The sequence below is a fragment of the Streptomyces sp. NBC_01384 genome, assembly GCF_045040035.1.
Classification (GTDB): Bacteria; Actinomycetota; Actinomycetes; order Streptomycetales; family Streptomycetaceae; genus Streptomyces.
The window spans coordinates 8,648,450-8,704,469 of sequence record NZ_CP109559.1 but is presented as its reverse complement, the minus strand read 5'-3'; the positions used below and the strand labels follow the sequence as shown (position 1 = coordinate 8,704,469).

The 56,020-nt window shown below is 70.6% G+C and carries 50 protein-coding genes, 3 tRNA genes and 6 pseudogenes (2 of these 59 cut by a window edge); 32 read left to right on the top strand and 27 right to left on the bottom strand.

Going from position 1 to position 56,020, the window contains the following annotated elements; all coding sequences use genetic code 11:
- Both OG747_RS40000 and OG747_RS39995 read left to right on the top strand, forming a co-directional pair.
- Positions 1 to 80, top strand: the final stretch of a protein-coding gene (locus tag OG747_RS40000; protein WP_405884234.1) for a hypothetical protein. The gene continues 193 nt to the left of window position 1, outside the view; only the last 80 of its 273 coding nucleotides appear in the window; the start codon falls outside the window, past its left edge; the stop codon is at positions 78 to 80.
- Positions 81 to 355: 275 nt separating this feature from the next.
- A complete protein-coding gene (locus OG747_RS39995) occupies positions 356 to 1,099 on the top strand; it encodes a MerR family transcriptional regulator (RefSeq protein ID WP_405884233.1) in 744 nt (247 codons plus the stop codon).
- A gap of 31 nt (positions 1,100 to 1,130) precedes the next feature.
- Here the strand turns inward: OG747_RS39995 and OG747_RS39990 are convergent, their stop codons facing one another.
- The 5 genes from OG747_RS39990 to OG747_RS39970 are packed head-to-tail and all read right to left on the bottom strand — an operon-like array spanning position 1,131 to position 7,963.
- Positions 1,131 to 3,323: a 3-hydroxyacyl-CoA dehydrogenase NAD-binding domain-containing protein gene (locus tag OG747_RS39990; protein ID WP_405884232.1), complete on the bottom strand. Its 2,193-nt coding sequence runs from the start codon at positions 3,321 to 3,323 to the stop codon at positions 1,131 to 1,133.
- A 58-nt stretch (positions 3,324 to 3,381) separates the two neighbouring features.
- Positions 3,382 to 4,596: an acetyl-CoA C-acetyltransferase gene (locus OG747_RS39985; protein ID WP_405884231.1), complete on the bottom strand. Its 1,215-nt coding sequence runs from the start codon at positions 4,594 to 4,596 to the stop codon at positions 3,382 to 3,384.
- Positions 4,597 to 4,626: 30 nt separating this feature from the next.
- Positions 4,627 to 5,769, bottom strand: coding sequence for an acyl-CoA dehydrogenase family protein (locus tag OG747_RS39980; RefSeq protein WP_405884230.1), 1,143 nt, complete (start codon positions 5,767 to 5,769; stop codon positions 4,627 to 4,629).
- Between the two features lie 14 nt (positions 5,770 to 5,783).
- The gene (locus OG747_RS39975; protein WP_405884229.1) at positions 5,784 to 6,797 is read right to left on the bottom strand and encodes an LLM class F420-dependent oxidoreductase; all 1,014 of its coding nucleotides are present in this window, start codon (positions 6,795 to 6,797) and stop codon (positions 5,784 to 5,786) included.
- Positions 6,797 to 7,963, bottom strand: a complete 1,167-nt coding sequence (locus tag OG747_RS39970; RefSeq protein WP_405884228.1) for a CaiB/BaiF CoA transferase family protein — start codon at positions 7,961 to 7,963, stop codon at positions 6,797 to 6,799. The genes OG747_RS39975 and OG747_RS39970 overlap by 1 nt, the downstream gene beginning before the upstream one ends.
- Positions 7,964 to 8,309: 346 nt before the next feature.
- Between OG747_RS39970 and OG747_RS39965 the strand changes: the two genes are divergently transcribed.
- Positions 8,310 to 9,482: a saccharopine dehydrogenase family protein gene (locus OG747_RS39965; protein ID WP_405884227.1), complete on the top strand. Its 1,173-nt coding sequence runs from the start codon at positions 8,310 to 8,312 to the stop codon at positions 9,480 to 9,482.
- Between the two features lie 18 nt (positions 9,483 to 9,500).
- Here the strand turns inward: OG747_RS39965 and mmpA are convergent, their stop codons facing one another.
- The 4 genes and pseudogenes from mmpA to OG747_RS39945 all read right to left on the bottom strand — a co-directional run bounded on the left by mmpA (position 9,501) and on the right by OG747_RS39945 (position 11,828).
- Positions 9,501 to 9,647, bottom strand: a complete 147-nt coding sequence (gene mmpA / locus OG747_RS39960) for a morphogenic membrane protein MmpA (protein WP_405884226.1) — start codon at positions 9,645 to 9,647, stop codon at positions 9,501 to 9,503.
- A 62-nt stretch (positions 9,648 to 9,709) separates the two neighbouring features.
- A complete protein-coding gene (locus OG747_RS39955) occupies positions 9,710 to 10,444 on the bottom strand; it encodes an endonuclease V (protein WP_405884225.1) in 735 nt (244 codons plus the stop codon).
- Between the two features lie 126 nt (positions 10,445 to 10,570).
- Positions 10,571 to 10,759: pseudogene (locus OG747_RS39950) on the bottom strand (plasmid stabilization protein); the annotation flags it as partial.
- Between the two features lie 7 nt (positions 10,760 to 10,766).
- A complete protein-coding gene (locus OG747_RS39945) occupies positions 10,767 to 11,828 on the bottom strand; it encodes a WD40/YVTN/BNR-like repeat-containing protein (RefSeq protein WP_405884224.1) in 1,062 nt (353 codons plus the stop codon).
- Between the two features lie 285 nt (positions 11,829 to 12,113).
- On the opposite strand from OG747_RS39945, the gene OG747_RS39940 reads away from it, so the two are divergent.
- From OG747_RS39940 to OG747_RS39925, 4 genes and pseudogenes are all read left to right on the top strand, one after another.
- Complete coding sequence (locus tag OG747_RS39940; protein ID WP_405884223.1) at positions 12,114 to 12,530, top strand: SsgA family sporulation/cell division regulator; 417 nt, start codon at positions 12,114 to 12,116, stop codon at positions 12,528 to 12,530.
- A gap of 67 nt (positions 12,531 to 12,597) precedes the next feature.
- Positions 12,598 to 14,211, top strand: a pseudogene (locus OG747_RS39935) (ABC-F family ATP-binding cassette domain-containing protein); the annotation flags it as partial.
- Between the two features lie 196 nt (positions 14,212 to 14,407).
- Positions 14,408 to 15,184: a dimethylargininase gene (gene ddaH / locus OG747_RS39930; RefSeq protein ID WP_405884222.1), complete on the top strand. Its 777-nt coding sequence runs from the start codon at positions 14,408 to 14,410 to the stop codon at positions 15,182 to 15,184.
- 306 nt (positions 15,185 to 15,490) lie between these two features.
- Entirely contained in the window at positions 15,491 to 16,468 is a 978-nt protein-coding gene (locus OG747_RS39925) for an acyl-ACP desaturase (protein ID WP_405884221.1), read from the top strand.
- A 21-nt stretch (positions 16,469 to 16,489) separates the two neighbouring features.
- On the opposite strand, the gene OG747_RS39920 is transcribed toward OG747_RS39925, so the two are convergent.
- Positions 16,490 to 16,684: a hypothetical protein gene (locus OG747_RS39920; RefSeq protein ID WP_405884220.1), complete on the bottom strand. Its 195-nt coding sequence runs from the start codon at positions 16,682 to 16,684 to the stop codon at positions 16,490 to 16,492.
- A gap of 412 nt (positions 16,685 to 17,096) precedes the next feature.
- Between OG747_RS39920 and OG747_RS39915 the strand changes: the two genes are divergently transcribed.
- A complete protein-coding gene (locus OG747_RS39915) occupies positions 17,097 to 17,942 on the top strand; it encodes a hypothetical protein (protein WP_405884219.1) in 846 nt (281 codons plus the stop codon).
- Between the two features lie 19 nt (positions 17,943 to 17,961).
- Here the strand turns inward: OG747_RS39915 and OG747_RS39910 are convergent.
- A tRNA-Gly gene (locus tag OG747_RS39910) sits at positions 17,962 to 18,036 on the bottom strand.
- A 102-nt stretch (positions 18,037 to 18,138) separates the two neighbouring features.
- Between OG747_RS39910 and OG747_RS39905 the strand changes: the two genes are divergently transcribed.
- A complete protein-coding gene (locus OG747_RS39905; protein WP_405884218.1) occupies positions 18,139 to 19,536 on the top strand; it encodes a DUF2201 family putative metallopeptidase in 1,398 nt (465 codons plus the stop codon).
- A gap of 137 nt (positions 19,537 to 19,673) precedes the next feature.
- The gene (locus OG747_RS39900; protein WP_405884217.1) at positions 19,674 to 21,479 is read left to right on the top strand and encodes an AAA family ATPase; all 1,806 of its coding nucleotides are present in this window, start codon (positions 19,674 to 19,676) and stop codon (positions 21,477 to 21,479) included.
- On the opposite strand, the gene OG747_RS39895 is transcribed toward OG747_RS39900, so the two are convergent.
- The 5 genes from OG747_RS39895 to OG747_RS39875 form a co-directional block, all read right to left on the bottom strand.
- Positions 21,480 to 22,697, bottom strand: coding sequence for a ribonuclease inhibitor (locus tag OG747_RS39895; RefSeq protein ID WP_405884216.1), 1,218 nt, complete (start codon positions 22,695 to 22,697; stop codon positions 21,480 to 21,482).
- On the bottom strand, positions 22,691 to 24,028 hold the full coding sequence (locus tag OG747_RS39890; protein WP_405884214.1) for an SDR family NAD(P)-dependent oxidoreductase: 1,338 nt from the start codon (positions 24,026 to 24,028) through the stop codon (positions 22,691 to 22,693). The genes OG747_RS39895 and OG747_RS39890 overlap by 7 nt, the downstream gene beginning before the upstream one ends.
- 28 nt (positions 24,029 to 24,056) lie before the next feature.
- A tRNA-Ala gene (locus OG747_RS39885) sits at positions 24,057 to 24,128 on the bottom strand.
- Between the two features lie 50 nt (positions 24,129 to 24,178).
- Positions 24,179 to 24,250 (bottom strand) — tRNA-Glu (locus OG747_RS39880).
- A gap of 117 nt (positions 24,251 to 24,367) precedes the next feature.
- Entirely contained in the window at positions 24,368 to 24,616 is a 249-nt protein-coding gene (locus OG747_RS39875) for a WhiB family transcriptional regulator (RefSeq protein ID WP_405885953.1), read from the bottom strand.
- 234 nt (positions 24,617 to 24,850) lie between these two features.
- Here OG747_RS39875 and OG747_RS39870 point away from each other — a divergent pair, with 234 nt between their 5' ends.
- Positions 24,851 to 25,642: a VOC family protein gene (locus OG747_RS39870; protein ID WP_405884213.1), complete on the top strand. Its 792-nt coding sequence runs from the start codon at positions 24,851 to 24,853 to the stop codon at positions 25,640 to 25,642.
- A 241-nt stretch (positions 25,643 to 25,883) separates the two neighbouring features.
- Positions 25,884 to 26,207, top strand: a pseudogene (locus OG747_RS39865) (TetR/AcrR family transcriptional regulator); the annotation flags it as partial.
- 55 nt (positions 26,208 to 26,262) lie between these two features.
- On the opposite strand, the gene OG747_RS39860 reads toward OG747_RS39865, so the two are convergent.
- Positions 26,263 to 27,309 carry a LacI family DNA-binding transcriptional regulator gene (locus OG747_RS39860; RefSeq protein ID WP_405884212.1) on the bottom strand — a complete coding sequence of 349 codons (1,047 nt, stop codon included), beginning with the start codon at positions 27,307 to 27,309 and terminating at the stop codon, positions 26,263 to 26,265.
- 267 nt (positions 27,310 to 27,576) lie between these two features.
- Positions 27,577 to 28,593, bottom strand: a complete 1,017-nt coding sequence (ligD, locus tag OG747_RS39855) for a non-homologous end-joining DNA ligase (RefSeq protein ID WP_405884211.1) — start codon at positions 28,591 to 28,593, stop codon at positions 27,577 to 27,579.
- Between the two features lie 66 nt (positions 28,594 to 28,659).
- Here ligD and OG747_RS39850 point away from each other — a divergent pair, with 66 nt between their 5' ends.
- Together OG747_RS39850 and OG747_RS39845 are read left to right on the top strand one after the other, a co-directional pair.
- Entirely contained in the window at positions 28,660 to 29,103 is a 444-nt protein-coding gene (locus tag OG747_RS39850; protein ID WP_405884210.1) for a hypothetical protein, read from the top strand.
- Positions 29,104 to 29,163: 60 nt separating this feature from the next.
- Positions 29,164 to 29,571 (top strand): class IV adenylate cyclase, encoded by a 408-nt coding sequence (locus OG747_RS39845; RefSeq protein WP_405885952.1) that lies wholly within the window; start codon positions 29,164 to 29,166, stop codon positions 29,569 to 29,571.
- A 63-nt stretch (positions 29,572 to 29,634) separates the two neighbouring features.
- Here the strand turns inward: OG747_RS39845 and OG747_RS39840 are convergent, their stop codons facing one another.
- On the bottom strand, positions 29,635 to 29,829 hold the full coding sequence (locus OG747_RS39840; RefSeq protein WP_405884209.1) for a hypothetical protein: 195 nt from the start codon (positions 29,827 to 29,829) through the stop codon (positions 29,635 to 29,637).
- Between the two features lie 71 nt (positions 29,830 to 29,900).
- Between OG747_RS39840 and OG747_RS39835 the strand changes: the two genes are divergently transcribed.
- On the top strand, positions 29,901 to 30,218 hold the full coding sequence (locus OG747_RS39835) for a hypothetical protein (protein ID WP_405884208.1): 318 nt from the start codon (positions 29,901 to 29,903) through the stop codon (positions 30,216 to 30,218).
- A gap of 228 nt (positions 30,219 to 30,446) precedes the next feature.
- Here OG747_RS39835 and OG747_RS39830 read toward each other — a convergent pair whose 3' ends face one another.
- Entirely contained in the window at positions 30,447 to 30,626 is a 180-nt protein-coding gene (locus tag OG747_RS39830) for a hypothetical protein (RefSeq protein WP_405884207.1), read from the bottom strand.
- 209 nt (positions 30,627 to 30,835) lie between these two features.
- Between OG747_RS39830 and OG747_RS39825 the strand changes: the two genes are divergently transcribed.
- The 3 genes from OG747_RS39825 (at position 30,836) to OG747_RS39815 (ending at position 33,832) form a co-directional block, all read left to right on the top strand.
- Positions 30,836 to 31,048, top strand: a complete 213-nt coding sequence (locus OG747_RS39825; RefSeq protein WP_405884205.1) for a hypothetical protein — start codon at positions 30,836 to 30,838, stop codon at positions 31,046 to 31,048.
- 132 nt (positions 31,049 to 31,180) lie between these two features.
- Positions 31,181 to 32,248, top strand: coding sequence for an ATP-dependent DNA ligase (locus tag OG747_RS39820; protein ID WP_405884204.1), 1,068 nt, complete (start codon positions 31,181 to 31,183; stop codon positions 32,246 to 32,248).
- Between the two features lie 861 nt (positions 32,249 to 33,109).
- Positions 33,110 to 33,832, top strand: a complete 723-nt coding sequence (locus OG747_RS39815) for a dienelactone hydrolase family protein (RefSeq protein WP_405884203.1) — start codon at positions 33,110 to 33,112, stop codon at positions 33,830 to 33,832.
- A gap of 481 nt (positions 33,833 to 34,313) precedes the next feature.
- Here OG747_RS39815 and OG747_RS39810 read toward each other — a convergent pair whose 3' ends face one another.
- The 3 genes and pseudogenes from OG747_RS39810 to OG747_RS39800 form a co-directional block, all read right to left on the bottom strand.
- On the bottom strand, positions 34,314 to 35,084 hold the full coding sequence (locus tag OG747_RS39810) for a phytanoyl-CoA dioxygenase family protein (protein WP_405884202.1): 771 nt from the start codon (positions 35,082 to 35,084) through the stop codon (positions 34,314 to 34,316).
- A gap of 217 nt (positions 35,085 to 35,301) precedes the next feature.
- Positions 35,302 to 35,583, bottom strand: a pseudogene (locus OG747_RS39805) (hypothetical protein); the annotation flags it as partial.
- Positions 35,580 to 36,625 (bottom strand): annotated as a pseudogene (locus OG747_RS39800) (integrase); the annotation flags it as partial. The pseudogenes OG747_RS39800 and OG747_RS39805, both read right to left, overlap by 4 nt.
- A gap of 475 nt (positions 36,626 to 37,100) precedes the next feature.
- Here OG747_RS39800 and OG747_RS39795 point away from each other — a divergent pair.
- A complete protein-coding gene (locus OG747_RS39795; RefSeq protein WP_405884200.1) occupies positions 37,101 to 37,802 on the top strand; it encodes a DUF4097 family beta strand repeat-containing protein in 702 nt (233 codons plus the stop codon).
- 32 nt (positions 37,803 to 37,834) lie between these two features.
- Here OG747_RS39795 and OG747_RS39790 read toward each other — a convergent pair whose 3' ends face one another.
- Positions 37,835 to 38,506 (bottom strand): hypothetical protein, encoded by a 672-nt coding sequence (locus tag OG747_RS39790; RefSeq protein ID WP_405884199.1) that lies wholly within the window; start codon positions 38,504 to 38,506, stop codon positions 37,835 to 37,837.
- Positions 38,507 to 39,197: 691 nt separating this feature from the next.
- Between OG747_RS39790 and OG747_RS39785 the strand changes: the two genes are divergently transcribed.
- Positions 39,198 to 40,205 (top strand): DUF3048 domain-containing protein, encoded by a 1,008-nt coding sequence (locus tag OG747_RS39785; protein WP_405885950.1) that lies wholly within the window; start codon positions 39,198 to 39,200, stop codon positions 40,203 to 40,205.
- A 341-nt stretch (positions 40,206 to 40,546) separates the two neighbouring features.
- On the opposite strand, the gene OG747_RS39780 is transcribed toward OG747_RS39785, so the two are convergent.
- Positions 40,547 to 41,014, bottom strand: a complete 468-nt coding sequence (locus OG747_RS39780) for a MarR family winged helix-turn-helix transcriptional regulator (RefSeq protein ID WP_405884198.1) — start codon at positions 41,012 to 41,014, stop codon at positions 40,547 to 40,549.
- 266 nt (positions 41,015 to 41,280) lie between these two features.
- On the opposite strand from OG747_RS39780, the gene OG747_RS39775 reads away from it, so the two are divergent.
- The 7 genes from OG747_RS39775 to pcaD are packed head-to-tail and all read left to right on the top strand — an operon-like array spanning position 41,281 to position 47,741.
- Positions 41,281 to 42,063, top strand: a complete 783-nt coding sequence (locus tag OG747_RS39775; protein ID WP_405884197.1) for a CoA transferase subunit A — start codon at positions 41,281 to 41,283, stop codon at positions 42,061 to 42,063.
- Positions 42,063 to 42,710 carry a CoA transferase subunit B gene (locus tag OG747_RS39770; RefSeq protein WP_405884196.1) on the top strand — a complete coding sequence of 216 codons (648 nt, stop codon included), beginning with the start codon at positions 42,063 to 42,065 and terminating at the stop codon, positions 42,708 to 42,710. Before OG747_RS39775 ends, OG747_RS39770 begins: the two co-directional genes overlap by 1 nt.
- The gene (locus OG747_RS39765) at positions 42,707 to 43,915 is read left to right on the top strand and encodes a thiolase family protein (protein WP_405884194.1); all 1,209 of its coding nucleotides are present in this window, start codon (positions 42,707 to 42,709) and stop codon (positions 43,913 to 43,915) included. The genes OG747_RS39770 and OG747_RS39765 overlap by 4 nt, the downstream gene beginning before the upstream one ends.
- 10 nt (positions 43,916 to 43,925) lie before the next feature.
- Positions 43,926 to 44,696 (top strand): protocatechuate 3,4-dioxygenase subunit beta, encoded by a 771-nt coding sequence (pcaH, locus tag OG747_RS39760; protein WP_405884193.1) that lies wholly within the window; start codon positions 43,926 to 43,928, stop codon positions 44,694 to 44,696.
- Complete coding sequence (gene pcaG, locus OG747_RS39755) at positions 44,675 to 45,262, top strand: protocatechuate 3,4-dioxygenase subunit alpha (protein WP_405885949.1); 588 nt, start codon at positions 44,675 to 44,677, stop codon at positions 45,260 to 45,262. The genes pcaH and pcaG overlap by 22 nt, the downstream gene beginning before the upstream one ends.
- Positions 45,259 to 46,608 (top strand): 3-carboxy-cis,cis-muconate cycloisomerase, encoded by a 1,350-nt coding sequence (pcaB, locus tag OG747_RS39750; RefSeq protein ID WP_405884192.1) that lies wholly within the window; start codon positions 45,259 to 45,261, stop codon positions 46,606 to 46,608. The genes pcaG and pcaB overlap by 4 nt, the downstream gene beginning before the upstream one ends.
- Positions 46,605 to 47,741 (top strand): 3-oxoadipate enol-lactonase, encoded by a 1,137-nt coding sequence (pcaD, locus tag OG747_RS39745; RefSeq protein ID WP_405884191.1) that lies wholly within the window; start codon positions 46,605 to 46,607, stop codon positions 47,739 to 47,741. Before pcaB ends, pcaD begins: the two co-directional genes overlap by 4 nt.
- A 191-nt stretch (positions 47,742 to 47,932) precedes the next feature.
- Here the strand turns inward: pcaD and OG747_RS39740 are convergent, their stop codons facing one another.
- On the bottom strand, positions 47,933 to 50,614 hold the full coding sequence (locus OG747_RS39740) for an ATP-binding protein (protein WP_405884190.1): 2,682 nt from the start codon (positions 50,612 to 50,614) through the stop codon (positions 47,933 to 47,935).
- A 278-nt stretch (positions 50,615 to 50,892) separates the two neighbouring features.
- Between OG747_RS39740 and OG747_RS39735 the strand changes: the two are divergent.
- From OG747_RS39735 to OG747_RS39725, 3 genes and pseudogenes are all read left to right on the top strand, one after another.
- Positions 50,893 to 51,234, top strand: a pseudogene (locus OG747_RS39735) (metabolite-proton symporter); the annotation flags it as partial.
- Positions 51,235 to 51,238: 4 nt separating this feature from the next.
- Complete coding sequence (locus tag OG747_RS39730; RefSeq protein WP_405884189.1) at positions 51,239 to 52,393, top strand: anhydro-N-acetylmuramic acid kinase; 1,155 nt, start codon at positions 51,239 to 51,241, stop codon at positions 52,391 to 52,393.
- Between the two features lie 58 nt (positions 52,394 to 52,451).
- On the top strand, positions 52,452 to 53,468 hold the full coding sequence (locus OG747_RS39725) for a DUF2510 domain-containing protein (protein WP_405884188.1): 1,017 nt from the start codon (positions 52,452 to 52,454) through the stop codon (positions 53,466 to 53,468).
- A 167-nt stretch (positions 53,469 to 53,635) separates the two neighbouring features.
- Here OG747_RS39725 and OG747_RS39720 read toward each other — a convergent pair whose 3' ends face one another.
- On the bottom strand, positions 53,636 to 54,250 hold the full coding sequence (locus OG747_RS39720) for a TetR/AcrR family transcriptional regulator (RefSeq protein WP_405884187.1): 615 nt from the start codon (positions 54,248 to 54,250) through the stop codon (positions 53,636 to 53,638).
- Positions 54,251 to 54,504: 254 nt separating this feature from the next.
- Between OG747_RS39720 and OG747_RS39715 the strand changes: the two genes are divergently transcribed.
- Positions 54,505 to 55,407, top strand: coding sequence for a phosphatase PAP2 family protein (locus OG747_RS39715; protein WP_405884186.1), 903 nt, complete (start codon positions 54,505 to 54,507; stop codon positions 55,405 to 55,407).
- Positions 55,404 to 56,020 carry the 5' portion of a DMT family transporter gene (locus OG747_RS39710; protein ID WP_405884185.1) on the top strand. It continues 337 nt past the right edge of the window, so only the first 617 of its 954 coding nucleotides appear in the window; the start codon lies at positions 55,404 to 55,406; its stop codon lies beyond the right edge, outside the window. Before OG747_RS39715 ends, OG747_RS39710 begins: the two co-directional genes overlap by 4 nt.

Here is a 56,020-nt window from a genome sequence, read left to right as displayed (position 1 = left end):
AGGGCGGCGCCCTGTTCAAGACCCTTCGGCTGAGCCCGAAGGCCGACAAGGCAGCGTGGACCGGCCGTCCCGTCTGCTGACGTGGCGGGCCTTGAGGTCCTTGCTGTAACCGGCGTCGCCCGCGTACGCGGGTGTTCCGGATGTGCCTCGGTCCGCACCACCCCTGACACGGCACGGACCAAGGAGCCACGTTCCCCCGGAGATCCCCCGGATGCGGTGGCACACCTCACATCGCGGCGCATCTCACATGGTGATCAAGGGGTGTACAACTCGTCGACGGCGCTTTCACAAGACCGGTGAGACAGCAATACTGTTGCACCTGAGCGCTGCACCATCGAAGAGGCGAGGACCTGCCATGACGACGGACACCGAGGAGCCGACGCTCACGGTCGACGAGCTGGCCGCGCGCGCGGGCGTCACGGTCCGTACGGTCCGCTTCTACAGCTCCAAGGGTCTGCTGCCGCCGCCCGTGATCGGTCCCCGCCGGGTGGGTCGCTACAGCCAGGAGCACCTGGCCCGGCTCGCGCTCATCGAGGAGTTGCAGCGCCAGGGCATGACGCTCGCCGCGATCGAGCGCCATCTGCAGCAGCTGCCGCCCGACGTGAGCGCCGAGGACCTCGCGATCCACCGTGCCGTGGTCGCCTCCTGGGCACCGGACGCGGCGGAGGACGTGACGCACGAGGAGTTGGAGCGGCGGGCCGGCCGCCCCCTGGGAGAGCGGGATCTGGAGCGGCTGGTCGCGATGAACGTCATCGAGCGGACCGAGGACTCCTCGGACGCCCTGGACGCCACGGCCTCCTTGGCCTCGTCGGTCTCCTTCCGCGTGGACCCGGCGTTGCTGGCGCTCGGCGTCCGGCTCCTCGACGTACCGCTCGCGCAGGAGTCGATCCTCGCCGCGCGGAGCGTCCTGCTGGAGCACTCACGCGCGGCGGCACGCGAGCTGTCCGCGCTGCTGCGCGAGGCGGTGGGCGAGCACGAGTCAGTGGCTGCGGTGAAGTCCCTGTCGGCGCACATGCAGCCCCTGGTGGTGCAGGCGCTGCTGACCACGTTCCAGCGCTCCCTGAAGGAGGAGCTGCGGGAGTGGCTCAAGGAGTCCTGAGCCACTCCCTCCGCTCACTGACGTGCCGGCGCTACTTGTCGCTGAACTTCTCGTCCTTCTCCGCCTTCTCGACGAGCAGCGTGGGCGGGGCGAACCGCTCCCCGTAGCGCTCGGCGAGTTCACGCGCGCGTGCCACGAATCCGGGCAGACCTGCACCTGCCCCGGCGTAGCCGTCGTATCCGTTGATGTACTGGAGCACGCCGCCTGTCCAGCCCGGGAAGCCGATCCCGAAGACGGACCCGATGTTGGCGTCGGCGACGGAGGTCAGGACGCCCTCTTCCAGGAGCCGGACGGTGTCCAGCGCCTCGGAGAAGAGCATCCGCTCCTGCATGTCCTTGAAGGGGATCTCGTAGCCGGGCTTGGTGTAGTGCTCGCGCAGTCCGGGCCACAGCTTGCCGCGCTTGCCGTCCTTGCCGTACTCGTAGAAGCCCGCGCCGCCGCTGCGCCCGGTGCGGCCGAACTCGTCGACCATGCGGTCGATGACCGCCTCCGCGGGGTGGGTCGCCCAGGTGCCACCCGCCTCCTCGACGGCCTGCTTGGACTCCTTGCGGATCTTGCGCGGCAGGGTGAGCGTCAGCTCGTCCATCAGGGACAGGACCTTGGCCGGGTAGCCCGCCTGGGCCGCCGCCTGCTCGACGGAGGCGGGCTCGATGCCCTCGCCGACCATCGCGACGCCCTCGTTGATGAAGTGGCCGATGACACGGGAGGTGAAGAAGCCGCGCGAGTCGTTGACGACGATCGGGGTCTTCTTGATCTGCCGTACGAGGTCGAAGGCGCGTGCCAGTGCCTCGTCGCCGGTCCGCTCGCCCTTGATGATCTCGACGAGCGGCATCTTGTCGACGGGCGAGAAGAAGTGCAGTCCGATGAAGTCGTCCTGGCGCTCCACGCCCTCGGCGAGCACGGTGATCGGCAGGGTCGAGGTGTTGGAGCACAGCAGCGCGTCGGGCTCGACGACGTTCTGGATCTCCTGGAACACCTTGTGCTTGAGGGCCGTGTCCTCGAAGACGGCCTCGATCACGGCGTCGCAGCCGGCCAGGTCGTTCGGGTCGGCGCTGGGCGTGATGCGGGCGAGGAGTTCGTCGGCCTTCGCCTGGGTCGTACGGCCCCGGGAGACGGCTTTGGCGCACAGCTTCTCGGAGTAGGCCTTGCCCTTGGCGGCCGCTTCGGCCGACACGTCCTTCAGGACGACGTCGATGCCGGCGCGGGCGCACGAGTAGGCGATGCCCGCGCCCATCATCCCGGCGCCGAGGACGGCGACCTTGCTGACCTTGCGCGGCTCGATGCCCTGGGGGCGGTTGGCGCCCGAGTTGACGGCCTGGAGGTCGAAGAAGAACGCCTGGATCATGTTCTTCGAGGTCTGCCCGGTGACCAGCTCGGTGAAGTAGCGGGCCTCGATGGTCTGCGCGGTCTCGAAGTCGACCTGGGAGCCCTCGACTGCGGCCGCCATGATGTTGCGCGGGGCCGGGTAGGGGGCGCCGTTCAGCTGCTTCCTCAGGTTGGCGGGGAAGGCGGGCAGGTTGGCGGCGAACTTCGGGTTCGACGGTGTACCGCCCGGGATCTTGTAGCCGGGCCGGTCCCAGGGCTGCTGCGACTCGGGGTTCGCGTCGATGAAGGCGCGCGCCTTGGCGAGCATCTCTTCGGGGGTCGCCGCCACTTCGTGAACGAGTCCGTTCTCCAGGGCCCGCTGCGGGGAGTACTGGGTGCCCTGGAGCAGCACCTTCAGCAGGGCGTCGGTGATGCCCATGAGGCGGACTGTACGGGTGACGCCGCCGGCCGCGGGCAGCAGGCCGAGGGTGACCTCGGGCAGGCCGATCTTGGAGCCGGGGGCGTCGAGGGCGATGCGGTGGTGGGAGGCGAGGGCGATCTCGTAGCCGCCGCCGAGGGCCGCGCCGTTGACGGCGGCGACGACGGGCTTGCCCAGGGTCTCGATGCGGCGCAGGGAAGACTTGATGGCCATGCCGGTGTCGAAGGCGTCCTGGGCGTTCTCCGGACCTGCCTTGATCATGTCCTTGAGGTCGCCGCCCGCGAAGAAGGTCTTCTTGGCGGAGGTGTAGATGATCCCCCGGATGGTGTCCTTCTCGGCCTCGGCGCGTTCTGCGATCGCCGCGATCGAGTCCTTGAAGGCCTGGTTCATGGTGTTGGCGGACTGGTTGGGGTCGTCGAGGACGAGGGTGACGACACCGGTCTCGTCCTGTTCCCAGCGGATGGTGGTGCTCTCGGTCATGAGGAGGGTCTCCGTAGAAGCCGTTTAAGCCGTGGAAGTCTGGGGGTCCGCCGGGGAGTTACAGACGCTCGACGATGGTCGCGATGCCCATGCCGCCGCCCACGCACAGCGTGGCGAGGCCGTAGCGCTTGTCCTGGCGCTCCAGTTCGTCGACGAGGCTGCCGAGGATCATCGCGCCGGTGGCACCGAGCGGGTGGCCGAGCGCGATCGCGCCGCCGTTGACGTTGACCTTGTCGAGGGACAGGCCCATGTCCCGCGCGAAGCGCAGGACGACGGCGGCGAAGGCCTCATTGATCTCGACGAGGTCGATGTCGTCGATGGTCAGCCCGGCCTTGGCGAGCGCCTTGCGGGTGGCAGGCGCGGGGCCGGTCAGCATGATGGTCGGCTCGGAGCCGGAGACGGCCGCGGAGACGATCCGCGCGCGCGGGGTGAGGCCGTAGCGCTCGCCGACCTCCTTGGAGCCGATGGCGACCAGGGAGGCGCCGTCGACGATGCCGGAGGAGTTGCCCGCGTGGTGGACGTGGTCGATCTCCTCGACCCAGTGGTACTTCTGCAGCGCGACGGCGTCGAAGCCGCCCAGCTCGCCGATGTCCGCGAACGACGGCTTCAGCTTGCCGAGCGAGTCGGCGGTGGTGCCGGGGCGCAGGTGCTCGTCGTGGTCGAGGACGACAAGCCCGCTGCGGTCCTTCACAGGGACGACGGACCGGTCGAAGCGCCCGTCCTTCCAGGCGGCGGCCGCACGCTCCTGGGAGAGCGCCGCGTACTCGTCGACATCGCGGCGCGTAAAGCCCTCGATGGTGGCGATGAGGTCGGCGCCGATGCCCTGCGGCACGAAGTTGGTGGCGATGTTGGTCATCGGGTCGGCGAACCAGGCGCCGCCGTCGGAGGCCATGGGCACGCGGGACATCGACTCGACGCCGCCCGCGAGCACCAGGTCCTCCCAGCCGGAGCGGACCTTCATCGCGGCCAGGTTGACGGCTTCCAGGCCCGAGGCACAGAAGCGGTTCTCCTGGACACCGGCGACCGTGTCGGGCAGCCCGGCGGCGATCGCGGCGATGCGGGCGATGTCGGAGCCCTGGTCTCCGACCGGGCCCACCACGCCGAGCACGATGTCGTCGATGGCGGCCGGGTCGAGGCCCGGGAAGCGGCGCTGGATCTCGTGGATGAGCCCGACGACCAGGTCGATGGGCTTGGTGCCGTGCAGGGCGCCGTTCGCCTTGCCGCGGCCGCGCGGGGTGCGGATCGCGTCGTACACATACGCTTCGGTGCTCACTGATAAGCCTTTCGGGGAGGGTGCGGAGGATCAGCCGAGCAGGGAGCGGCCGATGATCTCCTTCATGATCTCTGTGGTCCCGCCGTAGATGGTCTGGATGCGGCCGTCGGTGAAGGCCCTGGCGACGCGGTATTCCGTCATATAGCCGTAGCCGCCGTGCAGCTGGAGGCAGCGGTCCGCGACGCGCTTCTGCAGTTCGGTGGCCCACCACTTGGCCATCGAGGCGTGCACGGCGTCGAGTTCCCCGTTCGCGTGGTCGACGATGCAGCGGTCGAGGAACGTACGGGTGACGGCGCACTCGGTCGCCATCTCGGCTATCTCGAAGCGGATGTGCTGAAGCTTGGACAGCGGCCGTCCGAAGGCCTCGCGTTCCTTGACGTACTGGGTGGTGATCTCCAGCAGGTACTCGGCGGCGGCGATCCCGGCGACGGCGATGTTCATGCGCTCCTGCGCGAGGTTCGTCATCAGGTGCACGAAGGCGCCGTTGAGCTCGCCCAGCAGGTTCTCCTTGGGGACACGTACGTCGTGGAAGAACAGCTCGGCGGTGTCCTGGGACTTCTGGCCGATCTTGTCGAGGTTGCGGCCACGCTCGAAGCCTGGCATGCCGCGCTCGACAACGAGCAGAGACAGACCGTGAGCGCCGCCCTCGGGGGTCGTCTTCGCGACGACGATCACGAGGTCGGCGAGGATGCCGTTCGAGATGAAGGTCTTGGAGCCGTTGAGCAGCCAGTGGTCACCCTGGTCCTCGGCGTGCGTCTTGATGCCCTGGAGGTCGGATCCGGTGCCGGGTTCGGTCATGGCGATCGCCGTGATCAGCGAGCCGTCGCAGAAGCCGGGCAGCCAGCGCCGCTTCTGCTCCTCGGTGGCCAGGTCCGTCAGATACGGCCCGATGATGTCGTTGTGCAGCCCGAGGGCGAGCCCGGCGGCTCCCGCGCGCGTGAACTCCTCGGCGAGTACGGCGCTGTAGCGGAAGTCGGCGTTGCCACCGCCCCCGTACTCCTCCGGTACGGCGAGGCCGAGCAGCCCCTGCTTCCCGGCCGCCCGCCAGGCCTCGCGCGAGACGATGCCGTCCTTCTCCCATTGCTCGTAGAAGGGCACCACCTCCTTGGCGAGGAAGGTGCGCACGGTCTCGCGGAACGCGTCGTGCTCGGCGCCGAAAATCTGCCGCTTCATACGCGAACGTCCTCCTAGAGCCAGTTCTTGACGGTCTCGACCAGCCGGGCCGGCTCCGGCCCGACCGGGGTGACGTTGAGCATGTCGACCCCGGCCTCCCGGAAGGCCTCGACACGCTCACGCACATAGCTCTCCGGGCCGCAGAGCGTCATGAGCTCGCAGAACTCGTCCGGAACGGCGGCCTCGGCCTCCTTCTTCTTCCCCGAGAGATACAGCTCCTGGATGAGCCGGGCCTCCTTCTCGTAGCCGTACGCCACCGCGAGGTCGTTGTAGAAGTTCTTGCCGGGCGCGCCCATGCCGCCTACGTAGAGGGCGATTTTGGGTCGCGCGAGCTCGCGTACGGCCGCCGCGTCCTCGCCGATGGCAAGCAGGCCGCCCGCGACGGTCCGCAGGGGGCCGAGCGCCGGGTCCCGGAGCGCGGCGCCCTCCGCGAGGGAAGTTCCCCACACCTCGTGTGCCTTCTCCGGGATGAAGAGGGTGGGCAGCCAGCCGTCGGCGAGTTCGGCGGTCATCCGCACGTTGGCGGGGCCCAGCGAGGCCACGTACAGCGGGACGTCGGGGCGCACCGGCTTGGTGAGGAGCTTCAGGGGCTTGCCCAGGCCGCCGGGGCGGGGCATGTCGGTGATGCCGTGGTGGTCGATGACCTCGCGGCGCAGGATGCGGCGGGTCAGCTCGATGGCCTCGCGGGTGCGGCCCAGCGGCTTGTCGTACGCCTTGCCGTGCCAGCCCTCGACGACCTGCGGGCCCGAGGCGCCGAGGCCGAGGATGGCGCGACCGCCGGAGATCGCGTCGAGCCCGGCGGCGGTCTGCGCGAGGAGCGCGGGGGTGCGCGAGTAGACGTTGAGGATCCCGGAGCCGATCTTCATGCGCTCGGTCCGGGCGGCCAGATAGCCCATGATCGTCGGCGCGTCGAAGCCGTAGGCCTCCGCGACCCAGACGGCGTCCAGGCCCGCGGCCTCCAGGGCGGCGACCTCCTCGGCCGCCTGCCGGGGATCGCCCGCGTAGTCGAGCGGGAGGGAGAGCTCCATCAGTCGCCGTCCTTCATCAGGTTGTCCTTCATGAGGTCGTGCCGCATCAGCTGGGGTACGTCCCAGTCGCGGGCCACGTCCGCGGTGTCCGCGCCCGGCTGGGCGGGGCCGGTGCGGACAGAGGTGCGGGTCAGGGAGAAGCGGGGTGCGGGGGCGGGCTGGGTGATGCCGCCGTGGTCGGTGAAGGTGCCGCGGGCGGCGAGATGGGGGTGGGCCGGGGCCTCGCGCAGCGACAGGACGGGGGCCACGCAGGCGTCGGAGCCCTCGAAGACCGCGGTCCACTCGTCCCTGGTGCGGGTCTTGAAGCGGGCGGCGATCGCCTTGCGCAGCTCGCCCCAGCGGGCCAGGTCCTTGCGGGCGTCGGCGTGCTCCTCGATGCCGAGCAGTGCCACGAACTCGGCGTAGAACTGCTGCTCCAGGGCGCCCACGGCCATGTACTTGCCGTCGGCCGTCTCGTACGTCCCGTAGTACGGACAACCGCCGTCCAGGAGGTTGGCGCCGCGCCGGTCCTGCCAGCCGCCGGCCGCGACCATGCCGTGGATCATCGAGGCGAGGTGCGCGGCCCCGTCGACGATCGCGGCGTCCACGACCTGCCCGGCGCCGGTGGCGCGTGCGTGGTGGAGCGCGGCGAGGACGCCGACGACGAGGTAGAGCGAGCCGCCCGCGTAGTCGCCGACGAGGTTAGCGGGGACCGTGGGCGGCTCGTCCGGCCTGCCGATCATGCCGAGGGTGCCGGTGAGGGCGATGTACGCGATGTCGTGCCCGGCACGCGGGGCGAGCGGGCCCTCCTGGCCCCAGCCGGTCATCCGGCCGTAGACGAGCCGGGGGTTGCGGGCCTGGCAGGTCTCGGGGCCGACGCCGAGTCGCTCGGCGACGCCGGGGCGGTAGCCCTCCACGAGGATGTCCGCGCGTTCGACCAGGTCGAGGACGCGGGCGGGGCCGTCCTCGGCCTTCAGGTCGATCACGACCGACCGCTTGTTGCGGTTGGTGATGTCGTACTCCGGGTTGACGGCGAGCCCCGTGCCGCCGGGCCGGTCCACGCGGACGACGTCCGCGCCGAGGTCGGCGAGGAGCATGGCGGCGAACGGGCCGGGCCCGATGCCCGCCAGCTCGACCACGCGCACCCCGGCGAGCGGGCCGTGCGCCGGCGTCCCTGCCACTGCCATCGAGCCCCCAGCACTGTGACACTACTGATGTGACATCAGAGATGTTAAGAACGTGTTCCACGCCGGGCAAGCCCCTGACGAGCAAGCGCTTAGTTAAAACCTCGGGTGGCAGACCATGACCAAAGGTGACGGATCAGGGTGTTTCGGTGGGCGCCCAGCTCCACGATCAGCTTTTTCGGCGCGATCGCGCGATAGCTATCCACTGGGCGCCGGGTGAGGTCAGGGCGTTTCTCGGCTGGGCCACGGCCACCTCCGACCTCTTCGTCGACCTCATCGTTCGGCTGCTCGTACCTCACGCTAGCCTCAGCCACCGACAACGGCGCTTCGCGCACAGCAAAGGGGTGTCATGAGCAGGCTGAACGGGACGTCTCGCACGTACGACATCGTGCTCTTCGGAGCCACGGGGTTCGTCGGGGCCCTCACCGCGGAGTATCTGGCCGCGCACGCACCCGAGGGGCTGCGCTGGGCGATCGCGGGGCGCAGCGAGGAGAAGCTGGAGCGGCTGCGGGAGCGGCTGGCCGGTGCCCCCGACGTGCTCCGGGCGGATGTCTCCGATCCGGCGTCACTGCGCGAACTGGCCCGCCGCGCGCGCGTGGTGGCGACGACGGTCGGGCCGTACATACTTCACGGCGAGGAGCTGGTCGCCGCCTGCGCCGACGCGGGCACCGACTATCTGGACCTCACCGGTGAGCCCGAGTTCGTGGACCTGATGTACGTCCGGCACGACGCACGCGCGCGGGAGACCGGGGCGCGGCTCGTGCACGCCTGCGGTTTCGACTCGGTCCCGCACGACCTGGGCGCGTACTTCACGGTGCGGCAGCTTCCCGAGGGCGTACCGGTGAGGGTCGACGGATTCGTCCGCGCCCAGGCGATGTTCTCGGGCGGCACGTTCGCCTCCGCGCTCACCCAGTTCGCGCGCGGGCGGCACATCCTGGCCGCGGCGCGGGACCGTGGGCGGCACGAACCGCGGCTGGTGGGGCGTCGGGCGTACGCGCCACTGAGCGCGCCACGGTTCGCCAAGGAGGTCGGGGCGTGGGCGCTGCCGCTGCCCACGATCGACGCGCAGATCGTGCAGCGCTCGGCGCGGGCCCTGGAGCGGTACGGGCCCGACTTCCGCTACCGCCACTACGCGGCCGTCGAGCGGCTGCCGGTCGCGGTGGGCGGGGTCACAGCCGTCGGCGCGGTGTTCGCAGCGGCGCAGGTGCCGCCCGCGCGACGCTGGCTGTCCGACCGGGTCAAGCCGGGCGAGGGGCCGAGTGCCTCGCGGCGGGCGAAGAGCTGGTTCTCGGTGCGGTTCGTGGGTGAGGGCGGCGGGCGGCGCGTGTTCACGGAGGTCGCGGGCGGTGACCCCGGCTATGACGAGACCGCCAAGATGTTCGCCGAGTCCGCGCTGTCCCTCGCCTTCGACGACCTGCCCCAAACGGCCGGACAGGTCACGACGGCGGTGGCGATGGGCGACGCGCTCATCGACCGGCTCCGCGGGGCGGGGATCACTTTCCGGGTGGCCGCGTCGCTGTGATAGCGCCCGGAAGGCCCCCTAGAGCGGCCATCCCAGCACCGTGTAGATCATCCCGCCGATCCAGCCGAGTCCGGCGAGGACGGAGAGGACCAGTGCGGCCATCACGGTGCGCTCGACGGGCTGGGTGGCGCCGGCGGCGGGCTTCGGAGAACGGTGCGTCGTCATGCGGCACAGCCTGCCGATCATGACCGCGCCCGCACATCCGTACAGGTACTCAGAGCACGTACTCAGTCGACGGGTGGAACTCCTGGGGCGGTTGTCGAGGCAATCGCCTCCTGGAGGGCCCGTCTGCACAGCGAGTCCGCGCGTCGGGTGGTCTCCGGGAGGCGGTACTTCGGGGCGAGCGCGAGGGTGTGCGCGCAGGCGTTGTCGAGGCTCATCCGGTGACCGACCGAGACGAACACCGGTTTGACGCCGTCCTGGGTGCGCAGTGCGCGGCCGACCTCCTCCAGGCCCGAGCTCGTCTCCGCGAGCAGCGGGGACGCGCTGCCGCGCCGGGCGCCGGGCTCCTCGTACGAGAAGGTGAAGGGGTTCTTGGCCACCCCGATCGTGGGGAGCCCGGTGAGCACGCCGAGGTGGCTGGCGAGGCCGAATCGGCGGGGGTGGGCGAGCCCGTAGCCGTCGCAGACGACGAGGCCCGGCGCACATGGCAGCGCGTCGAGCGCGGCCAGCACGGTCGGGATCTCGCGGAAGGCGAGCAGCCCGGGAACGTACGGGAAGGAGACCTGTCCGACGGCGGTGGCCTCGGCGACGACGTCGAGGGTGGCCGCGTCGAGCACGACGGCCGCGGCCACCACGACATCCCGCTCGTCGTCGTACGCCACGTCGACGCCCGTCACCCTGCCGGTGCCGGGCGGCGGCCCGGGCTCGTCGAGCACCACGCGCCCCCGCAGCTCGTCCTGCACAGCGCGGGCCTGCTCCTCGGTCGCGGGCCAACCCGCGGGCATCGGTACGGTGTTCATCGTGTGACGAGCCTAAAGCCCGACCCGGGGCCCAAGGCCTTGCGAAGCCCCGCAACACCCAAGTCCCCGCCAGGGATCCAAGGCCCGTCACTCGCCGCCGAGTGCGCGCCTCAGCTCCTCCTTGTTCCTGCCGGAGGAGATGTCCTCCGTGGACGTGCCGCTCGCGGTCTTCGACTCGCCGGACCGGGCACGCTCCTTGTCGACGGTGCGCGCGGCGATCTCCTCGGCGCGTTCCCCGCTCTCTCCCCGGTCGAGTGCGCTCTCCTTGATGTGCTCGTACCGGCGTTCGCGCTCGGGGCTGGAACCACGGGGCACGCGGCGATCAGCGTTCCAGACGGGCCACCCGCCCCTTCTCGCCGGCCGCCCAGCAGCCCAGGTCGGGGGTGCAGTCCACGGTGTCGTACGAGCCGGTGTCCAGGGTGTGCCAGGTGCGGCCGCCGTCGGTCGTGAGGTCGGTGCCGGTCGGGCCGACCGCGAGGGCGGAGGTGCGGCTGTGCGGGAGCCAGGCGACACCGGAGCGGTAGGCGGGCGGCGGCTGGGCGGCGGGGGCCCAGGTGCGGCCGCCGTCGGGTGTCAGGGCGGCCGCCTGGGGTGACGCCTGGTCGGCGCGGTAGTCGCCGCCGACCGCGAGGCCATGGGCGCGGTCGCGGAAGGCGAGGGCGAAGACGCCGCGCGCCGGGTCGCCCGCCGGGATCGGCGTGTCGGCCGCCTTCCAGGTCAGTCCCCGGTCGGTGGAGTGCAGTACGCGCGCGTGTGCACCCCCGCCGGTGGCCAGCCACACATCGTGCGATCCCGCGCTCACCAGGCACTGCCCGCTGGCGGCGAAGCCCGCCTCGCCGTCCTGCGCGGCGGGCATGCCGTCGCTGGGCAGCACCTTCCAGGACCGTCCGCCGTCGCTGGTGGACAGGATGCGGAACTTGCCGTCGACGGGGTCGCTCATCGCGAGGCCGTGGCGCCGGTCGAAGAAGGTCAGGCAGTCGTAGAAGGCCTTCGCGTCGGTGTTACGGAAGGACTCGGTCCAGCTCGCGCCGCCGTCATCGGTCCTGAAGACCCGGGAAGCCTCGCCCTCACCGATGGCCAGCACCACGGCGCGCCGCGCGTCGAACGCCTCGATGTCGCGGAACTCCAGGTCGGCGGCGCCGGGCGGCGAGACGTTGTGCCAGCTCGCGCCGCCGTCGGTGGTGCGCAGCACGGTGCCCTTGGCACCGGCCACCCAGGCGGTGTCCCGGCTGACGGCCGACAGTCCGCGCAGCCGTACGTCGGTGCCGCTGTCCTTGAGCGCCCAGTGGGCCGCCTTCCCCGCCTCGTGCGCCTGCGCGGGCGCCGCCGTGAGTGCGGCGGCGAACGCTGCCGCGCACAGTCCCACGGTGACCGCCCGGCTCATACGTCTCGACTTCCCCAAGCCCCTCATGGCGGGCGAAGCTAGCCGACTCCTCCGGCGCCGTCCAGATGCCCTCGGCGGGAACCCGAAGGCCGTGGTTGGTGTCCTCTCCGGTATCGCGGGCATGAGGGAACGAGAAACGGATCACTATGGGTCACCACGGTGAGTGGACTCGGTGACAGAGGTCACTCGGGTTTCAGGTGCACTCAATGGCTCATTCTTTCGTCTCTTACATTGCCCGGCCTCATCCGCCCGGAGTTCGTCCAGCCGTCACAAGGGAGCAAGGCGTTGTCCACCGTCATCGAGCAGCCCGTAGAGGCCCGTCTCGTCGCCGCCGCGCCGCGGATGCCGAGCATTCCCGCAACGCTCCACTACGACCGGCACGATCCCTTCGCCGTCCGTATGACCTTCCCCGCCCCGGCCACCCTGGAGGGCGTGGAGGTCTGCTGGACGTTCGCGCGCGAGCTGCTCGTGTCCGGCATGCAGGGGCCGGTGGGGTACGGCGACGTACGGGTGCGGCCGTACGGCTACGACCGCACCGTTCTGGAGTTCCACGCCCCCGAGGGCACCGCCGTGGTGCATGTGCGCTCGGGCGAGCTGCGGAAGTTCCTGCAGCGCACGACCGGGCTGGTGCCCGTCGGACTCGAGCATCTGCAGGTGGACCTGGACCACGACCTTGCGGAGCTCATGCGGGGCACCTGCTGAGCGGCGCCCCCGCCCTCAGCGACTGCCGCCCATCACGGAGTTGAGCTCGGCGTAGTCGAGTCCGCCGGTCACCTGTACCTCCCTTTCCTTCGCCTGGCCGGACGGGACCGCCGTCTTCGACGACCTCCAGGTCGCCTTCGGCCCCGGCAGGACCGGCCTCGTCGGCGTCAACGGATCAGGGAAGTCGACCCTGCTGAAGCTGATCGCGGGCGAACTCACCCCGGCCGACGGCACAGTCCGCGTCACGGGCGAGGTCGGCTGTCTGCCGCAGAACGTCACGCTCGACACGGCCCTGCGGGTCGACGAGGCGCTCGGCATCGCCGCCACCCGCGCCGCTCTGCACGCCATCGAGGCGGGCGACGTGGCCGAGGAGCACTTCGAGGTCGTCGGCGACGACTGGGACGTCGAGGAGCGGGCGCTCTCGACGCTCGGCGAACTCGGGCTCGGGCACATCGATCTGGACCGCACCATCGGCGAGGTCTCGGGCGGCGAGTCGGTGTTGCTGCGGCTGGCCGCGCTGCTGCTGCGCCGACCGGACATCCTGCTGCTGGACGAGCCCACCAACAACCTCGACCTGTACGCGCGCCGACGGCTGTACGCGGCCGTCGAGGCCTGGTCCGGGGTCATGGTCGTGGTCAGCCACGACCGCGAACTCCTGGACCTGGTCGATCAGATCGCCGATCTGTGCTCCGGGGAGATCACCTGGTACGGCGGCAACTTCTCCGCGTACGAGGAGGTGCTCGCCGGCGAGCAGGAGGCGGCGGAACGCATGGTGCGCGTCGCCGAGGCCGACCTCAAGAAGCAGAAGCGCGAACTGGTCGACGCGCAGGTCAAGCTCGCCCGCCGCAAGCGGTACGGCCAGAAGATGTTCGAGCAGAAACGCGAGCCGAAGATCGTCATGGGTGCGCGCAAACGGGCCGCCCAGGAGTCCGCGGGCAAGCACCGCATCATGCACGAGGAGAAGCTCGCCGAGGCCAAGGGGCGGCTCGACGACGCGGTGGAGGCCGTACGGGACGACGACGAGATCCGGGTCGACCTGCCGTACACGGCCGTGCCTCCTGGCCGGACCGTCCTCACCCTGGAGAGCCTGGAGCTGAGGTACGGCGCGCGCGTGGACGGCGTGTTCGATCTGCGCGGGCCCGAGCGGGTCGCGCTGATCGGGCGCAACGGCGCGGGCAAGACCACACTGCTGCGGACCATCGCCGGCGAGCTGGACGCCGTGTCCGGCGGGGCGCGGGCCCATGTGCCGCTGCGTTTCCTGCCGCAGCGGCTCGATGTCCTCGACGACGAGCTCACCGTGGCCGAGAACGTGGTCCGGTTCGCGCCCGACGCCACCAACAACCGGATCCGGGCGCGGCTCGCCCGCTTCCTGTTCAAGGGAGCGAAGGCCGACCAGCGGGCGGCGACGCTCTCCGGCGGCGAACGCTTCCGGGCGGCGCTCGCGGCGCTGATGCTGGCCGAGCCCGCGCCGCAGCTCCTGATGCTCGACGAGCCGACGAACAACCTCGACCTGGCGAGCGTCCGGCAGCTCACCACGGCACTGGAGTCCTACGAGGGCGCGCTGATCGTCGCCAGCCACGACGTGCCGTTCCTGGAGTCGACCGGAATCACACGTTGGCTGCTGCTGGAAGGAGGAGAACTCAAAGAAACCACGCCGGAAGCTGTCGGGTATCCCGCATAGCGCCGCACCCGGCGGCTGGCTAACGTCGGTCCCAGGCACCGCCCCGCGTTCCGACGCGGGGCTGCCCACCGTCCACGCCGAGGGTCATCCCTCGTCCGGCCGAAGGGACCGCGCCACGCCAAGCCGGGGGCTTTTGTGCGCGCGACCGGCGCTGCATGATGTGCGCCGACGCACCCTGCCGATTCGGAGATCGCACGTGCCCAGCCAGAAAGCCCTCATCCGCAGGCCCGGTCCCCGTCTCGCCGAGGGACTGGTGACGCACATCGAGCGCGAGAAGGTGGACGTCGACCTGGCCGTCGAGCAGTGGGAGGCGTACGCGGAGGCCCTGCGTACGCACGGCTGGGAGACCGTCGAGGTCGATCCGGCGGACGACTGCCCCGACTCGGTGTTCGTCGAGGACACCGTCGTCGTCTTCCGCAATGTCGCGCTGATCTCCCGCCCCGGCGCCGAGTCCCGGCGCGCCGAGACCGCCGGGGTCGAGGAGGCCGTGGCCCGCCTCGGCTGCTCGGTGAACTGGATCTGGGAGCCGGGCACCCTGGACGGCGGCGACGTCCTGAAGGTCGGCGACACAGTGTACGTGGGCCGCGGAGGGCGTACCAACGCGGCCGGGGTCCAGCAGTTGCGGGCGGCGCTCGAACCGCTCGGGGCGCGGGTCGTCGCCGTACCGGTGAGCAAGGTGCTGCATCTGAAGTCCGCAGTCACCGCGCTGCCCGACGGGACGGTGATCGGCCACGAGCCGCTGGTCGACACGCCGTCGCTGTTCCCCCGTTTCCTGCCGGTGCCGGAGGAGTCCGGGGCGCATGTAGTGCTGCTGGGCGGCGGGAAGCTGCTGATGGCGGCGAGCGCCCCGAAGACGGCGGAACTGCTCGCGGGCCTCGGCCACGAACCGGTTCTCGTGGACATCGGCGAGTTCGAGAAACTCGAAGGCTGTGTGACATGCCTCTCGGTACGACTTCGGGAGCTGTACGTCTGAATGAGTGAACGGGATGTCCGCCCCGTCCGGTACCTGCGTCTCGGGGGCGGGTCACGGCCAGTGCCGGATCGGAGCCGGGGACACCCGACTCCCCCTCGCGAACCCCCGCTGATCAGGCACTCTTTACAGCAAACTTAACCTACGGTTTCGTAACCTACGGATACGTAGCCTACGATGCCGTAGGTTATGTTCCCGCTCAGTATCTGGCTCAGCGCCTGACTCAGTGGCCGCGTCCCTGACTCGACAGCTGGCTCAGTACCTGACCCACCACTTCGCTCAGTAATTTCACGTCCCCCTGGAGCACCCGTGACGATCACTTCTCCCCACCTTGACAGCCCGTCCGCCGCCTGGACCGACGCTCGGCTGCTGTACGCGCTGGAAGAAGTGGTCGAGACCGAGCTCAACCGCCACCTCAAGGTGGCCAAGGACTGGATGCCGCACGAGTACGTGCCGTTCAGCGACGCCCGTAACTTCCCCGGCATCTTCGAGGACGGCGAGGCCTGGGACAAGGAGCAGTCCAAGGTCACCGAGCTCGGCCGGATCGCGCTGGTCGTCAACCTCCTCACCGAGGACAACCTGCCGAGCTACCACCACGAGATCGCCACGCTCTTCGGCCGCGACGGCGCCTGGGGCACCTGGGTGCACCGCTGGACCGCCGAGGAGGGCCGGCACGGCATCGTGATGCGCGACTACCTGCTCGCCTCGCGCGCCGTCGACCCCGACAAGCTCGAGGCGTTCCGCATGGCGCACATGAGCGAGGGCTTCGAGTCGGACAACCGCCACTCGATGCTGCACTCCGTCGCGTACGTCGCCTTCCAGGAGCTCGCGACCCGCGTCTCGCACCGCAACACCGGTCACCAGTCGGGCGACCCGGTCTGCGACCGCATGCTGGCGCGCATCGCGACCGACGAGAACCTGCACATGGTCTTCTACCGCAACCTCCTGAAGGCCGCGTTCGAACTGGCCCCCGACCTGACCATGCAGGCCGTCCGTGACGTCGTCGTCAACTTCCGGATGCCCGGTCACGGCATGCCGGGCTTCGAGCGGGCCGCCGCGCAGATGGCCATCGGCGAGGTCTACAACATGCGCATCCACCACGACGACGTGCTGCAGCCCGTACTGCGCCACCTCAAGGTCCTGGAGATGGACGGTCTCGGCCCCGAGGGCCTGCAGGCCCAGGAGGAGCTCGGCTTCTTCATGGGCGGCCTGGACGCGGAGGCCTCGAAGTTCGACGAGAAGCTCGCGGCCCGCAAGGCGCGGATGGCCGCGCGCGCCGCCGGCTGACGACCTCCGGTCGAAGCCGCCTCACTCGTACGCCGTCACCTGGTCCAGCGCCGCGTCCCGCACGTCGGCCACCGGGTGGCGGCGCAGTGCTCTCAGCCGTTCCCGCCAGGGCGTTGCCCAGCCCGTACGGGCGCCGATCGCCCCGGTGACGGCCGCCGCGAGCAGCCCCTCGCCGTACCCGCCGCACTCGCCGTGCGCGCCCAGCCGCCTGACCACCTCCAGCAGGACGTCGGGGTCACCCTCGTGAGCGTCTCTAGAACTCTGTGTGTGCCTGTGGTTTCCAGGCTTTTCGGCTCCAGGTGCCCCGGTTCCGCATCCAGGTCCAGGTGGAACGCCATGATCGCGGCCGCCTGCGGTACGAAGGCGTCGTGCGTGCCGAGCAGTTCTCCCGCGGCGAGGGCCGCGGGTTTCGAGCTCTGCCGGCGCCGGCCGCAGCGGGACCATCTCTCGCACCAGTAGGGCGAGTTCACTCATGCGCTGGGGGAACGACAGCGGATCGAGGGCGTTGAGCAGACTTTCGGCGTGCCGCTGCGGGGTGCGATCCATGCGGGGATTGTGCCTGCTGGACGGGGTACGGCGTACTGATTTCCCGGTGCGGTCCGGCGCGCGCCTGCGGCATCATGCGGCCATGCATGACAACAGCACCTCGGCACGGACGGTCGGGTTCCTGCTGGGGCTGATCGGGTCCGACGACGCCGAACGGGTGCGGCGTCGAATCCGGCTGCCCGGTTCCGACGCCGACGAAGGCGAGAACAACCGGTCCGTGCTGTACGCCGCTTGGAAACAGCTGGCCCTGCCGTCCTCCGTGCTGCTGTGGGCACTGGAGGAGGACGATCCGGAGCGGAACGCCGTCGTGTGGAGACACAAGTCGGCGGACGACGCCATGCGCCGGGCTGTTGTGCGTGGCGTACCCCATGGTCCCGGCCGCGCCCGGAGCGTACGGGTCGAGAAGGAGCTGCGCCGCGAGCCGGAGCCGCCGGTGCCCCAGCACTTCAGCAGGTACGGGCTGATCGGTGCGCTGCGGGCGTCCACGTCCATGGGGCCGGCCCGAACGGCGGCGTCCATGGTCGTCGGGCGCCCCGGCTGGGAAGCCGTCGCGGCGGCGGACCGGGAGCGTGCGCTGCCCGGTTACGCGCGCTGGGCGCTGGCCGTGCGCCCCGACTGCCCGGCCGCGCTGCGCATCCAGTTCGGCTCGCACGCGAAGTTCACCCATCGGGCGCGGCAGGCGGGCGTCATCGACGGTCCGGCGCGGTACGCGACGACATGGAGCCCCGCGAACCGGGTGCTGATCGTGCTGTCCATGGGCCTGACCATGTTCCCCACCCGTGTCCGGGAGGCCGAGGACGCGCTGCGGCCGCTCGTACGGAAGCACTTGGGCGACCGCGAGGACGCGTGGGCCGTGGTCGCCCAACTGGCCGGGACGTACCACGGCACGGTTCCGGAACTGCTGATGACAGCGGGGGCCATCGCCTGAACGCCTGAAGGGAAGGGGGCCGGGGCGGCTGGATTCGAACCAGCGTGTTCTGGTTTGGGAGACCAAGTGCGCCTGCCTCTGCGCTACGGCCCCGCCCTTGAGGCCGAGCGTAATGCCTTGGCCCGATGTCAGTGGGACCTGGTACCAAAGAGGCAATGGGGGAGATGGCACGCGGCATCGGACACGGGGGCGGGGCATGGCGTACGGAGAGCGGGGGCGGCGGCCCGTCGTCGATCTGGCGGACCGCAGGGCGCTGGAGCGGTTCCGGCCTGCCGACCCGGACGTCGTCGAGGAGGCGCGACGGCTCAAGGAGGCCGCGCTGCTGGACTTCGGGCTGACCGAGTCGGCGGTGGCTTCCTGGCTGTACGCGAAGTGCCACCACCAGTTGGCGACAACGGCGGTGGACACGGCGGCCGTGGTGGCCTCCGGCGACGGCTCCTGCCTGCTGCTCTACAACCCGGACTTCTTCGCACGACTCGGCCTGGACGGCGTGAAGTTCGTGCTGTTCCACGAGGCCCGGCATCTGGTCCAGCGGCATCTGTTCGCCGACCCCGAGCTGCGTGCGGACCCGGTCTTCGAGGTGGCCACCGAAGTGTCCATCAACCATGTGGCACTGGTGCGGCTCGGCAGGGAGGAGCTGCCCCTGCTGGACGGCCGCCCCACCGGCATCGATCCGCGCGGGGTCCATGAGATGTACCGGAAGGACCTGCTCGCGCAGGGGCTGGAGCCGGTCACGTACGACGAGTTCACCGAAACGGACATGACGGTGTACGGCGAGCTGAAGAGGATGCGCCGGCCTCCGGTCACCGCCGGGCGGCTGTGCGTCCACCTGACGTCCGACGTGCCCGCCGACCAGGAGACCGTCGACGAGGTGGGCTCCTCCGCGCTGCTCAACGCGCTGCTCGCGGCCCGTCGTGGCCACCTGTGCGCCGAGCAGGAGCTGCTGGACCTCATGGGCCGCACCGAGGACGCCCCGGCGCGGGCGGCGAAGATCTGGGGGCAGCTGGGCGCCGGTGTGCTGCGCGGCGAGACCGCGCGGACACGGACGGTCGACTGGTGGCAGCGCTGGCTGGTCGACGTGCTCGGCTCGAAACTCCGGGACGGCGAGCGGCTGGTGTACCCCAAGAAGCGGGGCGCGCTGCTCGCGGCGCTCGGCCAGGACCCGATGCTCTCGCGGCGGGGCCCGGTGCGGGACAAGGTGCTCGTGATCGCGTACGACACCTCGGGCTCCATGCCGGACCAGGTCATCGACTGGCTCACCGAGCTCGTCGGGCGGATCGACGGGGTCGAGGCGCACTGGTTGTCCTTCGACGCCGAGGTGATGCCCTTCGAGCCGGGCGGCCGGGTCTACGGCGGGGGCGGCACGAGCTTCCAGGCCGTCGCCGACTATGTGGAGGGGCACACGGAGGTGAACGGCCGCCGCTGCGAGGTGAGTCCGGACGCCGTGGTGATGCTCACCGACGGCTACGCCCCGCCGATCACACCGGCCGAGCCCGACAAATGGATCTGGCTGATCACCGAGGGCGGTCACGAGTGGCCCGAGACCCACATACCGGCCATGGACTGCCATCGCGTGACCACCGGATCACGCTAGGGCCTGTCTTTTGGATCAGGCCTGGGCCGCGGGGTCTGGCACGCACATCTGCGGCGGTCAGGCGCCGTTTCCTGAAGCGACCTGATCCAAAGGACAGCCCCTAGCCGCCAAACCCCCTCAGCACAGGACCAGGACGGATGACCACCGCCACCAACTCCAGCCACACCGACCGCACCTCACCCGCGCCCTCCCGTCTCGAGGCGTTCATCGACGCGATGATCGACATGGGGCAGACGGGCCAGATCTTCGGCGAGCACGGCATCGGCAAGACGGCGACGTTCTTCTCGCACGTGGCACGCGCCCACCCCGACGCCACGCTGGTCTACGTGCCCGCGGCGAACCTCACCCCGGACGACCTGCTCGTCAACGCGCCGGTACGGGACCCCCGCACCGGCGAACTCATGCTGCGCCAGCTCGTCATGAGCCAGTTGAAGCCCGGCACTCCCTTCGTGCTGCTCATCGACGACTCCCTGCAGGCCGGCGACACGATCCAGTCGCAGCTGATGCAGATCGCCTGCAACTGGACGCTCGGCGAGCACGATCTGCGTGCCCTGGGCTGCGTCGGCGTCTTCCTCACCGACAACGAGTCGCTCGCCGAGACCTCGGCCCGGCGCAGCGACCTCGCACTCCTCGACCGCATGGTCACGATGCGGATCTCGGCGAACGACACCTCGTGGCGCCACCACCTCGCGGCCAAGTACCGGGAGTGGGACCTGACTCCGGTCTTCTCCCTGTGGGCGTCCCTCTCCCCCGCGCTGCTGTCGCCGCGCACGCTGGACCATGTCCTGGCCAACGCCAGGGAGGGCTTCCCGCTGAGCTGGGGCCTGCCGCTGGTGGACGGTGAGCGGCTGCGCCTCGTCGAGGCCCGCCCGGACGGCAAGCCCGGACAGAACCGTACGGCCGAGGTCCTGAACCGGATCGCCGAGTACCTGGGGGTGTCCAACCCGTCGACGCTTCCCGATCCGGTGCGTCAGGTGGTGCGGGCCGCGCTGCGCAATCGCTGGACGGTGCTGCTCCAGGGCCCGCCGGGCTGCGGCAAGACGGAGCTCGTACGGGAGACGGTGCGCGAGGGGCTGGGCCGGGAGCCGCTGTACTTCTCGCTGCCGGTGACCAATGTCGAGGACCTGTGTGCCCCGATCCCATCGGCGGACGGCACGCTGGACAACCTGCTCGCGGCGAACTTCACCGGTCCCGAACCGAAGGCGATCGTCTGGGACGAGTACAACCGGCCCAAGGACAAGGCCGCGTTCGCCAAGCTGATGGAGATCACCCAGGAGTGGTCGCTCGCCGGGCGGCGGATCGAGAACCTGCGGGCGCAGATCGCTGTACAGAATCCGCCGTACCACTTGGGCCGCAAACTCCTGGTGGCGCGGAACAACATCGCGCAGGCCAGCCGCTTCACTGCCTCGCTGACGGTCGAGCCCGAGGACATCCCGGCCAATGAGTGGCTGCTCGCGCGGTACGGCTCGGACGCCGAGACCGTCCTGGAGTGGTGGAAGCACGACATCGACGACGACGGGCGCGCCTGGATCACCAAGCGGACCCTGGAGCGGCTCATCAAGCTGCACCGGCACGGGCTGCCGCTGGAGATGGCCACGGTCTACCTCGGCGACGGCGAGTACGCCCCGGTATCACTGACGGCGCTCGTCGACCGGCTGCGCGGACGGCCGGTGACGGGGCTGCGTGAACTCGCCCGCGAGGCGGACGCGTGGGAGGCACGGCTGCGACGTGCGGCGCGACACTCCGACGAGGGCACCGACGACAGCGACGTCGTCCACCAGATCCTCGCCAACGCGGAGCTGTCCCAGCTGAAGAAGCACCGGGCGGTGGTGGCCCGCCTGGTGCCCCTGCTGCCGCCGAAGCTGCGGGCGACGTATCTGGTGGGGGCATCGGAGCAGCAGCAGCGGTTCTGGACGGAGATATTCGTGGCGATGCGGCGCTGATCACCCGTCGGCGTCGCCGTCGGGCGGCGCCGTGCGGTGGACACTGCGCACGGCGGCGACGCCGGCGGGGACCGACGGCATCGGAAGGTGCGCGCTCAGCACGTCCAGGCGCCGCTTCACGCTGGCCGCGATGCCCTGGCCGAGGACGAAGCGGGTCGCGGTCGCGGCGCACGGGGCAGTGTCGAGGAGACGGTGGGCCTCGCGACTGCGCATGCCGGTGTGGGTGAGGACGAGGTGGGTGAGGCGGTGTTCGGCGCTCGCGAGGGTGTGCGCGATGTCGGTGGCCGCCGTGAGGTCGACGCGGTTGTCGGCAGCGCCGAGCACCGCGGCCGCCCGTACCCGCCCGAGGTCGAGCAGGGTGACCCCGGCCGCGGTCGCGGCCGCCACCAGCCGGGCGGCGGCGTTCGGCCCGATTCCGTTGCTGGCGACGGAGAGCCGGGCGAGTCTCCCGTACGGCGCCCGCTCCAGCGCCTCGGCGAGGCGCAGCGCGCCCGCGTCGCCCAACCGCGCCGCGGATACGTAGAGTTCGTCGACCGCGCCCTCGGCGATCAGCGCGGACAGCGGCACCGCACCCGCCGTGCTCAGCGGATTGCCGCCCACGAACAGGCGCTCGATACGTCGCCCGTTCTCCGCCGCGGCGAGAAGGGCATCGGCGAGGACGAGGGCGCCCGCCGCGTCGAGCCCCGTCTGCACGAGGTCGAGCGTGCGCAACGACCGTGCGGCCTCGATGAGTTCGGCGGCTGCCTGGCCTCCCCCGCTGCCGAGCGGGTTGCGCTTGAGCCACACGCCCGTGACGACTCGCGGCGAGGCGCGCAGGTTGTCGGCGATGCGGCAGGCGCCGCCCGCGGTGATCCCGTTGCAGCCGAGGTACAGCGTCTCGACCTCGGCGCTCGCGGTGACCGCGGCGGCACCCTCGTCGCCGAGCCCGTCGGTGCCGAGCAGCAAATGCCGTACGGGAGACGGGCTGCCCGAGACGGCGGACACCTCGGAGAGGGCCTCGGCGACCAGCGCCGCGCCCTGCGCGCCGAGGCCCTGCTTGCACAGGTCGAGCCGCCCGTCGGGCAGCGCCGTACCGGCCGTGAAGTCCAAGCGCTCACCCGCCGGACGGCCGCCGCGCAACCAGTCGAGAAGCGGGGCGAGTTCAGCCAACGGCCGCGGTACGACCGGTGGTACGCCCGCGAATTCCGGGTCCGGCTCCCGCTCGGGCTCGCTCACCATTCCGCCTCCCGGTAGTCCTTGAGGAACACCCCGGACACGGGTGCGCCCGCCTCGCCCCGCACGATCGGGTCGTACACCCGGGCCGCCCCGTCCACGATGTCGAGCGGAGTGCGGAACCCCGCGCCCGCCATCCGCTCCTTCTTGGGGGCGGGGTTCTCGTCGGTGATCCAGCCGGTGTCGACGGCGCACATGTGCACGCCCTGCTCGGCGAGTTCGGTGGCGCTGGTGCGCGTGAGCATGTTGAGGGCGGCCTTGGCCATGTTGGTGTGCGGATGGCCCGCCATCTTGTTGCGCACGGCGAAGCGGCCCTCGACGGCCGTCACGTTGACGACATATCGGCGCGGGTGGGGCGAGGCCAGCAGCAGGGGCAGCAGCCGGTCGCAGAGCAGCGCCGGGGCGAGCGCGTTGACCAACTGGGTCTCCAGGACCTCGGCCGGGTCGAGTTCGCCCAGCCGCGCCGACCAGGAGTTCTCCGGGGAGGGGTCGGGCAGCAGCCCGGCCTCGTCGGCCTCGCGCAAGGCCGCGGGAAGCGCCGAGGGACCACTCACCAGGGCCCGCATCGGCGTGAACCCCGGCGCCTGCCGGGCACCTTCGGGCAGCCCGGCGCGCTCCCCGCCGGCCAGCAGCGCGTACGACTCGGCGGGCCGCCGCACCGTCTGCGCGGCGTTGTTGACCAGGATGTCGAGGGGCTCACCCTCCTGCCTCAACTGCTCGCAGATCCCGAGTACCTGGCGCGGGTCGCGTAGATCCACCGCCAGCACCGTCAGCCGGTCCAGCCACTTCGCACTGCCCGGTTCGGCGCGGAAGCGACGCACGGTGTCGTGTGGAAAGCGGCTGGTGACCAGGAGTTCGGCGCCGTCGCGCAGCATCATCAGGGCCAGCTGGAAGCCGATCTTGACGCGGCCCCCGGTGAGCAGAGCTCGACGGCCGCTCAGGTCGGTGGTGAGCGCACGTCGGGTGGTGTTGTCGGCGGCGCAGTCCGGGCACAGCCGGTGGTAGAAGGAGTCGACCTGTCGATAGGGCGTCTTGCAGACATAGCAGGCACGGGGCTTCCCGAAGACGCCGGTTCCGGCCCCCGGACGGGCCAGCGGCGCGTCCTCCCGCCGGTCGAGCGCTCCCGTCGCGGTCGCGGCCATCACGGCAGCGTCGGCGGCGGAGAGTTCGGCGCTGCGCACCTTGCGCCTGCGCACCCGCCCGTCACGCGCGAAGGACGCGGCGACCTGTTCGGCGCGCAGCCGCACCGGGTCGTCGACGGGCAGCGCCCGCAGCTTGCCGACCGTACGGTGGAATGCCGCCAGTTCGTCCTGCGTGATCCCGCCGCCCTCAGCCATGTGTCCCCGCCCCGCGTGTGCACTGCCGTGGCCCCGGCCGGATTCGAACCGGCGTGACCGCCTTGCCAAGGCGGCGAGTCTGCCTCTGCTCTACAGGACCCTGCTCCCCGGTTCGGACCCTGCTCCCCCGGCCCACCGGAACGGACGCAGCCCAGGCGACCGGATTCGAACCGGCGTGACCGCCTTGAGAGGGCGGCGAGTCTGCCTCTGCTCTACGCCCGGGTGCGCCACGGGGATCCTAACCGTCGCCCACCTGGTCGCCGTACTGATTTCTCGGCAGGGCGCGGACCGGGACGCGGCGGTTCACTGCGTCGTGCGCGGGGCTCGGCGTCGTAGGGGTCAGTTCTGGTCCGCGCGCCGGAGGCTGAGCCGCTCCTTCTCGGACAGGCCGCCCCAGACGCCGAAGCGCTCGTCGTTGTTCAGCGCGTACTCGAGGCAGGCGGAGCGCATCTCGCACATGCCGCAGATGCGCTTTGCCTCGCGCACCGAGCTGCCCGGCTCGGGAAAGAAGAAATCGGCCCCGGTCTGCGCGCACAACGCCTGCTCCTGCCAGGCGGAGTCGGCCGGGGTGATGGTGTCGGTGTGCATGGCGAAGATCGTGCCGTACGGCGAAAAACGTTCGATCAACGTGGGATCAACGCCGCGTTCCGAAGCGTCCGGCGGCTCGCCGCAAAGTATGAAAACAAAACAAACATAACCGATCACCCAGGGTAATCGCAATGGTCACTCCTGCCCATGGGTGGAGTCCCGGCAGCGGTTGTCAGTGGCCGGTGCCAGACTCGGCAGTGCAGGCAACTGGACCCCTCAAAAGGAGGGCACATCATGCTCACCACCCGCTTTGTCACCGGCGCCCCGAACTGGCTCGATGTCGGCACCCCCGACATCGAAGGCGCCTCGTCCTTCTACGGCGGACTCTTCGGCTGGCAGTTCCAGTCGGCAGGGCCCGACGCCGGCGGCTACGGTTTCTTCCAGCTCGCCGGAAAGACCGCTGCGGGCGGTATGCAGACCACCGAGGAGCAGGGCCCGCCCTCCTGGACGGTGTACTTCCAGAGCCCCGACGCGCAGGCCACGGCCAAGGCGGCCGAGCAGGCCGGCGGCAGTGTGATCTTCCATCCCCTGGATGTCATGGGCCAGGGCCACATGGCGATTCTCGGAGACGAGGCCGACGTGCCCTTCGGCATCTGGCAGCCGGGCCAGACCAAGGGCATCGACGTGGCCGGTGACCCGGGTTCGCTGTGCTGGGTCGAGCTCTACACGGCGGACGTCCCCGCGGCCGCCGCGTTCTACAACTCCGTGTTCGGCTGGGAGACCTCGGCCGCACCGTTCCCTGGCGGCACATACACCTGTATCAACCCCGCCGGGACCGAGGAGAAGGACATGTTCGGCGGCGTCGTCCCGCTGGCCGACGACCCGGTAGAGGCCCAGTCGGGCGCGTACTGGCTGCCGTACTTCGAGGTCACCGACACGGACGCGGCCGTCAGCAAGGCCCAGGAGCTGGGCGGCACGGTCCGCATGCCCGCCACGGACCTGGAGGGCGTCGGCCGCATGGCGAAACTCGCCGACCCGTACGGGGCACGCTTCGCGGTGATCAAGAGCGCGCCGCAGCAGAGCTGAGCGCACAGGTCCGAAAGCACAGGTCTGAGGCCACAGATCCGAAAGCACAGGTCGGAAGCCACAGAGGTGAGGCCACAGAGGTGAGACAGGATCGGTGGGGCCCGATGCGTGGGCCCCACCGATCCCCTCATGACCGGAGCCGCCGAGACGCCCCCGTCCGGGGAAGCGTCCTCAGCCCCCATACCGAGGGCCCCCTACGCCCCTACGCCCCGGCAACTCCAGCAGCTCCGGCGATCCATGAACTCGCCCCGTGGAAGGAGTCGACTCTCTCGACTCCGTGCACGCCCACAACCGGGAGACGGTAGCGGTACTGCTGCGCCGCGGCCGTGAACAGGGCACGATCCGGGACGACCTCACCACCGAGGACCTCCTCGTGGCACTGGCCGTACTCGGCCGCGCCGTCCCGGCTCTCACGAGCACGGCCCCGGACGCCTGGCGCCGTCCGCTCGCCCTCCTCCTGGACGGCCTGCGCGCCTCCCCCACCGCCGCTCCGCTGCCCGAGCCGTCACTCACCCCGCCTCAACTCGGCGCGTTCCTTGGCAACTTGGGCCCGCACCGGGACTGACGCAAGCCGGCGGACTCGAACAGACGCGAGCGGACGCGGTGCGAGGGCAACGGGCCTACGCGGAAACCCGCCGTACCAACGTCGTCGGCAGCACCACACTGGAGGGCCCGCCGCCCGAACCCTGCTTGCCGGTCCGGCGATCGAGGTCCCGCAACAACAGACGAGCCATCAACCGGCCCATTTCCTCTATGTCCTGACGGACCGTCGTGAGCGGCGGGTCCGTTTGTTCGGCGACCGGCAGCATGTCGTCGAACCCGATCACGGCGACGTCCTCCGGCACCCGTCGCCCCCGCTCGCGCAGCACCCGCAGGGCTCCCGAGGCCGTCAGGTCGTTCGCCGCGAACACCGCGTCGACGTCCGGGCAGCGCTCCAGCAGCTCCCGCATCGCACGCTCGCCGCCCGCGGGCGTGAAGTCGCCCTCGACGACGAGCCGTGGATCGGCGTCGACCATGACGTCCCGGTACCCGTCGAGCCGGTCGACCGCGGAGGTCTGGTCGAGGGCGCCGGTGATGTGCGCGACCCGCGTACGGCCGAGTCCGACGAGATGGCGTACGGCCTCGCGGGCGCCGCCCCGGTTGTCGCTGTCGACGTACACCGGGGACACTGCGTGGCCCGTGCCGTCGCTCCAGCCGGGTCGCCCGCCGAACACGGTCGGCACACCCGCGCCGTGGATCAGCTCCGGCAGCGGGTCGTCGAGGTGCAGCGAGAAGACGAGCGCGCCGTCGACGTGCCCGCCGGCGAGATAGCGGCCGACGCGTGCGTGGTCGTCGCGCCCCTCCGTGAGCAGCAGGACGAGCTGCGAGTCGTGCGCCGTCAGCTCCTTGCTGATGCCTCGGAGTTGGAGAGCGAAGAAGGGGTCGGCGAACACCCTGGTCTCCGGTTCGGCGATGACGACGGCGACGGCATCGTGACGCCGGGTGACCAGGCTGCGCGCGGCCTGGTTGGGGACGTAACCGAGCTCCTCGACGGCCCGTCTGACCCGCTCGACAAGCGGTTCGCGCACTCCGTCACCGCCGTTGACCACGCGCGAGGCGGTGGCCCGCGAGACCCCGGCCCGCGCGGCCACGGCCTCCAGCGTGGGGCGCGACACTGTCTCGGTCACCTCAGGGCTCCTCCTCGGCGGTTGCCGAGAAGGATAGCCCCAGGCCGCACACGATGGGAGCGCTCCCTGATCCGTACCGGCCCGTGCCCGAAACACCCTGCGCGCCGGATCGATCCCCCTTACGCGCCGGCTCGAAAACCCTGGCCCGCGGGCACGAAATTCTGAGGGCCTGCCGTCGGCTCGTGGCGGCGCTCGACGGGTGACACGGTGACACCACGCCCAGCCGCCGACCGCCCTCGACACGGGCCCTCGGAGCGCCCCGGTCCGCTAGCCGTCCTCGCGCTTGGCACGGCTCGGCTGCACGCGCTTCGGCTCGCCCGGCATCTTCGGGTACTCGGGGGGATACGGCAGGTCCCCGAGACCGTGATCGTGTTCGTCGCGGCTCGCCAACTCCAGGAGCGCCTCAAGGGAGAAGGCATGGTCGTCCATGTCCGCATGCACATCGCCGAGTTCCGCGAAGCGCTGGGGCATGGTCGCCAGGTCGAAGTCCCCGGGACGGGCGTCGCCCACCTCGTCCCAGCGCAAGGGCGCGGAGACCGGGGCGTGCGGGCGGGGACGTACCGAATAGGCGGAGGCGATGGTGCGGTCCCGCGCCGTCTGGTTGTAGTCGACGAAGATCTTTTCGCCGCGCTCCTCCTTCCACCACGCGGTGGTCACCTGGTCGGGCATCCGGCGTTCGAGTTCGCGCCCCGCGGCGATGGCGGCCCGGCGAACCTGGGTGAAGGTCCAGCGCGGTGCGATCGGCACGAAGACGTGCAGCCCACGGCCGCCGGAGGTCTTGGGCCAGCCGCGCAGATCGCCGTACTCATGGAGGACCTCGCGCAGTTCATGGGCGGCGCGCACCGCGTCGTCGTAGTCCGTGCCGGGCTGCGGGTCGAGATCGATGCGGAGTTCGTCGGGGCGGTCGACGTCGTCGCGGCGTACCGGCCACGGGTGGAAGGTGAGGGTGCCGTACTGCGCCGCCCACACCACGGCCGCGACCTCGGTGGGGCACATCTCGTCGGCGCTGCGCCCGCTGGGAAAGGTGATGTGGGCCGTCGGGATCCAGTCGGGCATGTTCTTGGGCGCCCGCTTCTGGAAGAAGTTCTCGCCGGTGACGCCCTCCGGGTAGCGCTCCAGGGTGGTGGGGCGGTTGCGCAGGGCGCGGAGGATGCCATCGCCGACGGCGAGGTAGTAGTGGGCGAGGTCCAGCTTGGTGAAACCGCGCTCCGGGAAGAAGATCTTGTCCGGGCTGGACAGTCGTACGGTCCTCCCGGCTGCCTCGAGTTCCACCGCATCGGCCATGCGAGCCACGGTAGGCGCAGCGCGCATACCTCGCACACCGGGCGAAAGGCTCCGCGCCGCCGCGACGTGACCGACAAGTCTCACCCGTCCCCGCCCGATCCTTGGGCCCAAGCGCGCCGGATCGCCGCCGCGTGGCAGGAGATGGGCCGCGGCGTGGACCGGCGGACCCAGGTGGCCCGTATGGAGGCCGTTCGCGCCACCAGGACCAAGGGTGTGGCGGAGGCCCGCACGGTGCGCCTGCAGGAGGTCATCGACAAGGCCGTCGCCGAGGCGTTGCAGAACCTGCGCCAGGGTGCGGCAGCGGTGTCCGAGAGCACGCCGGACGTGCCCGAGGCGCCGGCCGTGCCGGAGAAGCCGTTCCACGAGATGACGACCGAAGAGTTCCGGGCGGCCGCCACCACGGCGTGGGGCCGGCGGGGCGCTTCGATGCGGTCGCCAGGCCGGCAGTCCCGGCGGCCGATGACGATCAGCGAACTCATCGCCGGACAGTACGGCGAGGACGGAGCGTAGTCCCTGACCAAGGTCGCCGTGCAAGCGTTGACTTGGCGGCTCATCCGCACGGACTCCACCATGTTCGTCAGCGCCTTCGACGCGGGGTGGGAGGGTCACGAGAGCGCCACGTACAAGGACGCGACAGTCGACGAGCGCTCCGGGTCGAAGCCTGAGCACGAGACCCGCGTCGAGGACTCCCAGGAAGCGCACTCCATCCTGCAGGGCCTCGGGTACGTGCCCGTGATCGCGTTCGAGAAGCGGTGCCGGAACTACGAGTTCGAGGCGCGCGGCCGGCAGTTGCTCACCACGCTCGTGCGCGTCCCGGAGATCGATGGGACGTTCCTGGAGGTCGAGACGCTCGTCGACGAGGACGACGTCACGGCCGCGCTGGACGACGTCCGCGCGGTGCTCGCCGAACTCGGTATCGGGCCGGAAGACCTGACGAGGGAGACCTACACGGGCGCGGTGGCCGCGCAGCGCGGCTGACGAGCGGGCTCGCGCGGCGCAGCTGCGCTCGGCGTAGGCGAGTCAGGGACCCGAAGTGCCCTGTCACCCGCTCGGTGTGACCCCGTTGACGTTCTGCCCGGGAGCGCGCGGGGGGATCGGGTGCATGCCGGGCAGCTTGCCCGCGCGAACGTTCCAGCCTGCCGTGAAGATGTCGTCCCTCAGCACGGTGGCCTCCTCCGCGGACCTGTTGGCGGCGCCGAGGTGCTGGACGGTATTGCTGACGCTGACGTGCGGCAAGTTGCAAGGTCCATCAGGGTGATTAGAGTAGTAATGACCACATTTGGCCTATATGACTGAGGGGTAAGGCCGTGAACGCCAGTCGTTGGAAGCGATCCGTTGTCTTGAGCTCGACCCTCATTCTCGCCCTCGCTCCGGTTGGCCTGCAGCAGGCTTCGGCGGCCACGCCGAGCGAGACCCACGCGAGTGCGCCTACAGCCGTTTCAAATCAAAATGAGTACCGCCGGGGCTTCAAGGACGGCTTCCGGGATGGCTATGAGGATGCCAGACACGACTGCCACAGGGACCGCGGCGGGTATGGACACGGCCACTCCAACGGCGACTACTACCGCGGCTACAGCGATGGCTTCAGCGCCGGGTTTTCCCGGGCCGAACGGCAGTACTGCTGAGCCTGTCGGAGGTTCAACGCGTGAGGCGCGGGCGGCTGTTCAGCAGCTCATTAAGTGAGTGAGGCTGTGGTGGGCGCCAGAGAGGCCGTTTCCAAGGGCACTTGGGGTCCCTGGAAGCGGCCTCACTGCCTCACTTGATCGTCGTTTGCGCTGATCAGCGCCAGGGTGACGGCCGGCGGCCCGTCGCATGGGGTGGGGTCGTCGTGGTGCGCGGCTGGGCAGCGCTGCTCACCACTGTGCGGGGAGTTCGTCGGCGGCGAGGACGTCGACCGGGTCCGGGACGGTCTCGACGGCCGGCGGCTCGACGAGCGAGGCCGGCGCGATGACGGAGCGGACGGCGTCGGCAACGGCGCCGATCAGACCACGGACCGTGCGGGCGGCACGAGGGGACGCGGGAAGGCTGAGCACCGGTTCTCCTGTGTCAGCAGGTTGTTCCGTAGGCCCTCGCTCGGTGCTCTAACTCCGGCGGGGGCCGCTTGCGTTGTCGGCCGATCACTCTGCCGACAACTCCACTCCAGGGAATACTATGTTCCATCGTTAGGCGGTTAGACAGCTGGAAATTCGCCGCTCACTACGTAACATGAGGTTCCATGATTGACGATGGAACACTATGTGTCATGGATAAGCGATCACTGACGCAGCTTTCCCAGCGGTTCCGAGACGCCGAGGCGCGGACCGAGATCCTCCGGCAAGAGCTCGCGGCGGCGATCAGGCAGGCGGCGGCCGACGACGTCCCGCAGAAGGACATCTGCGAGGCCACCGGCTACACCCGCCAGCAGGTGCGTCGCATCGTCCTGGCCGGAGAGGAGACGGCGGCCAACGAGGCGTGACTGCCGCAGCCGCTGTCTCACACACATCTCACAGACCTGCGGTGAGACAGCGGCAAATCCCCAGGAACCGTGGACCCTGACGGCCTAAACGCGTAGCGAGCGGACACCATGGACGACTCGTAGAGTCGAAGCATGGATCTGCCGGTGATGCCGCCCGTGAAGCCGATGCTCGCCAAGTCCGTGGCGAAGATCCCGCCGGACATGCAGTACGAGGCGAAGTGGGACGGGTTCCGCGCGATCGTGTTCCGCGACGGCGCCGAGGTCGAGATCGGCAGTCGCACAGGGAAGACGCTGACCAGGTATTTCCCCGAGCTGGTGGAGGCGTTGCGGGGGCGGCTGCCGGAGCGCTGTGTGATGGACGGTGAGATCGTGATCGCCAGGGAGGGCCGGCTCGACTTCGACGCGCTCACCGAGCGCATCCACCCCGCCGACTCGCGGGTACGGATGCTGGCGGAGAAGACCCCCGCCTCCTTCGTGGCCTTCGATCTGCTGGCGCTGGCCGACGAGTCGCTGCTCGACGTACCCCTCGGCGACCGGCGCGCCCTGCTGACGATGGCCCTGTCCGGGGTGACCGCTCCGGTTCATCTGGCACCGGCGACCACGGACCGCGAGGTGGCGCAGCGGTGGTTCGAGCAGTACGAGGGCGCGGGCCTCGACGGAGTGATCGCCAAGCCGCTGACGCTGCGCTACCGGCAGGACGAGCGGGCCATGTTCAAGATCAAGCATGAGCGGACGGCGGATGTCGTCGTCGCCGGCTACCGCTTGCACAAGAGCGGGCCCGTCGTCGGTTCCCTGCTGCTCGGCCTGTACGACGACGGGGGCACCCTCCAGCACGTGGGGGTGAGCGCCGCCTTCCCCATGAAGCAGCGGGCGCAACTGGTGGAGGAGTTGGAACCGTTGCGCATGGAGGACGTCGGGCAGCATCCCTGGGCGGCCTGGTCGGACGAGTCGGCGCACGAGTCCGCGCGGCTGCCGGGCGCGCCCAGCCGGTGGTCGACGAAGAAGGACTTCTCCTGGGTGCCGCTGCGGCCCGAGCGGGTCGCGGAGGTGGCGTACGACCACATGGAGAACGGCGTCCGGTTCCGGCACACGGCCCGCTTCCGCCGCTGGCGCCCGGACCGGACCGCCGAGAGCTGCACCTACGGCCAGTTGGACGAGCCCGTCGGGTACGACCTCGCGGAGATCTTCTCTGTCAAGTGAGTGTGTTCAGCTCCGCAGGCTGCTCCGGGGCCAGGGACAAGAGCGGGCTGCCCCGGCATGAGAGCACTGGAGCGGTTATCTCGGGTGCTGGACAGCGTCGAGCCATGCTGGCCACGAAGACGTGTCCGACCGAGATGTCGCGGGACCGGCTGCGCGCGGCGGGCGGCGCGCATGATGGAGGTCTCTTCGACGCGGAACCGGGTGCCGGGTGTGCGGGTGGTACGGCGGATGAGGTGGCCGCCGCCGCGGGAGCACAGCTCGAGCAGGACTGGCCGACATCCGCAGGTGTGGGCCAGCACCCGGGCGGCCTCCATCCGGCCGGTGGCCTCGTGCCAGTCCAGCGGCACCGCCCGGGGCCGGGCGGGATTGGCGTGGGTGCCGTGGTCGTCCTCGCTGAACCGTTCGGCCTGCACCGGTCCCGGCCCGGCGGCATGGCCGGCTTCCCGGATCATGGTGGCGGAGGTCCGTGGTAAACGGGAGCCGGGGGCGCGCCCGGCCCACCACGGAGGCTCATGGCGGCGGCATCGGCAGCTGTACCAGGCCCGGGCCAAACCGTCCCTGACAGGGCTCCGCTTCCTACGTCCCGGCCTACACCACACCGTGACCACACAGGCCCGAAGCCCTTGACTACACGCCCTTGGCCTTTAGGCGAGTGGCTCCGTGGCATCCGGCCACGGAGCCTCCGCAAAAACCCGTTGGCGGACCACGGCGACCACTGCTACTTTTCCGGAGGCCGTGCGAGAGAACGAGGAGGTGGTACCCGTGAACGCAGTATCGACATGGGTGCTCCCCTCCGGGGTCACGGTCGGGCGATAGGTCGTCCGGGAGCGCCGTTCAAGCGCACTCCCGAAAGGCACGACCATGCGATTCACTTCCGAACAGCGCCTCGACAACGGCGTCCTCGAACGCGAATTCACCCTCGGCGAGATCCCCGGCACCCTGTGGACGCCTGAATCCGCCGCACCGGCCCCGCTGATCCTGATGGCCCACAACAACGGCCTGCCCAAGGGGGAAGCCCGGCTGGTGGCCCGGGCCCGGCAATCCGCGGCGTACGGCTACGCGGTGGCCACCATCGACGCCCCCGGGTGCGGTGACCGGCCCCGTTCCGCCGTCGATGAGCAGGCTCGCGCCGACCTCCGCCGGGCGATGCAGGCCGGCGAGCCGGTCGATGAGATCTTCGAGTCCTTCATCGGCCCGCTGGTCGAAAAGGCGGTCCCGGAATGGCGGACCACCCTGGACACCCTCCTTGCGCTGCCCGAGATCGGCGGCCCGGTCGGGTACTCGGGGTGGACCGCCGTCGGCATTCGGCTGGCGGTGGTCGAACCCCGCATCGCGGCCGCCGGTTTCTTCGCCGGGGGTTACGTGCCCCGCGCCCAGCGCGAGGAGGCCCGGCAGGTCACCATTCCGCTGCTGTTCCTGCTGCAGTGGGACGACGAAGGGAACCCCCGGCAGCGGGCCCTGGACCTGTTCGACGCCTTCGGCACCAAGGAGAAGACGCTGCACGCCAATCTGGGCGGGCACACCGGTACCCCGTGGTTCGAGATGGAGGACGGGAACCGATTCTTCGGCCGGCACCTGAAGTGAGACCGGGCCGTCAGGCCGGCAGCAGCCGGTAGGCGGTGTCGGCCAGGATGCCGCTCATCGAGGACAGGTCCCGGCCCTCCTCGATGGCGGTGGCCGGCAGATGCACAACCGCCCCGATCGCGGCGGTACCGGCCGGTCGGGGCGGCGCTCGGCCACCAGCGCCTCCATCAGCTGGGCCCACGCCGTGAGGCACTCGGCCCGTACCTTGCGGATCGCCGGGCAGGCGACCGACTCGACCACCAGCGCCCGGGCCGGGCCGGGCACAGTCCAGACGCCGGCACCGCGTCACCGCCAGTGACGCCACACACGGGCTCTACCCAAGGACCGGCCCGGACTCGTCCGCGCTCGTTACCGCTTCCACCCCTCGGGGCCACGCGACAACCCAGGATCCTTAAGAGTTCAGAGACGCTCAGCAACCCCATCAACACCCGACCGTTGAACACGAACCCCACCAATACCACGGCCGGCCCAGCAGCCGTGACTACCGGCCCAGGCCGCGGCGGATCGCCTGCTCGACCGGTGATGTCCCGTGGTCGACGTCGTACGGCTCGACCGGGTCCAGTGGCGGCTGGGCAAGGAACCGCGGTCGGGTGCCGTGGTGCGGTTGGGCGGCGTGCACCAGGAACGGGTGGCACAGGTAGACATCGCCGGGCTGGCCGGTGGCGAAGGCGATCGGGCGGTGCTCGGTTGCCGGTACGGCCCGCGTTGAGATCTCCATCATCGTGAGGCCGTCCTCACCGTAGGGCGCCAGCAGGGGTGCCACGTCGAAGTGCGAGCCAACCCGGATACGAGTGGGTGCGTCGTTCTCGTCAGCCTCGGAGAAGAGGAAGAGCATGAGCAGGGCCCGTCCTTTGGATGCCACGTTGACGCGGTAGCTGAAGTAGTCGCCCGGGTCGGCGTCGCCTTGGAAGCTCGCGTCGAGGTGCCATCCATCGTCGCCGGGTGGCGTGGCGCTGGGGAACCGGATCGGAAACGTTCCAAGGCCGTTGCGCGGCGCCCAGCGGCCCGGCCCAACCAGTTGGTCGAACGCCGCCGTCAGCCGCGGGCTGTTGGCCACGGCCCGGAACGGCTCTTCGGTATGCCCGTTGATCCTGATCACCGGTTTGGTCCAGGTGGCCGGGTCGTCGGGGGCGCAGCCGGTCTGCCCCCAGAGGATCGTCCGGCACTCAGCGGCCGCCTCCTCGGGGAACGCCTGCTCGACCTTGACGAAACCGTCCTCGATGAATTGGGTGACCTGCTCGTCCGTCAGCATGATCCCAGACTGCCAAGACCCAACTGCCGCAGGCGAACGGTTTTCAGGCGTACATCAGGATCTCAACCTGAACGTCACCCGTAGGCGCGGCAGGAAGAAAGCAACCACGCACGGTCAACAGCAGGGCGGGCCCCAAGGAGAACTGGCGACAGTTGAATACGCGAGCTCACCAGTCCCAAGGCCGGCCTCCCGCCAAGAAGGAAGCGGCGTACTTGCGAATTCGGGCCGCTTCCTTCGGGGCGGGAGGTTTGAGTTTGGTGACGGTTTCTCGGAGTCGCTTCTCGGTTTCCGGGATCTGCTGGGTTTCGTTGCGGACGCGTTCGTAGAACTCGTTTTTCAGGTCGGCGTGCCGCTTGACGATGGCCATGCGGTGGACATCGGCTTCGGCGGCGAGGGCGACGACGGTGAGGCTGCCGTTGGAGGCGGTGGCCTGTCCGGTCAGGAGCCGGTCCATGGCTTCGCGGATGCGGGTGCGTTCGCATTGGTGCTGCTGGTTCATGTGCGGGCCTCGGCGGTCTGGGCGATGGTGTCGTGGGCGTCTGCGGCAGCCCGGAGCTGGTTGGCGTTGGCTCGTAGTCGGTTGGCGATCCGGCCGGGGGCCCAGGAGGCCAACTGGTCGATCTCGTCGGCGCGTTCACGGAGCTGGCGGGCGTGGGTGTCGGTGCGGACCGTGTTGCCGCAGCCGGACTGACAGGCGTACTACCTGGGGGCGGTGGCGCCCGGGTCAGGTTCGCATAGCGCGTTGTCGTGCTTGAACGCGCAGATCAGGAACACGTCGGGGTTGTCGTAGAGCACGATGCCGTCCCGGGCTAGGAAGGCCGCGGGTTTCTTCGCGAACGTCCCGGGAACGATGCGGCCTTCGAAGCGGGGTGTATGGGCGGCGGCGGTGAGGGCCCGGCGGGTGGCAGGGCCGGAGATCTTCTCCCCGGCGGCGAGCCGGTCGCGGAGGCGGGCGGCGGTGTCGGCGGCAGCGAGGGCGGTCTCGATGTCGAGAACGCTGTGGAGGCCGCGGCGGCTGCGGCTCGCGTAGCCGCTGGAGGTGCGGGCGTCCAGGACGGTGCGCATGTGCCCGTACTGGATGGCGAGGGCGATCAGCCCACCGGGACGGCGGGCGGCAGGCCAGGCCAGGGACCGCCGGAACCGGGACATCCCGATCACTCCGTGCGGGTCCTCGGGGATGGTCTCGTCCGGCAGCCCTTGGGCGAGGGCTTCACAGTTGGCCCAGACGACGAAGGCGTCGATCCGTTGGTTCAGAGCGTGTCTCTTCAAGGCTCCGTGGTGGCCCCGCTGGAGGACGAAGTCGTGGTGGGCTGCGCCGAGGAGGAGCTCTCCCGGAGGGACCATGCGTTCGAGAACGCGGACAGCGTGGACGACGGGAGTGATGGCGGCCCAGGGGACCTTGCGTTCCTCGCCGGCGGAGACGTGGTGGCCGTCGGTGTTGGTGACGTTCTTGTAGTGGTGGCTGCGGATCAGGTGCCGCCCCGGGTGCCGTCGGGGTTGGGCTCGGGGTCCGGGCAGCAGCCAGACCGCAGTCCCTGTACTACTGGCGCGAGGGGGTTATTCCGACCGAGCGCTATTCCCCTCTTTCCTCTGTCCTGCCGGGGCCGAGGGCAGATCACCTTCGGTCCGTGTCCGGGCTCGGCCGGGGTGGGGCAGGAGGCAGGTTCGGTGGGGCAGCCGGTCGCAGCAGCCCGCTCCGGTAGAGCCCAGAAGTAAGTGCCGCGAGTTCCTCGACTTCGCACGTGTGTAACTGAACAAGAAGCGCGGCGCCACCCGGAAGTCGAGCACTTGCCGATCCGTAACATCATCCGACCCGAGAGCCTGCTGCCGAAGCCGGCATGCCGGCGGCTGTGGTCGCCGTCGAAGGTCAGCCCAGTCCTGGCGTTGGGGGGTTTTCCCCATCGTGGGCGGGACTGTGGCTGGGTAGGGTCGCATTGACTGATCACCGATTCAACTCGCTCCACACGGGGGAACTTCATGCGACACCCACAGACGCGCGTCCTTGCGGCACTGGCTTTGGCTGCTCTCACAGTCGGCGGGCTCTCCGCGTGCTCGGCTCTCGGCCAGAAGTCCTTCGAGGACGATGCCAAGGTGCCCCGGAAAGTCACCTCGATCCGTCTCGACAGCGGGAACGGCGGGGTGAAGGTGGACGCTTCAGCGGACATCTCCACGATCTCCGTGCACCGCAAGGTCAACTACCGTGGTGACAAGCCGAGTGGCACGTCGTTCAGCGTCGAGAACGGCGTCCTGGTGCTCTCCGGCTGCGGCAAGAACTGCGGCGTCGACTACGTTGTCAAAGTGCCGGCCGGTCTTCCGGTGGTGGGAGGCACGTCCAACGGTAGCCTCACACTGACCGATGTCGGCACAGTCGACGTGCACACGAGCAACGGCGAGATCGCGGTGAACAGCGCGACGGGCCCGGTGAAGCTGCGCACGTCCAACGGTGACGTCACCGTCAAAAACGTCAAGGGCGGCGACATCGACACGCAGACGTCGAACGGCGGGGTGACGATCCAGGCGGCCACCCCGCAGAACATCAAGGCCCGCACGACCAGCGGCAGCCTCACGGTCACGGCGCCGCCCGCCACGTACCAGATCTCGGCCAACGACTCCCACGGCGACAAGAAGGTGGCATTCGAGAACGACCCGTCAGGCAAGTACCGCTTGGAACTGTCGACAACGAACGGTGACTTGACTGTGAAGTCGGCAGGCCAGTGAGCTTCTTCAGAGTGGCCACTGATCACGGCCTTTCAGTCGCCGCTCTTTCGGCCCTTCCCTTTTCGGGCAGCTTCATCTTCGGCTCGTGCGGCGAGGTACTCGGCCCAGTCGCGTCTGGCGTAGGCGACCCAGCGGAGTGCGGTGTGGCGGTGCATCCCGGTCACGTCGGCGAGGACCGGGCTGGGGAGATCAGCGGCGAGGGCGGCCGGCGCCGCGTTGCGCGCGGTGCGAACCGGGATGCCGTGCCGGTTGATTTTCTGAGTCATGCCGTGCGTCGAGATCGGCTTGCCCGGGACCATGCCCGGGAAGAGCCACCGAGGGCCTGGGTGGACTCGCGAGAGCTGCGGCCGCAGCTGGGGTTGTTCGGCGAGGTGCCGAAGGAGCTCGGCGAGCCGTGGAGGTAGCAGGACGGGGTGGCGGCCCAGGACGAGGTGGGCGGCCTTGATCCACTGGATGGCGGGGAACGGTGAGGGAGCGTCCGCCAGCGCGGCCGCGAGCGGTTTCAGCTGCGGGGTGACCGTGCCGTCGGGCCCGGCCATCAGGGCGTTGACCCGCTCGGCAAGGACGCAGTGAGCGCATCGGCCACGACTGCGGGGGTTGCCGGCCCGACCGCACCGGCGGCAGGTGTGGTCGACGGCGAAGCCGACGCAGGGCCCGCAGACCTCGGCGCCCTGGTCGTCCCATGCGATCAGCGGCTGGACCATGCCGCAGCGAGGGCACTCGGCCGGTGACCGGAGCACGGCGGTGTAGCAGGTCATGCAGACCGGCCCGATCGGCCGTCGGGTGTTGACCGGCTTGGTCCGACCGCAGCGGGCGCACGGCTCGCCGGCGCGGTGACGCTGGTAGCAGGTGGCGCAGATCGGCTGACCCTGTTGATCGCGGCTGGTGCAGGGGCGGAGCCGGCTGCAGATCGAGCAGGTCGCCTCGGGGCCCTGGTAGCAGCCATCGCAGAGGTCGGGCGGCCCTTCACGCGCGTTGCGGGCGACGCGCTTGAGCTGTCCGCATCGACCGCAGAGCCGCCGTGGCCGGCGATGGAGATTGTAGCAGAGGTGACAGAGTGCCCCGTCGTCGTCAACGAGGGCGGCGGCTGCGGTCTCCCCAAGACACCCTCCGTCGGCAGCGTCCCCCCACCACCCCGGATCAGGCACCCACACCACACGCCACTTGCTCAACGAACACCTCTCCTGATGCTTGAACACGCTCAAGCATCAGAGAAGACGTCTTCGGGCCGCAGAACTGACTGCGCCGCCCCGTACAACCGACCAGCGGCCCGATCAGTCCAACAAGTGGGCTGATCAGCCCAACTCGGCGCCGCGAACAGAAGTGAGCGGGTATGGCCACCGATGAAGGTATGAAAACACAATCGATGGCACGGGACAGGGTGGCGCGGTGAGCATGCGACAGATGGCACGGATGCGGCGTGGCGCGATGACGGCGGCGCTGCTGACCGTCGCGGCGGCGGGCTCAGTGATGACGGGCTGCTCCTCGGGCGGCGGCGCGACCGACGACGGACGTGCCCCAGCGCCCAGCCGGAGCCAGGGGCAGGAACCGGGGCAGGGGCCGAGTCAAAGCCCCACCCCTACAGGCAGTGTCGGTTCCGTACTCGCCGTGAAGATCGACAATGTGGGTGCGGCTCGCCCGCAGACGGGTCTCGACGCGGCGGACGTCGTGTACGCGGAGCAGGTCGAGGGCGGCCTGAGTCGGCTGATGGCGATCTACGCGAGCAAGTTGCCGAAGGCCGTCGGGCCGGTGCGCAGTGCGCGCGAGTCGGACCTGGAGCTGCTGCGCCAGTTCGACAAGCCGACGCTGGCCTTCTCGGGCGCCCAGCACAAGTTGCTGCCGCTCATCGACAAGGCACCGCTGCACGCGGCCCCGCCCGAGCAGAACTCCGGCGCGTACTACCGCGGCGCGGACAAACCCGCCCCGCACAACCTCTACCTGCGCCCCCAGCGGCTGCTGCACTCCGCGCCGGGCGCCGCCGCGCTCACCACGGGGTTCCACTTCGGCACGGCCCCCGCGGGCGGCAGCACGGAGACCTCCCGCACGGTGCGCTTCCCCGCGGCCCGCTTCACCTTCGCCTGGTCCGCGAGCAAGCAGCGCTGGCTGGTGTCGATGGACGGGTCGCCGACGGTGACGACGGACGGAAAAAGAGTGGCTCCCGCGACCGTCGTCGTGCAGTACGTGAAGGTCCACAAGTCCAAGTACCACGACGTCCTCGGCAACAACACGCCGTACACGGAGACGGTGGGTTCGGGGACGGCGAAGGTACTGCGTGACGGCCGGGTCTTCGATGTGAACTGGGCGCGCCCGACCGCCACGGGCGGCACGGAGTTCACGACGACCGACGGTGCGCCGATGAACTTCGCGAAGGGGCAGGTGTGGGTGGTCTTCGCGGAGGCGTGAACGCGGAGATCGCCGGTCGCACTTCGGGGGCCTGCCAGGAGCGGTGCCCCAGCCGACGCTCGATTCCTTGAAGAGGGTCATCACCCCGGGCGTGGGATCGCCCGACGGAGGGCAGCCGGCGGCCGGCACGGCCCCGGCCCCACCGACGAGCCCGGCAAGCGCGGTGCGACGGGTGGGGCCTGTTGCGCGATCACGCGATACTCGGGTCACGCCGGCCGAACGTACGAGCCGCACCTCCGAGCCGCTCTCCGCAACACCCCCCGTTCCCCCGAACGGCGTCGCCCACAGTCCCTGGGGCCTCACCGGAGCGGAGGCACGCGTGTTGCCGACCTGCCGGAGTCCTACTGGCGTTGGGTGATAAGGGGTTCGGCCGGGTTCCGGAGTCCCTCCGCGGCGTCCGAGACACGCTGGATGAGATCGAAGAACACCGTCTGCTCCTCGGCGGAGAGCGGGGCCAGGAAGACCTGGTTCATCCGCGCCGTACGCACGGTCAGCTTGCGGTGCGTACGCATCCCGTCGTCGGTCAGACGCAGCAGAAAACGGCGGCCGTCCTGCGGGTCGCGCACCTTGTCGAGCAGGCCGCGACGGCTGAGCCGGCTGATGAGCTCGGCGATGGTGGACCGGTCCAGGCCCACCCGCTCCCCCACCGTGCGCTGGTCCAGGCCCGGCTCCGCGACCAGCGCGTTCATGACCGCGAACTGCGGCGAGGTGATCTCCTCGGAGACCATCGTGTTCCACAGCAGGTAGTGGGCCTGCTGCAGCCGCCGGGCCAGGTGCCCGGGGTGGGTGGAGAGGTCCACCGCGGCCATGTGCCCTCCAGGGGTCGCATGCGGGGATGTTTTCGTAGGTGCACTGAACAATACCGCCCGCACTTCTCTCCTGTCTCCCGCCGCCATCCAGCTCTCACCTGCGAGTTGACCCGGGGTCTTGACGACCGGACGCCCGAATGGCAGCGTGAGTGAAACCTTATAGAAATACTCAGTGCCCTGATTAATGGGTCCTGAGTGATGGACCCTGGTTGATGGACCCTGATTGATGGGGACGCGGGACGCTCGACGGAGATGGGGCTTCACGGATGGACAAGGTGGTTGCCACGGCCCTGGAGGCGGTGGCGGATGTGCCGGAGGGTGCGTCGCTCGCGGTGGGCGGGTTCGGGTTGAGTGGTGTGCCGAATGTACTGATCCAGGCGTTGTACGAGCGGGGTGTGTCCGGGCTGGGTGTGGTGTCCAACAACTGCGGGGCGATGGACTCGGGGCTGGCGGTGCTGCTCGCGGCGGGGCGGATCGCGCGGGTGACGGGTTCGTACATCGGGGCGAACAAGGAGTTCGCCCGGCAGTATCTGGCGGGTGAGCTGGAGGTGGAGATGATTCCGCAAGGCACCCTTGCCGAACGGTTGCGGGCGGGCGGTGCGGGGATTCCCGCGTTCTACACCCCGGCCGGGGTGGGGACGCAGGTCGCGGACGGGGGGCTGCCGTGGCGGTATGACGGATCGGGCGGGGTGGCGCTGGCCTCGCCGCCGAAGGAGGTGCGCGCGTTCGACGGTATGGAGTATGTGCTGGAGCGCGGAATCCGTACCGACTTCGCCCTGGTGCGGGCCGCGAGGGGCGACCGGCACGGCAATCTCGTCTTCAGCAAGTCCTCGCGGAACTTCAACCCGCTCGCGGCGATGGCCGGGCGGGTGACGGTCGCGGAGGTGGAGGAGCTGGTGGAGCCTGGGGAGATCGATCCGGACGCGGTGCATCTGCCGGGCATCTTCGTGCAGCGGGTCGTCGCGCTCACTGCGGAGCAGGCGAACGCCAAGATGATCGAGAAGCGGACGGTATCGGCGCCCGCGGCGGATGGAACGGTGAGCGAGTAATGGCCTGGACCCGTGAAGAAATGGCGGCGCGTGCGGCACGCGAGCTGCGCGACGGTCAGTACGTGAACCTCGGCATCGGCCTGCCGACGCTGATCCCCAACCACCTCCCCGCCGATGTCGAGGTGATCCTGGAGTCGGAGAACGGCATCCTCGGCACCGGCCCGTATCCCACCGAGGACCAGGTCGACCCGGATCTCATCAACGCGGGCAAGGAGACGGTCACGGTCCTGCCGGGTGCCTCGTACTTCGACTCGGCCCTGTCGTTCTCGATGATCCGCGGCGGGCACATCGACGTCGCCGTGCTCGGCGCGATGCAGGTCTCGGCGGACGGTGATCTGGCGAACTGGGCGATCCCCGGGAAGATGATCACGGGGATCGGCGGGGCGATGGACCTGGTCCACGGCGCCCGCACGGTCATCGTCGTCATGACCCACACCGCGAAGGACGGCTCGGCGAAGATCCTTCAGGAGTGCGCGCTGCCGCTGACCGGGAAGGCCTGCGTCGACCGGATCATCACCGACCTCGGTGTCCTGGACGTCACCGATGACGGGCTGGTGCTGGTGGAGACCGCACCCGGCGTCACCGTCGAGGAGATCGTGGCGAAGACGGCCGCAAAGGTCCGTATCCCCGAGGAGATCCAGTCATGAGTCTCAAGGACGTCTACATCGTCGATGCCGTACGGACGCCGATCGGCAGGTACGGCGGGGCGTTGGCCCCGGTCCGCCCGGACGATCTTGCCGCGCACGCCATCCGTGCACTCCTCGCCCGCACCCCGGACCTGGACCCCGCCCGGATCGAGGATGTGTACCTCGGCAACGCCAACGGTGCCGGTGAGGAGAACCGCAACGTCGCCCGTATGGCGGGTCTGCTGGCCGGCCTGCCCACCTCTGTTCCCGGTGTGACGGTCAACCGGCTGTGCGCCTCGGGACTGGAGGCCGTCGTCCAGGCCGCCCGGGCCATCGCGGTCGGCGACGCCCACATCGCGCTGGCGGGCGGTGTCGAGTCGATGACCCGCGCCCCCTACGTCCTGCCCAAGAACGACCGTCCCTTCCCGGCCGGACATGCCGAGCTGTACTCCACCACCCTGGGCTGGCGCATGGTCAACCCGCGCATGGACCCGCAGTGGACCATCCCGCTGGGTGAGTCCGCCGAACTCATCGCGGACAAGCACAAGATCAGCCGTGAGCAGCAGGACGAGTTCGCCCTCGCCTCCCACCGCAAGGCCGCCCAGGCCCAGACGGACGGCCTCTTCGAGCCCGAGATCGCCCCTGTGACGATCCCGCAGCGCAAGGGCGACCCGGTCCTGTTCGGCGCGGATGAATCCGTACGCGCCGACGCGTCCCTGGCGGCCATGGCCCGCCTCAAGCCGTCCTTCCGCACCGAGCACGGCACCGTCACCGCGGGCAACGCCTCGCCCCTGAACGACGGCGCCGCCGCCCTGCTCCTGGTCGACGAGGAGGGCCTGAAGGCCACCGGCCGTGAACCCCTCGCCCGGATCTCCGCGACCGGTGTCTCGGCCATCGAACCCCAGTACTTCGGACTCGCCCCCGTCGAAGCCGTCACCCGCGCCCTCACCAAAGCGGGCAAGACCTTCGACGACCTGTCCGTCCTGGAACTGAACGAAGCCTTCGCCGCCCAGGTCCTCGGCTGTGTGGCCGAGTGGCCCGAGTTCGATCCGGCGATCCTCAACCCCCAGGGCGGCGCGATCGCCCTCGGACACCCCCTCGGCGCCTCCGGAGCCCGCCTCGCCGGCACCGTCGCCCACCAACTCACCCGCAAAGGCGGCGGAGTCGGTATCGCCACCCTCTGCATCGGCGTCGGCCAGGGTCTCGCCCTCGTCCTCGAACGGTAGGAAGTCGGCCATGGCTCTCACTCAGTCGGACATGGACGTCGAGATCAAGGATCTTCAGGACGCGTACGACAAGGCGGTCGCCGGTGGCGCGCCGGTACGGCACCACCCGTCGCGCGACTACGCCCCGTACCGCAGTTCCCTGCTGCGCCACCCCAAGCGGCCGCTGGTCGCCATCAACGGCGGCGACCCGGAGACGGTCGAGCTGTCGGGTCCGGTGTTCGGCGTCACCGACATCACCGAGATCGACAACGACCTGACCCTCCAGCACCGGGGCGAGCCGATCGGTGAGCGGATGACCGTCTCGGGTCGGCTGCTCGACCGCGACGGCCGTCCCGTGCGCGGCCAGCTCATCGAGATCTGGCAGGCCAACGCCGCCGGCCGTTACGCCCATCTGCGCGAGCAGCACCCGGCACCGCTCGACCCCAGCTTCACCGGTGTCGGGCGGACCCTGACGGACGATCAGGGCCGGTACAAGTTCATCACGATCAAGCCGGGCCCGTATCCGTGGGGCAACCACACCAACGCGTGGCGGCCCGCACACATCCACTTCTCGGTCTTCGGTACGGCGTTCACGCAGCGGCTGGTGACGCAGATGTACTTCCCGAGCGACCCGCTGTTCCCGTACGACCCGATCCTGCGGTCCGTGACGGACGAGGCGGCCCGCGACCGTCTGATCGCCACCTACCACCACGATCTCTCCCAGTCCGGGTTCTCCATGGGCTACGAGTGGGACATCGTCCTCGACGGTCCCTCCGCCACCTGGATCGAGGAAGGCCGTTGAACTTGACCGAGCGATTGCTCCCCACTCCGTCCCACACCATCGGCCCCTTCTACGGCCACGCGCTGCCCTTTCCCGGCGGTGGACAGATCGCGCCGCAGGGTCACCCCGACGCGATCACTCTGCACGGGTACGTGCTCGACGGCGCGGGCAAGGTGATCCCCGACGCCCTCCTGGACTTCTGGCAGGCGGCGCCCGACGGCTCCCTCAAGGGTGCCCCCGGCTCGATGCGCCGCGACCCGTCGACGGGCGGCTTCCTCGGCCGCAACGGCGTCGACTTCACGGGCTTCGGCCGGGTCTCCACGGACGCCGACGGTCGGTACGCGCTGCGTACTCTGCCGCCGGGCAACTCCGGGCTGCCGTACATCAGCGTGTGCGTGTTCGCGCGGGGCCTGGTGCACCACCTCTTCACCCGCGCGTACCTCGCCGACGGCGCCGACCCGCTGCTCGACTCGCTCCCGGCCGATCGGCGCGCCACGCTGATCGCGGCCGAGGGCGCGAACCGGACGTACCGTTTCGACATCCGCCTTCAGGGCGAAGGCGAAACGGTCTTCCTGGAGTTCCGGTGACAACTGCCGACCCCGTCGATTCCACGTCCGGGTGCGACGGGGACGCCGGCCTGCTCGCCCCCGGGTGGGTGGGCTCCCCCGCGGCCTCCGCGACCTCGGACGGTGCGCTGCTGGGGGCGCTCCTCGACGCGGAGGCCGCGCTGACCCGTGCTCAGGCGGGACTCGGGCTCGCCCCGGCCGCGGCGGCGTCGGCGGCGTCCGCCGTGGCCGCGGCGGATCTCGACGTCCGGTCGATCGCGCTGCGCTCCCGAGGCGGCGGCAATCCGGTGATTCCGCTGGTCGCGGATCTGACGGCGGCGGTCGGCAGGGAGTACGGGCCGTACGTCCACCGGGGCGCGACCAGCCAGGACATCCTGGACACGGCGCTGATGCTGGTCGCCCGTCGCACGCTGGACCTGGTCCTGGCGGATCTGGAGCGGACGGCGCGAGCGCTGGGCCGACTCGCCGCCGCGCACCGGGAGACGGTGATGCCGGGCCGGACCCTCACGCAGCACGCCGTACCGACGACCTTCGGGCTGAAGGCGGCGGGCTGGCGGTCGCTGGTGCTGGACGCCCGGGATCGGCTCGCGAGTGTCCGGCTTCCCGTCCAACTGGGCGGCGCCGCCGGGACGCTGGCCGCCTTCATCGCGTTCGGCGCCGAGGATCCGGGGGCCCTCGTGGCGGCGTACGCCCGTGAACTCGGGCTTTCTGAACCGACGTTGCCCTGGCACACCCTGCGGACACCGATCGCCGATCTGGCCGGCGGACTGGCCTTCACGGCCGGGGCCCTCGGCAAGATGGCGGCCGACGTGCTCACCCTCTCCCGCACGGAGATCGCCGAAGTCTCGGAGGGGAGCGGTGGCGGCTCGTCCGCCATGCCGCACAAGGCCAACCCGGTGGCGGCCACCGTGATCGCCGCCTCCGCGCGGCGCGCGCCGGGGCTCGCCGCCACGCTCTACGGGTCGATGGTCGCCGAGGACGAACGGCCGGCCGGTGCCTGGCACGCCGAGTGGGAGCCGCTGCGCGACCTGCTGCGGCTGGTCGGCGGCGGCGCCCGAAACGCGGTGGAACTGGTCGAGGGACTCCGGGTGAACGCGGACGCCATGCGTGCGCACCTCGGTCTCACCCATGGGTTGATCGTCTCCGAGCGCCTGGCCGTCGAGCTCGCTCCCGTGCTCGGGCGGGCCCGCGCCAAGGAGCTCCTGACGCGGGCAGCCGAGCGTGCCGTCGCCGAGAACCGGCCCCTCGTGGACGTGCTCGGCGAGGAGCCGGAGCTCAGGGAACTCGACCTCGTGGACCTCACCGACCCCACCCGCTACACGGGCTCCGCGGGAGCCCTCACCGACCGTGCTCTGGAGCGAACGTGACCCGGGAACTGCTCAACCACGTCGCCGAGGGCCCCGAGACCGCTCCCCCCTTGCTCCTCGGGCCCTCGCTCGGCACGTCGTACGCCCTGTGGGACCAGGTCGCGCCCGAGCTGTCCGTCACCCACCGGGTGGTTCGCTGGGATCTGCCCGGCCACGGGGGGTCGGCGCCGGATCTGATCGGGCCCGGCGCGACCGTCGGCGACCTCGCCGCGCTGGTACTCGCGCTCGCCGACTCGCTCGGCATCGACCGGTTCGCGTACGCGGGCGTCTCGCTCGGCGGCGCGGTCGGCCTGCACCTCGCCGTCCACCACCCCGAGCGGGTGTCCGCCCTCGCCGTCATCTGCTCGTCGGCCCACTTCAACGGCTCCAAGCCGTGGGAGGAGCGCGCCGAGCTGGTACGCCGGGAGGGCTTGGCCGCGCTCGCGGAGAACGCGAACTCCCGCTGGTTCACGCCCGGTTTCACCGTGCCGCGGTTGGTCGAGGACCACCGGAACGCGGACCCGGAGGCGTACGCCGCCTGCTGTGACGCCCTCGCCGCCTTCGACCTCCGCGACCGGCTCCCCGGCATCTGCGCGCCCACCCTGCTGATCGCGGGCCGCCAGGACCCTGCGACGCCGCCCGCCCATCTGCGGGAGATCGCGGACGCTGTGCCGGGTGCCGCGCTCGTCGAGCTCCCGGGAGCCTCGCACCTGGCGCCCGCCCAGTGTCCGGGGGCGGTCCTGACGGCGCTGCGGGCCCACTTCGACGGGGGCGCCAAGCGGGGCATGGAGGTGCGCCGCGAGGTGCTGGGCGACGCGCACGTGGACCGCGCGCAGGCCCGGCAGACCCCCTTCACCGCGCGCTTCCAGGACTTCATCTCGCGCTACGCCTGGGGCGAGATCTGGACCGACCCGACGCTCGCGCGCCGTGAACGCAGCATGATCACGCTGACGGCGCTGGTGGCACACGGCCACTACGACGAGCTGGCCATGCACGTCCGGGCGGCGCGCCGCAACGGGCTGACGCCGGAGGAGATCGGCGCCGTACTGCTGCAGACGGCCGTGTACTGCGGTGTTCCGGCGGCGAACTCGGCGTTCGCGACGGCCCAGCGGGTGCTCGCCGAGGAGGACGGCGTCGACGGCGCCGCAGGGTGATCCTGCTGGTGGTAGCCGTCAAGGTGGGTACTTCGACGGTACGAGTCCGGCGCGGGCGCACGAGGGGACGTACGACCGGGAGGTCTGGAAGCGTCTGGGGACGCTGACGGACCAGCTCCTCGAAGGCTGGCCCGCGAACTCCCCGAAGGCAGAGCCGCGAAATCCCCGAAGGGCGACCGACACCGACGGGGCTACCTCAGGCCCCTCCCCGTCGCCAAGACCTCCTCCGCCCTCGCCGCCAACCCGTCCGCCCCGCATGAGCGCGCCAGCGTCAGGCCCTTGTTGAGCTCGGAGACCGAGCGCGCGGCGATGCCGTACTCGACGCGGGCCGCCGCGTGTTCGTACTGGCAGGGTGACGCCTCCAGGTAGGTGACGGCCTGGGCGGCCAGGCGTACCGCGCGCCGGCCCGATTCGAGGGCCGCCGCGCAGCGCAGGGCCTCGCCGATCGCGGTGTCCGTGCCGAGACGCTCGGCCTGGCGGCGGGCGTCGGCGGCCAGTGCGGCGGCGCGCGCCGGGTCCTGCGAGGCGAGCGCGCGGGCGAGGTCGATCGCCCAGGGCGCCAGCACCGTGTTGTGGTGGCCCCGTGCGGCGGCGGCCTTCTCGGCGGCCTCGAGTTCGTTGATGCCCTCCTTGACACGGCCGACGGCGAGCAGCAGCCGGCCGCGTACCGAACGGGTGTCGGGCAGCACGATGGTGGACGGGTACGGCGGTGCGAAGCCGTACTGCTCGGCGATCGCCCAGGCCTCCTGGACGTCACCGCGGGCGAGCAGCGTGTCGACGAGGTTGCAGGTCGCGGTCCAGTACAACGGCAGCCCGCGCCCGACCCGCTCGGCGATGCGCAGCGATTCACGCAGGGCCGTCTCCGCCTCCCGGAGCCGACCGCGCCTGCGGTGTCCGAGACCGACGTAGGCGTGCGCGAGGGCGAGATGGCCGCCGCTCCACCCGGCCGCCTCGTAGGTGCGCAGGGCCTCCGTGTAGAGGCTGTCGGCCCGGTCGAGCCGGTCCGCGTAGGCGTACGCGTTGGCCAGCATCAGCAGCAGTTCGACGCCCCACTCGGTGTCGGTCCAGCCGAGTCCGGGTGCGAGGCGGCCGTTGACGAGGGCGCGGTCGCAGAGTTCCACGACCTCCTCGGCGCTCTCCCCGCGGGTCATCGCGTCGAAGCCGCGCAGGATGAGCAGCGCGCGCTCGGAGTTGTCGCGTCCGGTGCAGGTCTTGACGAGCTCGGCGAGGCTCCGGGAGCGCCCCGGGACGTGCTCGTCACCCGCGTGGAGGCCCTCCCACATGTAGTGCACGGCCTGCAGCCGCATCCGGGCGGGGCCCGGGGCGAGCCGGGCGGCCTCCGCGTCGACCGTGCGGACGGCCTCGTCCAGTTGGTCGTTGTGGACCAGTGCCTGGGAGAGGCGGAAGACGGCGTCCACCCGCAGATCACCTTCGAGGCCGGCCTGGTCGAGTGCGGCGCGCAGATGGTTGATCGTGGTGGAGGGCGCGGTCAGGAGGGTGGCGCAGCCCAGTTCGTAGAGCACGCGCGCGTGGACCTCCGGCAGCGGCGGCTCCTTGAGCGCGCGCTCCAGGCAGCGCCGGGCCGCGTCGGGTGCGCCGACGGCGAGGTGTTCGCGGGCGGCCTCACGCAGCTGCTCGACGAGTTCGGGGTCGTCGTCCGGGTGTACTTCGAGGAGGTGGCGGGAGGCGGCAGCGGCTCCGCGGCCCGACTCGGTGACCGCCCACGCGGCCTGGCCGTGCATCGCGGTGCGCAGCGCGTCGGGGATCGAGCGGTAGACGGCGCTGGCGATGAGAGGGTGCACGAACTCCAGGTCGCCGCTCGTCAGTTGGCGGTTCGCGGGTTCGGTCTCGGTGAGGATGCGGGCCGCGCCGAGCAGTTCGGCGCAGCGCACGGCCTCGTCGCGCTGCATTCCGGCGAGCTGGGCGGCGAGGTCGAGGGAGATGCCGGTGCCGAGGATCGCGGCCGCCCAGGCGAAGCGGGTGGCATCGATACCGAGCCCTTCGAGGCGGGCGACGAGTCCACGGCCGCGTGCCGAGCGGTTCAGGGCGCGCAGTTCGGCGGCCGAGGCCTCGACCGGTTCCAGCTCACTGTCCTGCACCTTGGCGAGGAGTTCGACGGTCTCGTAGGGATTGCCGCCGGTGACCGCCCACACCTCGCGGCAGAACGGGGCGTCCGCATGCTCCCCGAGCGTGACGCGGGTCAGCCCGGCGGTGGCGTCGGGGGTCAGCGCGCTGAGCGTGACGATCGGGCGGGCCGCGGCGACGACGGCGTCGAGCTGGCGGGCCCGCTCACCACTGACGTCGCCGGGCCTGCGGGCGACCACGACGAGGACGGACAGATCGTCGAGGCGCTCGGCGAACGCGGCCAGCCACTGCAGGGTCTCCTGGTCGGCCCAGTGCGCGTCGTCGACGATCAGGACGAGCGGCCACTCGCTCTTGGCCAGCCGCCGCGCCGCCGCGACCAGTCCGTCGCACACGCCCTGCGGGTCGGCCTGGCGGTCGCCCGGAGCGGCGATGCCGAGCGCGGGGCCGGCGATGTCGTACCAGTCGCCCAGGTATTCGCGGACCTCTTCGGGCATCAGCGAGACCATGGCGGGCTGGAGGAGTTGCCGCATGACGTTGAAGGGGACGGAAGTGACGGTCTCGCCGCCGCGGGCCGACCACACCGCGCAGCCGTGGGCCTCCGCGATCCGGCGGGTCTCGGCGAGCAGCGCGGTCTTGCCGATGCCCGCCTCGCCGCTGAACACCAGCAGACTGCCCGAGGACGAGGCGTCCGCGCGCAGGGCCTTGACGGCCGCCACGACATCGGCGATCTCCGCCTCGCGCTCCCACAGGGAGGCCGAGGGGGCCGGTCCCGACCGTGCCTCCGTCATGCCGCTACCTCCCCAGGTCGCCCGTACGACGTACAGGCATCGAGCCTAGCCGCCGGGAAGCCGAAGTGGAGGCGGGTCGGTACGCCTGTGGCCGAGATGGGTGACGGGAGGTGTCCGGGGGCGACGCGGCAGGGCGCCGACCTGCCGTGGTGAAAGTTATCGACAGTCAAAAGCCCGCAAAATGACGCTAATTTTCCACCACTGAAAGGCCCCCACAGGCACCCGCGAGCGCCCACGGGCGCCGACACGGCTCCGGGAGGAACCCATGAGCGCCCTTCAATCTCCTTCAGAACACCGGGACTTCGAACGCGCTGAACGGCGTCGCCGTGTGCGGTGCGGGTGCCGTCGTCGGGCTGATGGCGGGGCCGGGGCCCGCGATGCTCGCCGGGATGTTCTCCACGAGCGTCCGCCACACCGGGCTGGGACTCGCCTACGCCCTGTCCAATGCCGTGTTCTCGGGCTGCGCCGGCCTCATCATCACCGAGACGGTCAAGCGGACCGGAAACGTGGACATCCCCGCGTACTACGCGGCGGCGGCGTGCGCCGTCAGCGTGCTCGCCCTGGCCACGCTCCGCGAGGAACGAGGGCAAGAAGAGAACCGAGCGAGTCAAGGGAGTTGAGCACGTGCGGGTGATCGGCCTGATGTCCGGGACGTCCTACGACGCGATCGACGCGGCGGCGGCCGAGCTGACCCTGGACGGCGACAGCCTGGTTCTGCGGCCGCTCGGACTGGTCAGCGAGGCGTACGACGGCGCACTGCGCGACGCCCTCGCCGCGGCGCTGCCCCCGGCGGCCACCACGCTGGCCGAGGTGTGCCTGCTGGACACCCGGATCGGCCAGGCCTTCGCGGCGGCGGCCGTGCGCGCCGACCGCGAACTGTGCGACGACGGCGCCGAGTTGATCGCCTCGCACGGGCAGACCTGCTATCACTGGGCCGAGGGCGGCACGGTGCACGGCACGCTGCAGCTCGGGCAGCCCGCGTGGATCGCCGAGGCGACCGGGCTGCCGGTGGTCGCCGACTTCCGTCCGCGGGACATCGCCGCCGGCGGCCAGGGCGCGCCCTTGGTGAGCCTGGTCGACCTGCTGTGGCTGCGCGGCAGGGCGGGCACCCCGGTCGCGCTGAACCTCGGCGGCATCGCGAACCTCACCGCGTCGGACGGCACCGCCTTCGACACGGGGCCCGCGGGCGCCCTGATCGACGCGGCCGTGCAGGGGCTGAGCGGCGGGCGCCTGCGCTACGACGTGGACGGCGCCCTCGCCGCCCGCGGCACCGTCCACGCACCGCTGCTGGAGCGCCTGCTCGCGGAGCCGTACTACGCGCTGCCCGCGCCCAAGACGACCGGCAAGGAGCTCTTCCACCTCGGCCATCTGCGCGACGCCCTGTCCGGGTTCGGCACGCTCACCGCCGAGGACGTCATCGCCACCCTCACCCGGCTCACCGCCCGCACGGTGGCCGACGCCGTGCGCTCGGTCGGCGCCACGGAGGTGATCGCCTCCGGCGGCGGCACCCGCAATCCGGTGCTGATGGCGATGCTGGGCCAGGAGCTGGCGGGGCCGGCGCTGCGCACCTCCGACGCGTTGGGGCTGCCCTCGGCCGCCAAGGAGGCGTATGCCTTCGCTGTGCTGGGTTTCCTGACCCTGCACGGGCTCACGGGCACCGACCCGGTGAGCACCGGCGCCCGGCACCCGAGTGTGCTCGGCTCGATCACACCGGGGCGGGACGGGCTGAGGCTGCCGCCGCGGGCGAAAGAGGCGCCGGTGCGGCTGATCCTGCAATAAAGCTCCCGGATCTGATCCCTCTCATCCGCCTTTCACCCAGGACTCATACGGTGGGCCCATGACGCAGGTGACTCCTCCCGGTTGGTATCCCGACCCCGGGCAGACAAGTGACAGTCCCGCCACCGAACGCTGGTGGGACGGCAGGACATGGACGGACCGGACCCGCCCCGTCGGGTCGGCCGCCGCATGGGGTCCCCCGACGCACCCGCCGGCGGCCGGACCGTATCCGGCGCTCGCTCCGGGCGCCCCGCGGCGCGGGTTGCGCACGGGCATAGCCGTGGCCGCCGCGATCGCGGTCCTCGCGGGCATCGGGGGCGGTGTGTACGCCCTGACCAATAACGACGGCAACAGCGGGAACAGCGCCAATTCCCAGGGGTCAGGCGGGCAGAACGGCCAGGGCGGATTCGGCGGGCAGGGCGGCAACGGCGGCCTCGAAGGCGGACCGGGCGGCGCTCCCGGGGGCTCCGGGGGCTCGGGCGGTTCCGGCGGTTCCGGGGGCCAGACCCCGGCGCCGGGCCAGTCCGCGCAGCCGCAGATCGAGGACGGCTACGCCACCGATCTGCTCAGCGGCATCAGCATCCCGGTGCCCGACAACTGGAGCGGCGGGAGCACCACGACGGGTGCCGTGCTGTCGACCAAGGACACCTACAAGTGCCCCGGCGACACCAAGCAGGACTGCCAACGGGGCGGGGCCTACTCCGCGTCCGCGCAGGCGCAGAAGCTGAAGTCCACCACGGCCGAGGCGGCGGCCAAGGAGGACATCTCCAAGAACGCCAAGGAGTCCTACGGCAAGGGCTACGGCACCATCACCTCGCACACGGAGCTCGCCTCCAAGGCGGTCACCGTGGCCGGCGAGAAGGGCTATCTCGTCCGCTGGAAGGTCGTCACCAGCAAGGGTGACGACGGCTACGTCGAGTCACTGGTCTTCCCGTCCCCCGCCGACTCCAAGTCGCTGGTCGTCGTCCGCTTCGGCATCGACGTCAGCTCCAAGGCGCCCAAGGAATCCGTGATCGACGACATCACCAAGGGCATCAAGGTGGCGTCCGGGGTGAGTGGCAACGGGCAGAACGCCTAGCCCGCAACCCGTAAGTCCGTCAGAGCCCCGGACATGTCTCGGCCGGGTGGGGCGCCCCTCCGCTCAAGAGGAACCCCACCCGGCCGGGGGGTGCGCGCCGCCCCCGTCCCCACGGTGCGGCGCGAGCAGGCCGACGTCCGGTCATCCCGCGGACGGCGGCCTGAGTCTCAGGTCAGGCCAAGGGCGGGAATCACGACCGCGTCCACGAATTGTGTGAGATACGCCGCATCGGCTTCCTTACCCTCCAGAACCGGGCGTACGCGGGCAACCCCGAACAACTGCGCGGGAACGAACTCCAGCGCCGGGTGGTCGGCGGCGATCTCCCCTCGCTCGACCGCGCGGCCGAGGATCTCCCGGACCGAAGCGATCTCGGGCTCGACGAGCGCGTCGCGCAGCGCGACCCGTAGCTCCTCGTCCTGCATGACGGCATGGCCGAGCGCCTGGAGCAGCTGGTTGTCGGGGCCCGACCAGTTGCCCGCGGCGCGCGCCATGGCGCGCAGGTCCCCGGCGAGCGAGCCCGTGTCGATGCCCGTGAACTTGGGACAGCGGCTGGCCCGCAGCGCGGCCGCCACGAACTGGGGCTTCGTCTTCCACTGCCGGTAGAGCGTGGACTTGCTGCACCGGGTGCTGGTGGCCACACCCTCCATGCTGAGCGAGTCATAACCGCACTCGCGGATCTGCTCGAGCGCGGCGTCGTAGAACTCCTGCTCACGCTCAGGCGTGATCTTGGAGCGGCGCGAGGCGACGACCGTCTCCGGTCCGTCCGCAGCCTGCGACGTCATGGCTCTTCTCCTCGCTCGTGTAGGTGGTCCGCTTCACACAGTCTAATCGATACGCCAGTGTACCGGTACGGTCACGTATCGGTACGGTCACGTATCGGTACACCGACGTATCGGTACACCACCGTATCGGTACACTCTCGTATCGATGAGCCTTGGACAAGACCCACTCCTCTGTCGAGTGGATGTCGAGTGGATCCTGTCCTGGGCTCACCACGCACCACCCCACGCAAGACCGTCAGCAAAGGGGCCGGGAGATGGATTCCCGCACCGAGCCCGCAGAGGCAGAACCCGAGCCGGAGCCGGCCGTGGCGATACCCCGGCCGTCGCCGCGAAGCACCGACGCACGGCCGCCGCTCGTACGTGAGCTCCTGTTGGTCGTAGGACTCTTCGTCGTCTACAAGGTCGGCCGGCAGCTGGCCGACGGCCACACCGCCGAGGCCTTCCGCAACGCGGGCCGCGTGTGGGACTGGGAGCGGACACTCCACCTGCCGGATGAGGGCGCGGTGCAGGGCGCGCTGCTGCACAGCGACACCCTGGTGCACCTCGCGAACACCTACTACGCGACCGTGCACTTCCCGGCCACCGTGGCGTTCCTGGTCTGGATGTACCTGCGGCGCCCGGTCCACTACGTGTGGGCACGCCGGGTACTGGCCGCGGTCACCGCCGCCGCCCTGGTGCTGCACCTCACCTTCCCGCTCGCCCCGCCCCGGCTGCTGGCCGCGGCGGGCCTCGTGGACACCGGTCAGGTGTACGGACCCACGGTGTACGGGGCGCACCCGGCGACCGACGAGATGGCGAACCAGTTCGCGGCGATGCCCTCGCTGCACTTCGGCTGGGCGCTGATGGTGGCGATCGGCCTGATCGCCGCCACCCGCTCCCGCCGACGCTGGCTGTGGCTGCTGCACCCGTTGCTCACCCTGCTGGTGATCGTCGGTACGGCGAACCACTACTGGCTCGACGCGATCGTGGCGACCGCGCTGCTCGGCATCGCCCTGGCCGTGATCCGCCTGCCGCGCGGGGCCAGGACGACCGCGGATCGCGCTCAGAAGCTCGCCGCCGCCGTAGAAGCATCCGAAGAGGCCGTCGGAGAGGCCAGGGAATCCGGCGGGGCCGGCGACAAGGAATCCGTACCGGAGCTCGTGGGGGCAGGACGATGAACGCCACTCTCGCCGCCGTCGTCCTGTCGCTGTTCTCGGCCGTCGCGTACGCCGCCGCGGCCGTCGCCCAGGAGCGGCTGGCCTCCCGGACCCCCGACTCGGGCACGCTGCGACTGCTGGGCAGCGGAGCCTGGTGGTGGACGGTCGTGCTGAACGCGTCCGCCGCGCTGCTGCACGTCGCCGCGCTCAAGTACGGCACGCTCACCCTCGTCCAGCCGCTCGGCGCGCTCACGCTGGTGGCCGCGGTGCCGCTCGGCGCACGGGTCGCGGGCCGACGGGTCAGCGCGGTCGAGTGGCGGGGTACCGCGCTCACCCTGATCGGACTGTCCGCGCTGCTGATCACGGCGTCCGGGCCGGCGCCGGACGATGTGCTGAGCGTGCCGCAGGCGCTGGGCGTGGCGGCCACCACGGCCGCGCTGATCGGCATCCTGTCGCGGCCCGGCGCCCGGCCGGGGCTGCGGCACGCGACCGCCTCCGGCTTCGCCTCGGGTGTCGCCTCGGCACTCACGCAGACGGTGACGGTGGCCGTGACGGACCGCTCCGGACCGCTGCTCAGCACGCAGGTGATCGTGGTGGCCCTGCTCGTGGCGGCCTTCGCGACGGGCGGACTGCT

Bases quoted from the DNA above. Each gene is read 5' to 3' on its own strand.
- OG747_RS39815 (WP_405884203.1), top strand. From the start codon at position 33,110: ATGCGATTCACTTCCGAACAGCGCCTCGACAACGGCGTCCTCGAACGC.
- OG747_RS39810 (WP_405884202.1), bottom strand. From the start codon at position 35,084: ATGCTGACGGACGAGCAGGTCACCCAATTCATCGAGGACGGTTTCGTC.
- OG747_RS39845 (WP_405885952.1), top strand. From the start codon at position 29,164: ATGTTCGTCAGCGCCTTCGACGCGGGGTGGGAGGGTCACGAGAGCGCC.
- OG747_RS39900 (WP_405884217.1), top strand. From the start codon at position 19,674: ATGACCACCGCCACCAACTCCAGCCACACCGACCGCACCTCACCCGCG.
- OG747_RS39905 (WP_405884218.1), top strand. From the start codon at position 18,139: ATGGCGTACGGAGAGCGGGGGCGGCGGCCCGTCGTCGATCTGGCGGAC.
- OG747_RS39775 (WP_405884197.1), top strand. From the start codon at position 41,281: ATGGACAAGGTGGTTGCCACGGCCCTGGAGGCGGTGGCGGATGTGCCG.
- pcaH (WP_405884193.1), top strand. From the start codon at position 43,926: ATGGCTCTCACTCAGTCGGACATGGACGTCGAGATCAAGGATCTTCAG.
- OG747_RS39980 (WP_405884230.1), bottom strand. From the start codon at position 5,769: ATGAAGCGGCAGATTTTCGGCGCCGAGCACGACGCGTTCCGCGAGACC.
- OG747_RS39790 (WP_405884199.1), bottom strand. From the start codon at position 38,506: ATGGTCCAGCCGCTGATCGCATGGGACGACCAGGGCGCCGAGGTCTGC.
- OG747_RS39955 (WP_405884225.1), bottom strand. From the start codon at position 10,444: ATGAACACCGTACCGATGCCCGCGGGTTGGCCCGCGACCGAGGAGCAG.
- OG747_RS39915 (WP_405884219.1), top strand. From the start codon at position 17,097: ATGCATGACAACAGCACCTCGGCACGGACGGTCGGGTTCCTGCTGGGG.
- OG747_RS39890 (WP_405884214.1), bottom strand. From the start codon at position 24,028: ATGGCTGAGGGCGGCGGGATCACGCAGGACGAACTGGCGGCATTCCAC.
- OG747_RS39715 (WP_405884186.1), top strand. From the start codon at position 54,505: ATGGATTCCCGCACCGAGCCCGCAGAGGCAGAACCCGAGCCGGAGCCG.
- OG747_RS39990 (WP_405884232.1), bottom strand. From the start codon at position 3,323: ATGACCGAGAGCACCACCATCCGCTGGGAACAGGACGAGACCGGTGTC.
- OG747_RS39965 (WP_405884227.1), top strand. From the start codon at position 8,310: ATGAGCAGGCTGAACGGGACGTCTCGCACGTACGACATCGTGCTCTTC.
- OG747_RS39945 (WP_405884224.1), bottom strand. From the start codon at position 11,828: ATGAGCCGGGCGGTCACCGTGGGACTGTGCGCGGCAGCGTTCGCCGCC.
- OG747_RS39995 (WP_405884233.1), top strand. From the start codon at position 356: ATGACGACGGACACCGAGGAGCCGACGCTCACGGTCGACGAGCTGGCC.
- OG747_RS39870 (WP_405884213.1), top strand. From the start codon at position 24,851: ATGCTCACCACCCGCTTTGTCACCGGCGCCCCGAACTGGCTCGATGTC.
- OG747_RS39780 (WP_405884198.1), bottom strand. From the start codon at position 41,014: ATGGCCGCGGTGGACCTCTCCACCCACCCCGGGCACCTGGCCCGGCGG.
- OG747_RS39975 (WP_405884229.1), bottom strand. From the start codon at position 6,797: ATGGAGCTCTCCCTCCCGCTCGACTACGCGGGCGATCCCCGGCAGGCG.
- OG747_RS39765 (WP_405884194.1), top strand. From the start codon at position 42,707: ATGAGTCTCAAGGACGTCTACATCGTCGATGCCGTACGGACGCCGATC.
- OG747_RS39785 (WP_405885950.1), top strand. From the start codon at position 39,198: ATGCGACAGATGGCACGGATGCGGCGTGGCGCGATGACGGCGGCGCTG.
- OG747_RS39725 (WP_405884188.1), top strand. From the start codon at position 52,452: ATGACGCAGGTGACTCCTCCCGGTTGGTATCCCGACCCCGGGCAGACA.
- OG747_RS39720 (WP_405884187.1), bottom strand. From the start codon at position 54,250: ATGACGTCGCAGGCTGCGGACGGACCGGAGACGGTCGTCGCCTCGCGC.
- OG747_RS39875 (WP_405885953.1), bottom strand. From the start codon at position 24,616: ATGCACACCGACACCATCACCCCGGCCGACTCCGCCTGGCAGGAGCAG.
- ligD (WP_405884211.1), bottom strand. From the start codon at position 28,593: ATGGCCGATGCGGTGGAACTCGAGGCAGCCGGGAGGACCGTACGACTG.
- OG747_RS39970 (WP_405884228.1), bottom strand. From the start codon at position 7,963: ATGGCAGTGGCAGGGACGCCGGCGCACGGCCCGCTCGCCGGGGTGCGC.
- OG747_RS39820 (WP_405884204.1), top strand. From the start codon at position 31,181: ATGGATCTGCCGGTGATGCCGCCCGTGAAGCCGATGCTCGCCAAGTCC.
- OG747_RS39895 (WP_405884216.1), bottom strand. From the start codon at position 22,697: ATGGTGAGCGAGCCCGAGCGGGAGCCGGACCCGGAATTCGCGGGCGTA.
- OG747_RS39825 (WP_405884205.1), top strand. From the start codon at position 30,836: ATGGATAAGCGATCACTGACGCAGCTTTCCCAGCGGTTCCGAGACGCC.
- OG747_RS39740 (WP_405884190.1), bottom strand. From the start codon at position 50,614: ATGACGGAGGCACGGTCGGGACCGGCCCCCTCGGCCTCCCTGTGGGAG.
- OG747_RS39770 (WP_405884196.1), top strand. From the start codon at position 42,063: ATGGCCTGGACCCGTGAAGAAATGGCGGCGCGTGCGGCACGCGAGCTG.
- mmpA (WP_405884226.1), bottom strand. From the start codon at position 9,647: ATGACGACGCACCGTTCTCCGAAGCCCGCCGCCGGCGCCACCCAGCCC.